The 48,570-nt window shown below is 46.9% G+C and carries 46 protein-coding genes, 16 tRNA genes, 1 rRNA gene and 1 riboswitch (1 of these 64 running past the window's edge); of the genes, 55 read left to right on the top strand and 8 right to left on the bottom strand.

Annotation, left to right across the window (positions count from 1 at the left end; genetic code table 11):
• From AC58P7_RS13125 to AC58P7_RS13020, 22 genes are all read left to right on the top strand, one after another.
• Positions 1-112: ribosomal RNA gene (locus AC58P7_RS13125) — 23S ribosomal RNA — on the top strand; the annotation flags it as partial.
• An 80-nt stretch (positions 113-192) separates the two neighbouring features.
• Positions 193-268 (top strand) — tRNA-Asn (locus AC58P7_RS13120).
• Between the two features lie 3 nt (positions 269-271).
• A tRNA-Ser gene (locus tag AC58P7_RS13115) sits at positions 272-363 on the top strand.
• Positions 364-378: 15 nt separating this feature from the next.
• A tRNA-Glu gene (locus AC58P7_RS13110) sits at positions 379-450 on the top strand.
• Positions 451-466: 16 nt separating this feature from the next.
• Positions 467-539, top strand: a tRNA-Val gene (locus AC58P7_RS13105).
• 56 nt (positions 540-595) lie between these two features.
• A tRNA-Met gene (locus AC58P7_RS13100) sits at positions 596-672 on the top strand.
• 12 nt (positions 673-684) lie between these two features.
• A tRNA-Asp gene (locus AC58P7_RS13095) sits at positions 685-761 on the top strand.
• A 22-nt stretch (positions 762-783) separates the two neighbouring features.
• Positions 784-859 (top strand) — tRNA-Phe (locus tag AC58P7_RS13090).
• 16 nt (positions 860-875) lie between these two features.
• Positions 876-951, top strand: a tRNA-Thr gene (locus AC58P7_RS13085).
• Between the two features lie 9 nt (positions 952-960).
• A tRNA-Tyr gene (locus tag AC58P7_RS13080) sits at positions 961-1,042 on the top strand.
• 12 nt (positions 1,043-1,054) lie between these two features.
• Positions 1,055-1,128: transfer RNA gene (locus AC58P7_RS13075), tRNA-Trp, on the top strand.
• Positions 1,129-1,153: 25 nt separating this feature from the next.
• Positions 1,154-1,226, top strand: a tRNA-His gene (locus tag AC58P7_RS13070).
• Positions 1,227-1,248: 22 nt separating this feature from the next.
• Positions 1,249-1,320 (top strand) — tRNA-Gln (locus tag AC58P7_RS13065).
• A gap of 8 nt (positions 1,321-1,328) precedes the next feature.
• Positions 1,329-1,403 (top strand) — tRNA-Gly (locus tag AC58P7_RS13060).
• 10 nt (positions 1,404-1,413) lie between these two features.
• Positions 1,414-1,487 (top strand) — tRNA-Cys (locus AC58P7_RS13055).
• Positions 1,488-1,497: 10 nt separating this feature from the next.
• Positions 1,498-1,586, top strand: a tRNA-Leu gene (locus AC58P7_RS13050).
• A gap of 18 nt (positions 1,587-1,604) precedes the next feature.
• Positions 1,605-1,683: transfer RNA gene (locus AC58P7_RS13045), tRNA-Leu, on the top strand.
• A gap of 193 nt (positions 1,684-1,876) precedes the next feature.
• The gene (locus AC58P7_RS13040; RefSeq protein WP_497343443.1) at positions 1,877-3,640 is read left to right on the top strand and encodes a histidine kinase; all 1,764 of its coding nucleotides are present in this window, start codon (positions 1,877-1,879) and stop codon (positions 3,638-3,640) included.
• Complete coding sequence (locus AC58P7_RS13035; RefSeq protein ID WP_497343423.1) at positions 3,633-5,252, top strand: response regulator transcription factor; 1,620 nt, start codon at positions 3,633-3,635, stop codon at positions 5,250-5,252. Before AC58P7_RS13040 ends, AC58P7_RS13035 begins: the two co-directional genes overlap by 8 nt.
• A 122-nt stretch (positions 5,253-5,374) precedes the next feature.
• Positions 5,375-6,358, top strand: a complete 984-nt coding sequence (locus tag AC58P7_RS13030; RefSeq protein ID WP_497343421.1) for an ABC transporter permease — start codon at positions 5,375-5,377, stop codon at positions 6,356-6,358.
• Positions 6,359-6,373: 15 nt separating this feature from the next.
• On the top strand, positions 6,374-7,318 hold the full coding sequence (locus AC58P7_RS13025; protein ID WP_497343419.1) for a carbohydrate ABC transporter permease: 945 nt from the start codon (positions 6,374-6,376) through the stop codon (positions 7,316-7,318).
• 74 nt (positions 7,319-7,392) lie between these two features.
• Positions 7,393-8,943: an ABC transporter substrate-binding protein gene (locus tag AC58P7_RS13020; protein ID WP_497343417.1), complete on the top strand. Its 1,551-nt coding sequence runs from the start codon at positions 7,393-7,395 to the stop codon at positions 8,941-8,943.
• A gap of 75 nt (positions 8,944-9,018) precedes the next feature.
• On the opposite strand, the gene AC58P7_RS13015 is transcribed toward AC58P7_RS13020, so the two are convergent.
• On the bottom strand, positions 9,019-9,129 hold the full coding sequence (locus tag AC58P7_RS13015; protein WP_497343415.1) for a YjcZ family sporulation protein: 111 nt from the start codon (positions 9,127-9,129) through the stop codon (positions 9,019-9,021).
• Positions 9,130-9,379: 250 nt separating this feature from the next.
• Between AC58P7_RS13015 and AC58P7_RS13010 the strand changes: the two genes are divergently transcribed.
• Positions 9,380-10,090: a class I SAM-dependent methyltransferase gene (locus tag AC58P7_RS13010; protein ID WP_497343441.1), complete on the top strand. Its 711-nt coding sequence runs from the start codon at positions 9,380-9,382 to the stop codon at positions 10,088-10,090.
• Positions 10,091-10,167: 77 nt separating this feature from the next.
• Positions 10,168-11,382, top strand: a complete 1,215-nt coding sequence (locus AC58P7_RS13005) for an ROK family protein (RefSeq protein ID WP_497343413.1) — start codon at positions 10,168-10,170, stop codon at positions 11,380-11,382.
• On the opposite strand, the gene AC58P7_RS13000 is transcribed toward AC58P7_RS13005, so the two are convergent.
• Entirely contained in the window at positions 11,372-12,166 is a 795-nt protein-coding gene (locus AC58P7_RS13000) for an alpha/beta fold hydrolase (protein WP_497343411.1), read from the bottom strand. The genes AC58P7_RS13005 and AC58P7_RS13000 overlap by 11 nt on opposite strands.
• 184 nt (positions 12,167-12,350) lie before the next feature.
• Between AC58P7_RS13000 and AC58P7_RS12995 the strand changes: the two genes are divergently transcribed.
• From AC58P7_RS12995 to eutC, 9 genes are all read left to right on the top strand, one after another.
• On the top strand, positions 12,351-12,734 hold the full coding sequence (locus tag AC58P7_RS12995) for a hypothetical protein (RefSeq protein ID WP_497343409.1): 384 nt from the start codon (positions 12,351-12,353) through the stop codon (positions 12,732-12,734).
• 738 nt (positions 12,735-13,472) lie between these two features.
• Positions 13,473-14,264 (top strand): molybdopterin-dependent oxidoreductase, encoded by a 792-nt coding sequence (locus tag AC58P7_RS12990; protein ID WP_497343407.1) that lies wholly within the window; start codon positions 13,473-13,475, stop codon positions 14,262-14,264.
• 97 nt (positions 14,265-14,361) lie between these two features.
• On the top strand, positions 14,362-15,006 hold the full coding sequence (locus AC58P7_RS12985; protein WP_497343405.1) for an MOSC domain-containing protein: 645 nt from the start codon (positions 14,362-14,364) through the stop codon (positions 15,004-15,006).
• On the top strand, positions 15,003-15,617 hold the full coding sequence (gene mobA, locus AC58P7_RS12980; RefSeq protein ID WP_497343404.1) for a molybdenum cofactor guanylyltransferase: 615 nt from the start codon (positions 15,003-15,005) through the stop codon (positions 15,615-15,617). Before AC58P7_RS12985 ends, mobA begins: the two co-directional genes overlap by 4 nt.
• 86 nt (positions 15,618-15,703) lie before the next feature.
• Positions 15,704-16,708, top strand: coding sequence for a GTP 3',8-cyclase MoaA (moaA, locus tag AC58P7_RS12975; protein WP_497343402.1), 1,005 nt, complete (start codon positions 15,704-15,706; stop codon positions 16,706-16,708).
• 42 nt (positions 16,709-16,750) lie between these two features.
• The gene (locus AC58P7_RS12970) at positions 16,751-18,004 is read left to right on the top strand and encodes a molybdopterin molybdotransferase MoeA (protein WP_497343400.1); all 1,254 of its coding nucleotides are present in this window, start codon (positions 16,751-16,753) and stop codon (positions 18,002-18,004) included.
• A gap of 119 nt (positions 18,005-18,123) precedes the next feature.
• Complete coding sequence (locus AC58P7_RS12965; RefSeq protein ID WP_497343398.1) at positions 18,124-19,614, top strand: ethanolamine ammonia-lyase reactivating factor EutA; 1,491 nt, start codon at positions 18,124-18,126, stop codon at positions 19,612-19,614.
• Complete coding sequence (locus AC58P7_RS12960; protein ID WP_497343397.1) at positions 19,611-20,993, top strand: ethanolamine ammonia-lyase subunit EutB; 1,383 nt, start codon at positions 19,611-19,613, stop codon at positions 20,991-20,993. Before AC58P7_RS12965 ends, AC58P7_RS12960 begins: the two co-directional genes overlap by 4 nt.
• Positions 20,986-21,678: an ethanolamine ammonia-lyase subunit EutC gene (gene eutC, locus AC58P7_RS12955; protein WP_497343395.1), complete on the top strand. Its 693-nt coding sequence runs from the start codon at positions 20,986-20,988 to the stop codon at positions 21,676-21,678. Before AC58P7_RS12960 ends, eutC begins: the two co-directional genes overlap by 8 nt.
• 90 nt (positions 21,679-21,768) lie before the next feature.
• Here the strand turns inward: eutC and AC58P7_RS12950 are convergent, their stop codons facing one another.
• Positions 21,769-21,873, bottom strand: coding sequence for a YjcZ family sporulation protein (locus AC58P7_RS12950; RefSeq protein ID WP_497343393.1), 105 nt, complete (start codon positions 21,871-21,873; stop codon positions 21,769-21,771).
• Between the two features lie 166 nt (positions 21,874-22,039).
• A complete protein-coding gene (locus AC58P7_RS12945) occupies positions 22,040-22,831 on the bottom strand; it encodes a stalk domain-containing protein (protein WP_497343391.1) in 792 nt (263 codons plus the stop codon).
• A 5-nt stretch (positions 22,832-22,836) separates the two neighbouring features.
• Positions 22,837-22,988: riboswitch (cyclic di-AMP (ydaO/yuaA leader) on the bottom strand.
• A gap of 155 nt (positions 22,989-23,143) precedes the next feature.
• Between AC58P7_RS12945 and AC58P7_RS12940 the strand changes: the two genes are divergently transcribed.
• The 5 genes from AC58P7_RS12940 (at position 23,144) to lepB (ending at position 27,021) form a co-directional block, all read left to right on the top strand.
• The gene (locus tag AC58P7_RS12940; RefSeq protein WP_497343389.1) at positions 23,144-23,800 is read left to right on the top strand and encodes a PspA/IM30 family protein; all 657 of its coding nucleotides are present in this window, start codon (positions 23,144-23,146) and stop codon (positions 23,798-23,800) included.
• Between the two features lie 130 nt (positions 23,801-23,930).
• Positions 23,931-24,593: a cell wall-active antibiotics response protein LiaF gene (gene liaF, locus AC58P7_RS12935; protein ID WP_497343387.1), complete on the top strand. Its 663-nt coding sequence runs from the start codon at positions 23,931-23,933 to the stop codon at positions 24,591-24,593.
• Between the two features lie 122 nt (positions 24,594-24,715).
• Complete coding sequence (locus AC58P7_RS12930; protein ID WP_497343385.1) at positions 24,716-25,780, top strand: sensor histidine kinase; 1,065 nt, start codon at positions 24,716-24,718, stop codon at positions 25,778-25,780.
• Between the two features lie 26 nt (positions 25,781-25,806).
• Positions 25,807-26,454: a response regulator transcription factor gene (locus tag AC58P7_RS12925; protein ID WP_497343383.1), complete on the top strand. Its 648-nt coding sequence runs from the start codon at positions 25,807-25,809 to the stop codon at positions 26,452-26,454.
• A gap of 18 nt (positions 26,455-26,472) precedes the next feature.
• Positions 26,473-27,021, top strand: a complete 549-nt coding sequence (gene lepB / locus AC58P7_RS12920; protein ID WP_497343381.1) for a signal peptidase I — start codon at positions 26,473-26,475, stop codon at positions 27,019-27,021.
• Between the two features lie 151 nt (positions 27,022-27,172).
• Here the strand turns inward: lepB and AC58P7_RS12915 are convergent, their stop codons facing one another.
• Entirely contained in the window at positions 27,173-27,895 is a 723-nt protein-coding gene (locus AC58P7_RS12915) for a hypothetical protein (RefSeq protein ID WP_497343379.1), read from the bottom strand.
• 130 nt (positions 27,896-28,025) lie between these two features.
• Here AC58P7_RS12915 and AC58P7_RS12910 point away from each other — a divergent pair, with 130 nt between their 5' ends.
• Entirely contained in the window at positions 28,026-28,472 is a 447-nt protein-coding gene (locus AC58P7_RS12910) for a GNAT family N-acetyltransferase (RefSeq protein ID WP_497343377.1), read from the top strand.
• Positions 28,473-28,540: 68 nt separating this feature from the next.
• Here AC58P7_RS12910 and AC58P7_RS12905 read toward each other — a convergent pair whose 3' ends face one another.
• The gene (locus AC58P7_RS12905) at positions 28,541-28,921 is read right to left on the bottom strand and encodes a hypothetical protein (RefSeq protein ID WP_497343375.1); all 381 of its coding nucleotides are present in this window, start codon (positions 28,919-28,921) and stop codon (positions 28,541-28,543) included.
• A gap of 191 nt (positions 28,922-29,112) precedes the next feature.
• Here AC58P7_RS12905 and zwf point away from each other — a divergent pair, with 191 nt between their 5' ends.
• The 4 genes from zwf to AC58P7_RS12885 all read left to right on the top strand — a co-directional run bounded on the left by zwf (position 29,113) and on the right by AC58P7_RS12885 (position 34,486).
• Positions 29,113-30,648 (top strand): glucose-6-phosphate dehydrogenase, encoded by a 1,536-nt coding sequence (gene zwf / locus AC58P7_RS12900; RefSeq protein WP_497343373.1) that lies wholly within the window; start codon positions 29,113-29,115, stop codon positions 30,646-30,648.
• Between the two features lie 169 nt (positions 30,649-30,817).
• The gene (locus AC58P7_RS12895; protein ID WP_497343372.1) at positions 30,818-31,891 is read left to right on the top strand and encodes a metallophosphoesterase family protein; all 1,074 of its coding nucleotides are present in this window, start codon (positions 30,818-30,820) and stop codon (positions 31,889-31,891) included.
• Positions 31,892-31,937: 46 nt separating this feature from the next.
• Positions 31,938-33,521, top strand: coding sequence for a peptide chain release factor 3 (locus AC58P7_RS12890; RefSeq protein WP_497343370.1), 1,584 nt, complete (start codon positions 31,938-31,940; stop codon positions 33,519-33,521).
• A 170-nt stretch (positions 33,522-33,691) separates the two neighbouring features.
• Positions 33,692-34,486: a YheC/YheD family protein gene (locus tag AC58P7_RS12885; RefSeq protein ID WP_497343368.1), complete on the top strand. Its 795-nt coding sequence runs from the start codon at positions 33,692-33,694 to the stop codon at positions 34,484-34,486.
• On the opposite strand, the gene AC58P7_RS12880 is transcribed toward AC58P7_RS12885, so the two are convergent.
• Positions 34,481-35,845, bottom strand: coding sequence for a putative bifunctional diguanylate cyclase/phosphodiesterase (locus tag AC58P7_RS12880; protein WP_497343366.1), 1,365 nt, complete (start codon positions 35,843-35,845; stop codon positions 34,481-34,483). The two genes, AC58P7_RS12885 and AC58P7_RS12880, sit on opposite strands and share 6 nt — an antisense overlap.
• A 270-nt stretch (positions 35,846-36,115) precedes the next feature.
• Between AC58P7_RS12880 and AC58P7_RS12875 the strand changes: the two genes are divergently transcribed.
• From AC58P7_RS12875 to AC58P7_RS12860, 4 genes are read left to right on the top strand one after another with little or no spacing between them, the layout of a single operon-like run.
• Positions 36,116-37,153, top strand: a complete 1,038-nt coding sequence (locus AC58P7_RS12875) for a LacI family DNA-binding transcriptional regulator (protein WP_497343365.1) — start codon at positions 36,116-36,118, stop codon at positions 37,151-37,153.
• 26 nt (positions 37,154-37,179) lie between these two features.
• Positions 37,180-38,343: a Gfo/Idh/MocA family protein gene (locus tag AC58P7_RS12870; protein ID WP_497343363.1), complete on the top strand. Its 1,164-nt coding sequence runs from the start codon at positions 37,180-37,182 to the stop codon at positions 38,341-38,343.
• A 29-nt stretch (positions 38,344-38,372) separates the two neighbouring features.
• Positions 38,373-39,005: a ThuA domain-containing protein gene (locus AC58P7_RS12865; RefSeq protein WP_497343362.1), complete on the top strand. Its 633-nt coding sequence runs from the start codon at positions 38,373-38,375 to the stop codon at positions 39,003-39,005.
• A gap of 21 nt (positions 39,006-39,026) precedes the next feature.
• Positions 39,027-40,121, top strand: a complete 1,095-nt coding sequence (locus tag AC58P7_RS12860) for a Gfo/Idh/MocA family protein (RefSeq protein ID WP_497343360.1) — start codon at positions 39,027-39,029, stop codon at positions 40,119-40,121.
• A 143-nt stretch (positions 40,122-40,264) separates the two neighbouring features.
• On the opposite strand, the gene sspI is transcribed toward AC58P7_RS12860, so the two are convergent.
• A complete protein-coding gene (gene sspI / locus AC58P7_RS12855; RefSeq protein WP_497343358.1) occupies positions 40,265-40,468 on the bottom strand; it encodes a small acid-soluble spore protein SspI in 204 nt (67 codons plus the stop codon).
• 166 nt (positions 40,469-40,634) lie between these two features.
• On the opposite strand from sspI, the gene AC58P7_RS12850 reads away from it, so the two are divergent.
• The 8 genes from AC58P7_RS12850 to AC58P7_RS12815 form a co-directional block, all read left to right on the top strand.
• Positions 40,635-41,294 carry a potassium channel family protein gene (locus AC58P7_RS12850; RefSeq protein WP_497343357.1) on the top strand — a complete coding sequence of 220 codons (660 nt, stop codon included), beginning with the start codon at positions 40,635-40,637 and terminating at the stop codon, positions 41,292-41,294.
• 8 nt (positions 41,295-41,302) lie between these two features.
• Positions 41,303-42,100, top strand: a complete 798-nt coding sequence (locus tag AC58P7_RS12845; RefSeq protein WP_497343355.1) for a TrmH family RNA methyltransferase — start codon at positions 41,303-41,305, stop codon at positions 42,098-42,100.
• A 133-nt stretch (positions 42,101-42,233) separates the two neighbouring features.
• Positions 42,234-43,079 carry an ATP-dependent DNA ligase gene (locus tag AC58P7_RS12840; RefSeq protein ID WP_497343353.1) on the top strand — a complete coding sequence of 282 codons (846 nt, stop codon included), beginning with the start codon at positions 42,234-42,236 and terminating at the stop codon, positions 43,077-43,079.
• Positions 43,080-43,495: 416 nt separating this feature from the next.
• A complete protein-coding gene (locus AC58P7_RS12835; protein ID WP_497343351.1) occupies positions 43,496-44,626 on the top strand; it encodes a GntR family transcriptional regulator in 1,131 nt (376 codons plus the stop codon).
• A 205-nt stretch (positions 44,627-44,831) separates the two neighbouring features.
• Positions 44,832-46,139: a glycoside hydrolase family 125 protein gene (locus AC58P7_RS12830; protein WP_497343439.1), complete on the top strand. Its 1,308-nt coding sequence runs from the start codon at positions 44,832-44,834 to the stop codon at positions 46,137-46,139.
• Positions 46,140-46,218: 79 nt separating this feature from the next.
• On the top strand, positions 46,219-47,550 hold the full coding sequence (locus AC58P7_RS12825; RefSeq protein WP_497343349.1) for an ABC transporter substrate-binding protein: 1,332 nt from the start codon (positions 46,219-46,221) through the stop codon (positions 47,548-47,550).
• Between the two features lie 54 nt (positions 47,551-47,604).
• The gene (locus AC58P7_RS12820) at positions 47,605-48,492 is read left to right on the top strand and encodes a carbohydrate ABC transporter permease (RefSeq protein WP_497343347.1); all 888 of its coding nucleotides are present in this window, start codon (positions 47,605-47,607) and stop codon (positions 48,490-48,492) included.
• Between the two features lie 12 nt (positions 48,493-48,504).
• Positions 48,505-48,570, top strand: the beginning of a protein-coding gene (locus AC58P7_RS12815; RefSeq protein WP_497343345.1) for a carbohydrate ABC transporter permease. The gene runs 801 nt beyond the window's last position; the window shows 66 of its 867 coding nt (coding positions 1-66); the start codon lies at positions 48,505-48,507; the stop codon falls past the right edge of the window.

The raw sequence follows: 48,570 nt of genomic DNA, 5'->3' as shown, positions 1-48,570 counted from the left end.
GAGATTTCCCAGTATGTAAGACCCCTTGTAGACGACGAGGTTGATAGGTTCGAGGTGGAAGTGCGGCAACGTATGCAGCTGACGAATACTAATCGGTCGAGGGCTTAACCAAAATTCCTAAGGATTTAACTTTACGTGAGTTTCGTATCTAGTTTTCAAGGAATAAATCCTTGAAAGATTCATTGTTTATATTCCCTGATAGCTCAGTTGGTAGAGCACTCGACTGTTAATCGAGTTGTCACAGGTTCGAGTCCTGTTCGGGGAGCCATATGGAGAGGTGTCCGAGCTGGCCGAAGGAGCACGATTGGAAATCGTGTAGGCGTCACAAGCGTCTCGAGGGTTCGAATCCCTCTCTCTCCGCCACAATCTTTCTAGTAAGGCCCGTTGGTCAAGTGGTTAAGACACCTCCCTTTCACGGAGGTAACAGGGGTTCGAGTCCCCTACGGGTCACTATTTTTAATCCTATGGAGGCTTAGCTCAGCTGGGAGAGCATCTGCCTTACAAGCAGAGGGTCGGCGGTTCGATCCCGTCAGCCTCCATCATATTTCCTTATGAAAGACTTGATTTAATAGGAAACGTGACTTATACTTAATGACGCGGGGTGGAGCAGCCCGGTAGCTCGTCGGGCTCATAACCCGAAGGCCGCAGGTTCAAATCCTGCCCCCGCAACCAAATAATACACGTGGAGCTGTGGTGTAGTGGCCTAACATGCCTGCCTGTCACGCAGGAGACCGCGGGTTCGAATCCCGTCAGCTCCGCCATTATTATTACAATATCAAGTTCGGCTTGGTAGCTCAGTCGGTAGAGCAGAGGACTGAAAATCCTCGTGTCGGCGGTTCGATTCCGTCCCAAGCCACCATTTCTTAATTAAATAAGCCGTTGTAGCTCAACTGGTAGAGCAACTGACTTGTAATCAGTAGGTTGGGGGTTCAAGTCCTCTCGACGGCACCATTGCTTTGTGGAGGCTTAGTGAAGTGGCTAAACACGGCAGACTGTAAATCTGCTCTCTTCGAGTTCGGTGGTTCGAATCCATCAGCCTCCATTTACCTTTTGTAGGGGCATAGTTTAAGGGTAGAACAAAGGTCTCCAAAACCTTTGGTGTGGGTTCAATTCCTGCTGCCCCTGCCAAAAATGCAAGAAACTTAATATTGTGGCGGTCGTGGCGAAGGGGTTAACGCACCGGTTTGTGGATCCGGCATTCGCGGGTTCAAGTCCCGTCGTCCGCCCATTATTACCAAAGCAACATAATGGGGATTAGCCAAGCGGTAAGGCAACGGACTTTGACTCCGTCATGCCAAGGTTCAAATCCTTGATCCCCAGTTTTATATGCGGAAGTGGCTCAGCGGTAGAGCATCGCCTTGCCAAGGCGAGGGTCGCGGGTTCGATCCCCGTCTTCCGCTCCATTATTACTAAGGCGCCATAGCCAAGTGGTAAGGCAGAGCTCTGCAAAAGCTTTACCCCCAGTTCGAATCTGGGTGGCGCCTCCACAATTTATTAGCCGGAGTGGCGGAATCGGCAGACGCACAGGACTTAAAATCCTGCGGTAGGTGACTACCGTACCAGTTCAAGTCTGGTCTTCGGCACCATTATCTTTACAAGTTTATGCCGGCATGGCGGAATGGCAGACGCGCTCGACTCAAAATCGAGTCCGAAAGGGTGGAGGTTCGAGTCCTCTTGCCGGTATAACGAATAGAAGAAGCTCATGAAATCAAATGATTTCATGAGCTTTTTTCTATTCCGTTTGGAACTACATTTTACAGAAGCTGTAGCTCTGTTATTATTGTATTCGCTGCCTAGTATCTAAAATGCTATGTATATGTGTTTTACAGATAGTAAAATATATAATGACAGATGAGGCGGGGACCCTTTGAATATTGTGAATTCGGTACGGTTTAAGATTTTTATCGGCTTTGTGCTGGTGGTAGGCCCCTTGGTCTTATTTCTGATATTTAATAATGTGTACTCCATGAATGTGGTGAGGGATCAAATTTCTCAAAACTACAATAAGCTCTTGCAGCAATATGTGGAGGATACGGATAATACGCTCAAAGAATTTGATAACTATTTGTTTCATCTTTACAGTGATCCTGATGTGATCAATATGAATTTGTACTCGTTGGAATCGGATGATTATGTCCTAGCGAAGCAACGCTTGTTTAATAAGCTTACCCGACAGCTGGATATATACAATTTGGTCAATACCTTTTTTATCTTCTCGAATACTACAGGTGACCTTTTAGTTTCTACGAGAGAGAATACGTATTACTATGATCGCGTTCAGACGGTGAAACAATTCATCGTTGAAAATTCGAAGACCCGTCCCAATGATAGCTCGAATGGAAATTGGCTTATTATGAAAGCGACGAATGGTGACCACTATTTGATGAAAATAAATAAGGATTTGGGCGCAGATCTGTCGGACGGTATTCTCATTAAGATGGGCAGCATGGTTGAGCCGCTGAGCAAGTGGGACACTGGTGAAGGTGGTGGGACGATTGTCGTGTCTCCAGAGGGGAAGCCATTAACTAATGCGTATTTCCCATTAAAAAGGTATCAAAACTTTAGCGATCAGATTGCCCCTAAAGACTCGGGGGTTCAAATTGTCAAAGAGAAGGAGCTTGGTCAGCAGTTTCTGATTGTGCGTGAAGCCTCTTCGCACGCTGCTTTGGATTTTGAACTAATTATTGCTGAGAAAAATATACTGCAGAATTTACCCTATTTGCAAATGTTGATTTACTTTTTACCTTTAGGCGGAGCCTTAGTGCTTGGTATTTATTTGTTGTATGTCCAGCGCATACTATTCAAGCCATTGATGCAATTAATTCGAGGGATGAGGAAAATTGCCCAAGGGGAGTTATCCATTCGCTTACATGAAGGCAGCTCCACGGAGTTTGCTTTTCTGATTGCTACTTTTAATAACATGGTGGACCAGATAGAGAATTTGAAGATTTCGGTGTATGAGGAGAAAATTCGCGTTCAGCAAGCGGAGTTTAAGCACTTGCAGGTTCAGATTAATCCTCATTTCTATATGAACAGTTTAAATATTATTTATAACCTCGCGGCTCTGAAGGATACGAAATCTGTTCAGAAGATGTCCTTGCATCTGGCGGACTATTTCCGGTTTATTATGCGTACGAATCGGACGACAATGACACTGAGAGATGAAATCGATCATATTCGCAATTACTTGGAGATTCAAGTGATGAGATATCCGGATCATTTGACCTTTGATATTCAGTTGCCAGAGAGATACAGCCAATATGCGATACCTCCGCTCATTGTGCAGCCTTTTGTAGAGAATGCAGTAATCCATGGGTTTACGAAGCAGTACGGTATGTATGAGATTCAAGTGAAGGCAGATCAAGATCCTGAAGCGCCAGAGGAGTTCTTCATCCTTTCCATTAGTGATAATGGAGAGGGCTTTCAACCAGAAATGCTGCAGCAATTGAATTCAGCACAGTATTTGGATCAATCGGGAGATGAGCATCTTGGCATATGGAATGTACGGCATCGGCTGCAAATGAACTATGGGAATCAAGTTGCGCTGCGATTTCTGAATAAACCGGAGAGAGGGGCCATGGTTCAGATTAGGCTGCCGCTTCAAACCCCCATTGTGGAAGGGACGGATAAGGATGTATAACTTATTGGTTGTGGACGACGAGAAGATCGCGGTAAAGGGAATAACGGTGGGAATCGATTGGGAGACGTTCCCGATTGGTCAAATTTTTGAAGCGCTTGATGTGAATGAAGCGAAGATGATTCTAGCACAGAATCGCATCGACATTATGATATCTGATATCGAGATGCCTGGGGCGAACGGCTTGCAACTGCAGGAGTGGGTACGTATGAATTCGCCACAAACGGAGACTATTTTTCTAACGGGGCATGCTAACTTCGAATACGCCCAGCAGGCTGTTCGTTTAGGCAGCTTTGACTATGTGTTAAAGCCAGTGGATCACGACCGCCTTCAGGATATTGTGAAGCAAGCCATTGAGAAACTTAGAGTGGATCAGGAGCAGTTAGATTTTCATGAAACCTATAAAACGTATTACAGTCATTGGGTAAATGAGCTTCCGACATTGGTGGAGAAGTTTTGGCAGGAGCTGCTGAGCGGGAAGATACCTGTGAATGAGGAGCGGCTAACGCGTAATTTCCAGATGTATGAGATTCCATTGGATATGACGAGCACGATTTTACCTATCCTTATTAGTGTTGAGCACTGGAAGGAAGAGTTGAACGCCAGAGACGAAGAGATCATGGAGTATGCGATTCGTAAAGCCGCTGCAGAAATAATCGTTGAAGACCAGCCCGGATGTGTGATTCAAGAGAATGGGTCTACCTTAGTTCTGTTGTATGTTGCTGAAGGAAGCAAACTCTCTCTTTCTGAATTAAAAGCGAAATGTGAGGCCTATATCAGCGCATGTCATCGCTATTTCCAGTGCAGCTTGTCCTGCTATATAGGGGAAGTAACTCCCCTGCTGAAGCTGACGGGAAAAGTAATGGATCTCTTCCAAAGTGAACGGAATAATGTGACCAAAAGTAATTGTGTACTTATGGACAATGAGACGGATCAGCCTCTAATGAACAAGCCACAGGCGCCAACCTTTTCAGATTGGATAGTGCTGCTTGAGGCTGGTAAGAAAGGTGAGTTAGTGGCGCGTGTGCATGAAAATATTGACCGTCTACAGAAGGCTGACGTGGGATCTGAGACTGTAGAAGCTTTCTATTATGGGTTGCTGCATGTGGTGTATCATGTTTTGCACAAAAAAGGATTATCAGTCCATGACATGCTACCTCATCAAGAGGTGCAGGATTATGTGAGTGCGACACGTTCGTTAAATCAGCTGAGGAATTGGGCGATACGTATCGCTACAGTCAGCTGCGACTATATGAATAGCCATCTGAAAGGCGTCTCAGCGGTTACGGCCAAGGTATGCCAATACATTGACGAACATATGCAGGAGGAGCTCAGCAGAGAGGAGCTAGCCGCCTCTGTCTATCTCAATCCGGCGTATTTATCACGATTATTTAAGAAAGAAACGGGACTATCCATTTCGGAGTATAGCCTGAAGGTACGTATGGAGAAAGCGAAGAAACTGCTAGCGGAAACAAACGATAAGATCAGCTATGTGGCGGAGCAAACGGGCTATTCTCATTTTTCATTTTTCGCGAAAATGTTTAAGAAATATACGGGGCTCTCGCCACAGGAGTATCGCAAGAACTTCAATGGCACTATCGAATTTCCTAAATAAACATGAATGTCACAAGAGTGTTCAAACGGTCACCCAACGGATAGAACTCGACTCAGGAAACTTCTACAATAAGGATATACCAGAGAGAAGACATGAATCGGAAAGGGGAACACAGTGAACTCATGAGTGACACACCAAATGTTGCAGCAGCAGTGAACCTGGTTAAGCCCAATAAAAAGACGAGAGCGAAAACAGGCTTTCTATGGACGGTTCGCAGGTATTGGATCTTCTATGTGATGATGGCACCAGCGGCCCTGTTGTTAATCATTAACAACTACATTCCAATGGCGGGCGTTCTGATCGCTTTCAAAAATGTGAACTATACAAAAGGGATTCTAGCAAGCCCATGGGTTGGTTTCGACAACTTCAAGTACTTGTTCTCCAGTGAGGTAGCGTGGGTCATTACACGAAATACGATTTCGTATAATTTGGTATTTATCGTGCTGAATTTAGTGATAGCGGTTGCAATGGCCATTATGTTTAATGAGATGCGAAGCAAATTCCTATCGAAGTTTCATCAAAGCACGATGTTTCTACCGTTCTTTCTCTCCATGGTGTGTGTAGCTTATCTTGTATATGCCTTCTTGGGAGCAGAGCATGGGTTCGTGAATACAGTGCTTTTGCCTAAGCTAGGTATTCAGCCGATTGACTGGTATACAGAGCCGAAATATTGGACGGTTATCCTGCCGATTGTGAACACTTGGAAAAACCTTGGTTACTATACGGTCATTTATATGGCCGCCATTATTGGGATCGATCATGAGTATTACGAGGCAGCTTTAATTGATGGAGCGAATAAATGGGAGCAAGTCAAACGGATTACGATTCCACTCATTATGCCCGTCATGATTACGATGACACTGCTTCAAGTAGGTAGAATTTTCTATGCGGACTTCGGCTTATTCTTCCAAGTAACCAAAAATGCAGGCGCGTTATTTCCGACCACACAAGTTATTGATACCTATGTATATCAAACGTTTCTAACGATGGGGGATATCGGAATGTCGTCAGCAGCAGGCTTGTATCAAGCGGTAGTAGGCTTCCTACTTGTCCTAGTTACGAACTTATTTGTAAGAAAAGTGAGCAAAGAGAATGCACTATTTTAAGAAGGAGTGGCTGTCGTGAGTGAAGCAATTTCGGTACGTAAACAACGGATAGCCAAGAAACGAGGACCTAACGAATTATCTCCCACAGCGAATTTGTTGGTTAACGTGTTCTTCTGGATTTATACCGCAGCATGCATTATGCCTCTTGTGTTAGTCATCATTGTTTCCTTCTCCGATGAAAAGGGAGTACTGATTCATGGCTATAATTTCATCCCAGATGACTGGAGCTTGGAAGCCTATAAGTTCATGTTTAAGGATTGGCATCAAATTTTACGCTCCTTCGGGATCTCAGTCTTCTTAGCAACGGTGGGAACAGCAATTAGTTTAGTGATGATGTCGCTATATGCATATCCCATCTCGCGAAGTGATTTTCCACATAAAAGCTTTTTCTCCTTCTTCATGTTTTTCACCATGTTGTTCAATGGGGGGCTCGTTCCATGGTATCTCGTTTATACGCAGATGCTGGACTTGAAAAATACAATTGCAGCACTCATGCTGCCCCTACTTGTATCCGCCTTCTTTGTACTGCTGCTTCGGACGTTCTTTGCGAATTCGATTCCAATGCCTCTCATTGAAGCAGCGAAAATCGATGGAGCTGGTGAGGTTCGCATTTTTAGCCAAATTATTATTCCGCTTTCCTTACCTGTTCTAGCGTCTGTCGGATTGTTTCAAGTGCTGAACTATTGGAATGACTGGTTCCTCAGTCTGGTGTTCATCTCAGGAAGTAAAAATATCAATCTGCAGTTCATGATGTACAAAACGATGTTAGATATTCAGTTCTTAACCTCGAATGTGCAGGCAAGTCAAGGACTAGCGCAAGCAGGGGGAATTCTACAGCTGCCAACAGAAACGGTGCGTATGGCGATGGCTGTACTTGGAATAGGCCCGATCGTGTTCGCGTATCCATTCTTCCAGAAGTATTTCAAAAAAGGATTAACAGTTGGGGCTATCAAAGGTTAGTTAGAAATGGCTTGTACCAGTTTAGGCTGGATTAGCATATAGGGACAATTGAGAAAAAGGGAGGCAATCCATCAATGAAAGCTTTGAAAAAAAGCACTCTTGCACTTCTTACACTGACGTTTTCGTTATCACTTACCTTGGCGGGCTGTTCGAAAAGCACTACAGAGACTACAGCAAGCGCTACACCAGCACCAGCATCAAGTACAGCGCCTGCTGCCACGAAAGCAGCAACAACTGATTTGAAGCCTTATGAAGTGAAGCTAGTGTACCCGGGTACGCCACAACCGGATCAAGCTAAAGTAGAAGAAGCCATGAACAAGGTTTTGAAGGAAAAAATTAATGCAACGATCAAATTGATGCCAATCGATTGGGGTCAATGGGATAACAAAACGAATCTAATGATCGCATCCCGTGAAGAGTTCGATATCTTGTTCACTGCACAATGGAACGGTCATGCTGTCAACGTAGGTAAAGGTGCACTGATGCCGCTCAATGATTTGATTGGGCAATATGGGAAGGGAATTACAGATTCCTTGGATCCAGCTTTCCTACAAGGCGCTAAAATCAATGGCAAAAACTATGGTGTTCCAACGAATAAAGAACTCGCAGCTTCAGGTGGAATTGTGTATCGTTCCGATATCGCGAAAGAGCTGGGCATCGATATGACGGCTGTTAAAACGATAGCAGACCTAGGCAACGTACTCAAAACAGTCAAAGAGAAAAAACCAGAAATGACAGCTTTCTTCCTGCGTGACGGGGATAACCTAAATGCGCATTATTTGGCTCAATATGACTACCTAGGGGATAGCACGATTCCCGGTGTTATTATGAAAGATGACACAGATACGAAAGTGATTCCGAAATGGGATCAACCGCGTTATAAAGAAATTTTGAAATTAACACGTGATTTTTTGCAAAAAGGCTATATCAATAAAGATGCCGCTACGACGCAATTGTCTGGTCAAGATGCTTTGAAATCCGGAAATGTGTTCATGATCACGTCTTCCTTGAAACCTGGTAAAGATAGTGAATTAGCGAATGCCACAAACTTGGTTGGAAAGCTTGGCCAAATCGAGTTGACACCACGCACGATTTCGACAGGTGACACGGCGGGTTCCATGCTTGGTATTTCAGTTACTTCCAAGGATCCAGCTCGTACAATGATGGTGATTAACCTCTTGCACACAGATAAACAATTGAATAATTTGATCAACTTCGGTATCGAAGGTGTACACTACACGAAAGTGTCTGACAACATCATCAAAGCAACAGATGCAGGCAAAAATTATGCGCCTGGTGCTGCATGGCAGTTCGGTAACCAATTCTTGAACTATTTGTATGATAATGAAGATCCACAAAAATGGGATAAATTCAAAGAGTTCAATAAAACAGGCAAAAAGTCCCCTGGCCTTGGCTTTACTTTCGACTCAGAGCCTGTCAAAACGCAAGTGGCTGCAGCAGTCAATGTAGGAAAAGAATTCGACGCAGCAATGGATACAGGTTCTGTCGATATGGATGCTTCCTTGCCGAAATATCAAGAAAAAATGAAAGCAGCGGGCATTGATAAAATTATTGCTGAAAAGCAAAAGCAATTGGATGCTTTCTTAGCAGCCGCGAAAAAATAAGGTGTTCTATGTATGAGGAGCCAGGCTCAATTGAGCCATGGCTCCTTATTATTGTTCCTAACCATGTATGACTAATTACCAAACAAAAGTCATTGTTACGATAACGAGTAAAACGAACAGAACAAGAACAACAGCAGCGGACGTACCATGACCACAACCTGCACCAGTACCTACAGCAACACCCATTTATGTCACCCCCCATCTTCAGGAATGCTCTTCCGCGGAAGCGAATGAGAGACAATACTATCCTATGGAGAGATGTTACGATTTGATTGGGTGTTTAGCCTAAACCCAAAGGGATAATGTCCACTTTTAGGCAGGAGCCTGTTTTTAGAAAAAGGGGAAGAGAAGTTGAACAAGTGGCAGGAGCCTTCCATATGGTAGAAAAAGAACGTAATGCCATTGCGGAGGTGTAGGGGCTATCGATTACTTGGATATGTTGGCGAAGCTCGGGATAGGAAACGCACATCCCGGAGGATTTGGAGAGACGATCGAACAATTGAAGAAATACCCGATAGAAAAGGGGGAAAAGGTGCTGGAGGTTGGCTGCGGAACAGGACGAACGGCCTGTTATTTGGCAGAACAGGGTTGTGATGTTACGGCCATTGATATACGTTCAGAGATGATCAATAAAGCCAAAATTCGAGCGGAGAAGCAAGGGGTTCAAGTGAATTTTCTGATTGGGGATGTATGCCAGCTGCCTTTTGAAGCTCATACTTTTGATGTAGTGATGGTGGAATCTGTCACGAACTTCGCAGATGCACAGAAAGCAGTATCTGAGTACTATCGGGTTTTAAAACCGGAAGGAAAGCTGTATGACCGTGAAGTGATCAAAGTGAAAGAGATGACACAAGGCATCCATAGAGCCCTATGCAGTTTCTATGGGGTGAGCAAGATCTATAAGCTGGAGGAATGGCAAGAGCTCTTGGAGAGCAATAAGTTCAGCGCAGTCACCTCGACAGGCATTCATCCCTTCCCGCTCACAATGTTCGAAGATCAGGTGCAGCACCCAGATCCTGTTCATTTATCTGACAGACAATCGTTCATGGATCCGCGGGTATGGCAAATCACGGCTCGTTATGATGAACTTGTGAGTAAGTATCATCCTTATATGGGTTATACCCTGATGATAGGTTCTAAGGAGTAAGGAAAGGATAACAAGCAGGATAATGGTTCCTTAATGGCGAAGCATATGAGAAAGATTATCATTGGGGGCTGCTTCTTTTGAACGTAGAGGTTATATCAGAACGCATTTCGAATCGTAAAGCCAAGGAAGTATACGAGCTTATTACGCGCCAAACGACGGTTTCAAAAATAGATTTATTAGAACAAAGCGGCATGACGGTCTCGACGTTGACTCGGCTGTTAGAGGAGTTAACCAGTCAAGGCCTCATCTTGGAATCCGGCTTTGGTGCATCTACGGGCGGGCGTAGGCCGATTTTGTATGAGAAAAATCCGGCCTATGCTTATATATTTGGCGTGGAAATTTCTAGAACGCTGTCTAAGTTGGTTCTTGTAGATTTAGGAATGAATAAACTGGAAACAAAAAGCTGGGCAATGACAGAAGTCATGACCCCAGAAGTGTTGATTCCGCTTATCGTCAAGGAAGCGCAGCGTATGTTAGCTGGGCATGGTATCCAAACGTCCGAAGTGTTAGGGATGGGGATCGGGGCGGTAGGGCCTGTAGACCGATTGTCTGGCGTTATTTTGGAGCCCTCCTACTTTCCAGCTAGTGGGTGGAGGCATGTAGAGATTTGCCAAATACTGAGTCAAGAGCTGCGTATCCCCGCGTTACTGGATAATGGGGCGAACACAGCGATTCTAGCGGAATCCTGGCACCAACGGACACGAAGCTTTAAGCATCTGCTCTATATTCATGCAGGAGTAGGCTTGCGTTCGTCCATGGTCTCCGAAGGCAAGGTGATCTATGGAGCAGTAGATATGGAAGGCTCTGTGGGTCAAATGATCATTCAAACCGATGGTGTTGCTCATCGTAACCAATCAGGAAATTTTGGCGCACTGGAATCCTATGCTTCACTCTATGCGATAGAAAAGGCGGCGAAATCAGCCTTAAAGCAAGGGAGATCCACAGTGCTTATACATATGGTCGAAGATCCCGAGCATGTTACCTACTTACATATCATGGAGGCACTCAAAAAAAATGATCCCCTAGCCGTGGAGATCGTGACGGAGGCAGCGACCTATTTCGGGATCGGCCTTGCGAATTTATTAAATATTTTGCACCCTGAGAAAGTGATCATCGGGGGGCCATTGATTACAGGCGGGGATCTGTTCTTCCAGACGGCAACCCAGGTTGCGATCCGCAAAACCTACTATTACCCCGCCTATCAGGTTATTTTTAGCAAAGGGCAGCTTGGCGATGAAGCACTTGCCATCGGAGCGGCCGTGATGGTCATGAATCAGCTCGTTAAGCCGTAGCTCCCTTAAGAAAGTCAAGAAGCAGTGCGTTGAAGGCTTCGGGTTTTTCCATAGGGGTCAGATGGGAAGCGCCTGGAATGACGTGAAAGCTGGCCCCTTGGATGTGATCGGCCATGGATTTCATGACATCCGGTGGTGTAATCGCATCCTGCTCGCCCGCGATAACAAGTGTTGGCACCGTGATGGAGCTGAGCAAAGGAACTGAATCATCTCGGAACGCCATTGCAATGCTGGCATGGACAAGTCCTTCAGCTGGCATGCTGTCCATAATCGAGCGTAGGTTATCGATCAGCTGAGGCTGCTCTTGTACAGTTGTTGATGTTACAAGCTTTGGCAGCATCGCATCTCGGGCTGCCGCGGCGCCTTTGTCATAGAGCGAGACCGCCATGTTCATCCGATTCTTACGGCCTTCTTGGCCGTCTGGCTCCGGACGTGTATTGGCAAGGATCACCCCTGAAAACCGTTCAGGCGCTAGACGCAGCAGAGCAAAAGCCACATAGCCACCCATGGAGAAGCCTCCGAGGGTGGCTTTTTCTATACTTAATGCATCCATGAGGGAAAGAATATCTTGTGCATATTGAGCGAGGGACATCGGCGTAGTAGGTACATCAGATTGGCCCATACCGCGGAAATCAGGCGTAATTACACGATAATGAGCTGACAGCGTCTCAACTTGAGATTGCCACATGCGATGATCCAAAGGAAAGCCATGAAGTAAGATGACAGGTGCTCCTTGCCCTTGTTCTTGAACGAATAATTCGGTACCGTTTACGTGTTTTTTCATTGTTATTCACCCTCCAAGGACCTCTTTTAAAAAAAATAGCGAAAAAGTTATGTCTTCATACTTTCATTATGGTTAACTCATACTTACTTAACATTTCATTGCTATTCTCTGATTATACCTTTAGTGCTTTACCAAGAACAGGTAAAAATGAAACATTCATATTTGCGAAATGGGGTTTATTGATATGACTAAAAAACCATGGTCCACCCAAGAGCTGGACAAACTAATCCGCCTTTCCTCGGAGTGCCCGCCAGTCGTTATTGCTAAAGAATTATCACGTCCTGTCACATCCGTTCGTAAAAAAATGCGTGAAATGGGTGTCAGCTATGTATCCGGGGAGCAATGGAAAAAAAGTCAAATTCAATACCTGATTTCAGATGAAGGTACTTCCTACAAAAATAAACATAAGTTAACGCAAGAATCCCAAAAAAATGGATTTGAATCACCTGTTCTAGATGAGTTCTGGACGACCCTTGTGAAAATGGCTCGCGTAGCTAAAAATAGGGGGAAACGGGTCGATGTCCTGTCGTTTATCGATACATACCGTAAGATTCGGATTGGCGGCTAATTTCATATATGCATGGAACTGAAGGTGAAATCCGTTTCGACGTGATTTGACCTTTTTCTTTTGATCTAGACAGACTGAGGAGATAAATTTATCCATTTGTAATCCTATTTTAAGGTTTATACGTTATGATAGTTGTATAAGGAATATTGGACGTATTTAATAAAGGATGTGGCGAGGATGGAGTCAAAAAGAGGCTGGCTGAAGCAGTCATTTGGCAAACGATTAAACGCTGTACACAGCTGGAATGCTTGGCTATTATTGCTTCTTACAGTAACCGGGATTGTGCTCAGTATCGGTGCGATTCGCGGGGATCTGGGAAGCTTTCGTGTAACGCTCAAGCAGCTTCACATTTACTTAGGCGTAGCCTCGATTCTGCTTATGATTCTGTACGCGCCGATGATTCGCAAGCATTGGCGACAGATTCGTGCGCGGCGTAACCAACGCGCTAATCTGGTGTTTGTGCTTGCGCTGCTGCTCGGCTGGGCCGCATCAGGCGTGATCCTGTGGCAGTTCCGACACATGCCGCCGGCTTTGAACAACTCGGCACTCTTCGTGCATGACCTGCTCACCTGGGTCGGGGTGCCGTATGCCGTGTACCACGCCATCTCGCGCAGCCGATGGCTGAAGCGCCAGCAGCGGCTCGAGCAAGCCGCTGCCGCAGGCAGACCGCCGGCATCCGTGCCGGCGGTCACAGCCCCTGCCGCCGCCGCGAGCGTCGCAGCGGCGGATCAGGCCCCCGTGGCGACAGAGGACGCCACGTCGCGCTCAGCAGCGCAGGCGGTCATCGCCGCGCTGAAGGAATCACCGATCACACGCGCCTCCTTCCTGCGACTCGTCGCAGGGCTGGTGCTCGTGATCGCGGTCGGCCCCGCCTTTTATCGCTGGATAAAAGGCGCATTCGATACCGGCGGGTCGTCGACCGCCGAGTACGTGGCGAACGACGGCAACCGCATGCTGCCGCCGCCAGAGCCACTGCCCGACTCCGCCGCGGTAGTTGGCGGAGGGGCCAAAGGGAATTTCCGTATTTACACGGTGACGGAAATTCCGGCTTTTTCGTCGGAGACATGGAAATTCGCCATTTCCGGTCTCGTGGATAAACCGAATGCTTGGAACTGGGAACAGTTCTTGAAGCTGAAACGCACCGTTCAAGTGAGTGACTTCCATTGTGTCACGGGATGGTCGGTGTATAAATGTACATGGGAAGGTATCCCACTTAAGCAGATGTTAGCCGCGGCTGGCGTGCAAGCTTCCGCAAAATTCGTGAAATTTTATTCAGGTGATAAAGTGTATACGGACGCTTTATCCTTGAGTCAAGCTAATGGGGACGATATTATGGTCGCGGTCTTGATGGATGGTAAGCCGATCCCTCAGCAATTAGGTGGACCTGTGCGACTGATCGTTCCGCAAATGTATGCCTATAAATCGGTCAAATGGCTGCAAGGCATCGAGCTGATCGACAAAGAACATATGGGCTATTGGGAAGTAAGGGGTTATGATAACGATGCTTGGGTTGGAAAATCGAACGCATAATCCAGGTCATGCATTATTGAAGCGGGCACTGACTTTTCGAAGGGATTTTGGTATAGTTAGGGCAAAGAATCCTGTTCGGAAATGAGGGATATTTGCTATGAAAATCATATCAATTAACGTGGGGTTACCCCAAACCATACAATATCAAGGCAAAGAGCTGACAACGGGGATCTATAAGACGCCGGTCAGCTCATCTTTGTTTGTATCGAAGGTGCAAATTGACGGGGATGGGCAGGCTGATTTGACGGTTCATGGCGGTGTCGATAAGGCCATCTGTGTGTATCCAGAGGAGCATTATGCGTACTGGGAAAATCTTCGGGGACATGGGCTTGATGCCGCAACTTTTGGTGAAAATCTAACAATTCGAGGGCTGCAGGAGCACGAGGTTTGTATTGGTGATACGTTTGCGATTGATGAAGTCATTGTTCAAGTCTCGCAGCCTCGTCAGCCTTGTCATAAGCTGGCAAAACGCATGGATTGGCCTGAAGCAACACATCACGTTCAAGAAACGGGTTATACGGGGTATTATTTTCGCGTGCTGAAAGAGGGATTCATCGCACCTCATTCTCAGATGAGACTGGTTGCCAGAGATGAAGCGGGTGTGACGGTTGCGTTCGCCAATCAGATGAAATATCACGATAAGTTCAATATCGAAGGAGTTAAAAGAGTAGCCGCCTTAGATGCGCTATCGGGAAGCTGGAAGCAATCGTTTATGAAACGATTGACGGAGCTTGAAGCATGATAACCGGGGTCATTCTTGCTGGAGGCTTGAATCGCCGCATGGGCGGGAGACATAAGGCTCTCTTACCCGTACAGGGGGAAGCCATCTTATTAAAGCAGTTGAAAGAAATGTCACGCGAATGTAGGCAAATTATCGTTGTGACGAATGAACTTGAAACCTTGCAGCCTTTGCTTGCAGAAGTAACGGATATTGATGTGCTGTGTGTTAGCGATCACTATCCTCAAAAGGGTCCTTTGAGCGGCATTCATGCCGCATCCAGAGCCGCGCTCGAGCCTTATTTATGGATTGTTGGTTGTGATATGCCTTTTATATCTGTGGATGCAGCAATGGCCATGGTTGAGGTATGCCGAGATAGGAATGTGGATGCGATCATTCCAGAGATCGAGGGGCGTTTGCATCCACTCCACGGTATTTATGCCAGAGACATTGGGGCTGAAGCTGAGCTGCTGCTTCAACAACAAAGTTATCGATTGATGGGGTTACTTGACCATTTGGATTGGCAGCTTGTCAATTCGGAATTTTTCGAGAAACGCGGGCTTCGAACGAATTTCACTACGAATATGAATACCCCTGAAGAATATGAAGTGATGTTAGCAAATCTACCATTATGACTCATTTTCCTTATTTTAAATGCTATCAAACCTAGGATTTTGTTAGAAAATATGCCATAATGGACGGAGAGAGAAGGTGAACTCCTATGCCAAAACTGCTTTTGGATCGTTTCGGGCGGATGCATGATTACCTGCGTATCTCAGTGACAGATCGTTGTAATTTGCGTTGTGTATATTGCATGCCGGAAGAAGGAATGGAATTTGAACCGGATGAGAAGCTGTTAACTTTTGAGGAAATAACAGAGATTGTCCGTGTACTAGCTGGCCTTGGTGTTCGCAAATTGCGATTAACCGGCGGAGAGCCCTTGGTTCGTAAAAACCTTGAGCAACTCATTGGTATGCTATCCCAAATTCCCGGAATTGAAGATATTGCGTTGACTACGAATGGAATCTACTTTGCATCGCGGGCTGAAAAGCTTAGGGCGGCAGGGTTGACCCGTGTAAATATTAGTTTGGATTCTTTAAAACCGGATCGGTTTTCAATGATCACACGCGGTGGGGATATTCGACGCGTTCTAGCTTCGATTGAAGAAGCTTATCGCGTAGGTATTACGCCGATTAAGCTGAATGTGGTGCTCATGAAAGGCATTAATGATGATGAAATCGCTGATTTCTTGCAAATGACGATGGATCGTCCCATTCAGGTACGATTTATCGAGTATATGCCAATCGGTCATCAAGATGAGGATTGGAAAAGCCGCTATCTGTCACTAACGACAGTTCTCGATCGCTGTAAGGAGATGGGCTGGGAGGCTACAGCTTCCGATGCGGTATACGGAAACGGTCCTGCACAAAATTATCGCATTAATGGCGCATTAGGCTCATTCGGCCTTATCCACCCGATCAGCGACCACTTCTGTGAAACGTGCAATCGACTGCGCTTAACAGCGGATGGCAATATCAAGCCTTGCTTGTACTGGTCAGATGAATTCAATGTTCGAAAATATATCGGGGATGATGCAGCGGTGGAGGATTTGTTCTTCCGAGCATTAGACATTAAACCAGAAAATCATGAAATGGCACAGGCTTTGATGAATGAAGAACAATCACATACACCAACCAATCGCCGGATGTCGCAAATCGGCGGCTAGCAGCAGGGAATAGGGAGGCATGGGAAGCAAATGAACAGCGAGATGAAACTTAGGTTTGGTCGTAACGTGATCTCGGTCGAAGAGGCACGAGCCGCACTTTACGAATATGTTGAACCGACAGAGACGGAGTCTGTTTCGTTGCCGATGTCCTTTGGCAGAAGGCTGGCGAAGGATATTTATGCGGACCATCCCGTGCCTCATTTTCGCAGATCTGGTGTGGATGGGTATGCCGTTCGTTCAGAGGATATCACGGAAGCAACACCGGATGTTCCCGTTGTCTTGCGTGTAATTGAAAGAATTCCAAGCGGTACCATGCCTCAGCAAACCATTCAGACAGGGACAGCTGCTCGAATCATGACGGGAGCACCAGTGCCAGATGGCGCGGATGCTGTTGTGATGCTGGAGATGACGGACTCGTTGCAGGATCAAGTGTCTCATGACGCCAAGGTGAGGATTAAGAAAAATGTATTAGCAGCTAGTAATATTACTCCTATAGCTGGTGAAGTTACCGAGGGGGAATTCATCATAGCGCGTGGGACACGCATTGGTCCAGGTGAAGCCGCGATCTTGGCGACCTTCGGTTTCTCAGCGGTTGAGGTGTACCGAAAGCCAAGGGTGGCTATTTTTTCAACTGGCTCAGAGCTGTTACAAGTCGAACAAGGGTTACAACCTGGGAGAATACGTAATAGCAACAGCTACATGTTGGCGGCACAAGTGGAAGCAGCCGGAGGATTAGCCATGATCATGCCGGCGCTCTCTGATGATGTTGAACAGGTGAAGGGTGCGCTAGAGGCGGTTCTCTCTGATGTCGATCTCATTCTGACTTCTGGTGGTGTTTCAGTCGGCGATTACGATGTCCTTGTCGATCTATTTGGTCGATTCGAAGGTAAGCTATTGTTCAACAAAGTAGCCATGCGGCCAGGAACACCGACGAGTGCGGCGGTTTGGAAAGGCAAGCTGCTAGTGGCGCTATCCGGTAATCCTGGGGCATCGTTCGTAGGCTTCGAGCTATTCGCCAAGCCGCTTATTAAAGCGATGCTGGGGAGTCAGAATGGTGCACCTGAGGAGTTTACGGCATTTCTGGATGTTTCTTACGATAAACCATCCGCCTACCCGCGTTATGTACGGGGGACGACAAGGGTCGAAGCAAGCTCCTTATGGGTCAGGCCAGCTGGTATTGATAAGTCAAGTATCATGGTCTCGATCAAAGATGCCGATTGCTTGATATGGCTTCCAGCAGGAGGGCAAGGATTTCAGCGTGGTGACTGCGTGAAGGTTTACTCGACATGTGACTAGTGAACAAATGCACTCATAACTTTATCAGTAGATAAGAATGAAAAATATACATCGGCACAAGTTTGGCGCTAACAAGAAACCGTCTAATCAGGAGGGTCATTGCTAGCGTCTTTTTCCATATGAGGCTGGAAAGCGGGATGTGTATGAAGGAAACGTTCCTCACAAGTATAGGTCTCGATATCGGGACCAGTACAACGAAATTCGTTCTTAGTAGGCTTACGATTACAGAACGAGGTCCGTCATTTACGATTTCACAAGATGAAATCATAGAAAGAAAGCTTTTGTATGCGAGTCCGATTTCCCGCACGCCCTTACTTGATCCTGTCACACTAGATGCAGTTGCGTTAACAAATCTTCTAGAATTTGAGCTCAAATGTGCTGGTGTAACGTTTGCGGATATCGGCAGCGGAGCAGTCATTATGACGGGGGAGACAGCGACAAAAACGAATGCCGAAGCCCTTCTCCATAGGCTTGCAGAGCAAGCTGGCACTTTCGTTGTAGCAACGGCGGGGAGTGATTTGGAAGCCATCATGGCAGGTAAAGGTTCAGGCGCAGCCCAGCGTTCACTGATGCTTCACAACACGGTAGCCAACATGGATATCGGCGGAGGTACAGCGAATGTGGCTTGGTTTCGGAATGGGATACCTATCGCGACAACAACCTTCCATATGGGTGGAAGCCTCATTCGATTGCAAGCCGATGGGACAGTGACATATGTGTCTGATGCCATTAGGAGTTGGCTTACTGATCAGGGTCTTGTAATTAAGCCAGGGCAGGTAGCCCCCATCAATGAACTTCAGGAAATAACTAGACGGATGGCTCTAGCGATAGGTACGTTTTTAGCAGGTGACGCAAATGAAGTCGTTCAGCTGGCAGAGCTTCTGTCCTTAGAGCCTTTCCCTTCACAGCTTCCACAAGCGGATGAGTGGATGCTATCTGGAGGTATTGCTGAGCTCATGCGATACCCAACTGGGCTGGAGATGGCGGACATCACAGAGTACGGCGATATCGGACCACTACTTGCCCAAGCGATCAAAGATACCTGGACAGAACTTGGCTTCGTACTGGTGGGAGCCAGGCAAACACAGCGTGCTACGGTCATGGGAGCGGGTCTACAGAGTGTAGAACTCAGTGGCTCAACTATTCATGTGGATGCAGATGTGCTCCCCATTCGGAATGTGCCAATCCTGAAGTGCCAACTACATCAGGATACGGCAATACTAACAGATGATCTGAAGGTGCTGTTCCAAGCAGCGATCCAACTATACGGATCATCCGAGCAGTCGCCATTCGGTATTGCTCTAACAACCGAACATCCCTATAGCTATAAACAGCTACAGAATCTAGCGAGTCACCTAGTCCCTCAGTTAACCTCCCATTTTAAATATTCACAAACTGTGGTTATCCTTTGCGATCAAGATATGGCCAAAGCGCTGGGCCAGCTGCTTTCGCTGGGATGCCAAGGACAGCCGCGTATCGTATGTATAGATGGCATTCACCCGAGCTTTGGCGATTATATCGATCTTGGCGAGCTGATTGCCAATCGTACGATTCCCGTGATCGTAAAAACGCTGCTATTTCCAAACGAATCCTCCGAGGTGAACGTATGAAATTGAAAACGTCAATGAGAGGCCAAGTCTACACATTTAAGAGCTTAAAAGAAGTGTTCGGCAAGTCGAATGAAGAGCGTTCTGGGGATGATTTAGCAGGAGTAGGCGCTTCGGATAGGAAGGAAAGGGTCGCCGCCAAAGCTGTTCTCGCTGAGCTTCTCCTGTGTGATATTCGAAATCATCCTCTACTTCCAGCAGAAGATGATGAGGTATCCAAAATCATCGAGGAGAGCCTCGATGAAGCAGTATATGCATCTATTAGCCAGTGGTCCGTGGCAGAACTGCGCGAGTATATTCTGCGGACGGACACAACAGGAGATGAGCTTCTCCGTATTTCGAAGGGGCTTACGAGCGAGATGATTGCCGCTGTTGCCAAAATGATGACGAATCTGGATCTCATTCAGGCGGCATCGCGCATTGAGGTGCGAACGCGATGTAACACGGAGATTGGCCATAGGGGTACGCTGAGCAGCAGAGCGCAGCCGAATCATCCGACTGACTCATTGGAAGGTATGCGAGCATCGCTGTATGAAGCGCTTAGTTATGGTATTGGGGATGCGGTTATTGGAATTAATCCAGTGACGGATCACCCGCACACGACCAAAGCGCTGCTGGAAGCCGCGAAGGAAGTGATGGATACCTGGTGCATTCCAACGCAAAATTGTGTCTTGGCTCATGTGACGACACAGATGGAGGCGATTAAGCAGGGAGCAAGCTCTGATCTTATTTTCCAGAGCTTGGCCGGAACAGAAAAAGGCAATCGTGCGTTTGGCATTCATAAGGCGCTTCTCGATGAAGCGAATGCCTTAATCTACAGTGAGGGCAGTGCGACGGGGCCGCATCGGTGGTATTTTGAAACGGGGCAGGGCTCAGAACTGTCTTCTGAAGCTCACCATGGCATTGACCAAGTGACGTTGGAAGCGAGATGCTACGGCTTAGCCAGGATCTATAACCCTTTTCTAGTTAACACGGTGGTGGGCTTCATCGGTCCAGAGTATTTATACAACAGTAAGCAGGTCATACGCGCAGGTCTTGAGGACCATTTTATGGGCAAAATGCATGGTCTCCCGATGGGAGTGGATGTGTGCTATACCAATCATATGAATGCTGATCAAAATGATATGGATTCCTTAGCGGTCATGCTGGCTGCTGCCCATGTAAACTTCCTCATTGGTGTGCCCATGGCGGATGATTGCATGCTTAATTATCAATCACTGGGCTATCATGATATTGCGACTTTACGAGAGTTATTCGGGCGTACGCCATCACCTGCTTTCCGAGATTGGCTGCAGGACATGGGCTTATGGTCTAACGGAACACTAAGTGCGCTCGCTGGTGATCCTAGGCTATTCTGGCGAGGAGGTGCGAAGGATGGATGAACTTACATCGATGAGAGCTTTAACTCCGGCACGCATTGGTGTTTCCCGAACAGGGACTCGACCGTTGACGAGTGAATTGTTGACATTTATTTGGGATCATGCCAGTGCCGTGGATGCGGTACAAAGCGAGGTGAGTCAAGCGTTCCTCTCGGAAATGGGATGGTTCATTGTCGATTCCTGTGCAGAAACGAAGGATATGTATCTGAAGCGCCCTCAGCTTGGGAGAGTACTGAAGTCCGAGAGCAAGCAGGAACTGTTAGTGAAATGTCAGCATACGCCGCAGGTGCAAATCGTGGTATCCGAAGGGCTAAGCGCTAAGAGTATTGAAGCGAATATGCGTGATCTTTACCCAGCTTTGCTGGATTCCTTAAGATTGCGAGGATTAACGACAGGAACGACGATTTATGTAAATCGAGGACGGGTAGGCTGTATGGATGCCATAGGGGACTTGCTGAAGCCAGACTGTCTTGTACTGCTCATTGGCGAAAGGCCAGGCCTTGTGACAGCGGAATCGTTAAGCGCTTATATGTGTTATAAGCCAAGTACGGGGAGAACGGACTCGGATCGCATGGTTATTTCGAATATTCATCGAGGCGGAACTCCACCTATGGAAGCGGGCGCTCATATCGGGGGAATGCTTGAGCAGATTTTGACCCAACGAACAAGTGGAATCGATTTTAAGTGACACATAATAAAGCCCGCCTGCTAAGCTTCAGCGCTAGAAGCTATAACAAGCGGGTCTATTTGAAAGTAGATCGTTTAGCGGGAAATGGTCTTAGTAGAAAGTAGCAAGAATGATGACCAACAATACATAAAGAACAAGAATAACGCCTGCAGAACTTCCATAACCTGGCGTTCCACAACCAGCTGCAACTGCCATAATATCCCCTCCGGTTTTCATTTGATGTGGGTTAAACACTATACAACATATGACGGGGGGATATGCGTTGATTGGACTAATGCCCTTATTCAATGGGAACATTCACCCAAACGGCATGAAAAAAGCTGCGCTTGAGCGGATTCTCAAGGCAGCTTTTTTCTGCATTTTAATTGGAAAGTTGGTACACTTTAATTGTCTGAATGCCAAAGCTTTGTAAGGATCTCTTCGAACCTGGAATAAAGATGTCCATTCGATTTCCTTTAATGGCGCCGCCGGTATCTGTTGCATACACGTACATACCGCCTTTAGGAAGCCCATCGAAGGAGTAACCTTCGATATAGAGTTTCGAACCAAGTGGAATTACGGATGGATCAACAGCAACGGTGCCGATTGCGAGTGGATTACCCAAATAATCAAAGGCTCCATAGCCGCCATTTTCAGAAGGATCTGCCGAATAAGCTGTGGATTCGAATACTTGATAGTCTGGTGCATGATACTTGCCATCTTTATTTAAGATAGCTAGATTACTGCTTGCATCCCATTGAACAGGAACTTCTGCAGCTGAGGAAAGGAAGCGAAGCGGCACGTATACCCGCCCATTTTGGTATTGAGAAGCGGTATCCAAGGTGATGGGTGCATTATCAATACTTGCTTCTTTTTGACCCGAAACTAAAGTAATCGTATGTTTGTTGTTTTCGAGTGTTACTTTGATTTGATTTCCATCTTTCTGCCAGTTCACTGTGTATCCAAGTTTCTCCGTTACGAAGCGAAGTGGAACTTGTGTTGCGTGATTGCCATCCAGAAATGGCTGCGCATCAGGGAAATGGATCAATTCATCATTGACTTGCACTTTCACTTCCATCTCAGCAGCATGTGCCGTAAATGGGGAAAGAAAGCCTCCTGCCAGTACTGTCAGCGAAACAGCAAGGCTAGTTAACCCTTTTGTAAGCTTATTCAATTGGTATATCCTCCTTCATGAGCCTTCGAGGTTAGTTGACGGGTTCGGGAAGAAGGTTCTCCCTAGTCTGCTCCAAGCTGAAGCAAATATTCACCCCAAGTAATTCGTCCCCCGTACCAGTACCTTATTTATGTACTAGACTCGGCTTCAAATAGTTTATCATCGCAGGTAAGCCTGAACAACGACCAAATAATGGGTGACACCTCACATACTAGACTTAGGTCTAGGTTCAAAAACAGTCGGGAGTCGGTTTTGACGATCGCTTCGTTGCGTTACGATAGGAGTATGATAAAGGGATGAGGGGCGATTGACATGAATAAGCATCGGGAAGTTGATCCTACGAATATATTTGACCGTATTGGCAAAATGGCAGAATCCGTCTGGCAGGAGGCCGTCGGGAAAACGAGTCCCGCTGCCAATGAGGGCAGCACCGTTGCCGAGCTTGAAGCACGCTATGAGGAGGCGCTGCAGGCGACTATCACGCTGCGTGGGCACATCGGCCGCGCTGAGGAGATGGCGAAGCTGCGCGGCGAACAAGCCGAGCTGGCGATGCGTGCCGGCGAAGAGGATCTAGCGCGGCTCGCGCTGCAAGAGAAGCTGCGCGAGGAAGCCGCGAGCGAACACTACCGCGCGCAGTACGCGAGCAGCCAGGACTTGTGCCTGGCGCTCGCAGAGGAGCTGCGCGTGCTGCGTGCCGGGCACGCAGCCGAGGATGTGAAGCCGCCGCGTGGCGGGCTGCACGGGAAAGAGGCTCGCGACACCTGGCGCGAGCTGGAGGTCACCGGCCGCGAGCTTGGCCGGGAAGCGCTGCAGGGGCTCCGCGTGGCGGGCCGCCTGTCGAAGGAGACGCTGAAGGAAGCCGGCGGCAACCTTCAGCATGAGCTGCGCTCGCTGCGCAGCAAGCTGCAGCACGAGTGGCAGCAGGATCAGCGTTCTCGTGATGAGCGAGACTCGCGCGGCAGGAAGTAGCCTTTGAACGTGACCTCCATGAAGCAAAGCCTTGTGCCATAAGGATTTGCATCTTGGAGGTCGTCCATTCTTATGGTATGCTAGGAATCGTATGAACGAAAGAGATATGGCAGCCAGAGGAGGTGCATCGATGGGAGAGGAAACGAAAAATAACCGCAGCCGGAATACAGCGCTTGTGCTGATTGGAGCCGGTGTTTTTTTGCTTCTGGATCATACCATAGGCTTTTTTCCCATTATGGCCGTAATCCTTATTCTGCTGGGCATTCATCGCGTTCGTTCACGTAAAGAGCGTAAGGGATATGTGCTGATCGGGATTGGAGCCGTCATTTTATTTGGTGATCATCTCACAATTGTCATTGCCGTTGTGTTGATTTCATTAGGTTTATTTTTCATTCGATCGAAGCAGGTTCATAAAGATGATACGTATATTCAAAAGCAAAAGCTCGTCGATAGCGTGCGCCTTGGCCGTGAACCTTGGATTATGCGTAATACCTCGACATGGTACTTGGTGGGAGAAACGTACATTGATCTCTCGCTCGCTATTCTTGAACAAAAGGAAACAACAGTCATCCTACAGGGCGTTGTAGGTGATATTGATATAAAAGTACCCGATGATATCGGCGTTTCCGTTACTGCTTCCGTCATGCTCGGTCAGCTTCAAATCGCTGAACAACGAGAGTCAGGCGTGATGAACAAAGTGGTTTGGCAATCGGAGAATTATCAACATGGCGACCATCGGGTGAAACTCATTCTCTCTTTCATCGTAGGAGATATCAAGGTCAAAGTATTGTAACTTTCTTGAAATAGAAGAAAGTATTTGTTTCACATATTACACGGGCTATATTTTTAGATAGATAAACGAGACCGTCCTAAGAGGACGGTGTAGCCGTTTATTTCGAGGAGGTTCATCACCAGTTGGACGGCTACAAACGACGATTAACGAATATGATATGGCGCAGCATGGGGGAAGCCATCCTCTTTAGCTTCGCTGTTTTCGGAGCTATGCTGTACTTCTTGAATTCAAGACATTTGATCGAGCCTTTTACTAGCTGGCAGCAAGGTGTCAAGTTCTCGTTCATGGCCTTACTGATACTCGGTGTGATTGGTGCAGTGTTCGGTTACTGGAACAGCTCTAGAGTTACACGCAGACTTGAACCTATGATGGAGACGATGATTTTATTAGAAAAAGGTACGTTTGCCCGAGAAGGCTTCGAGAACGGGGAAGATGAGATCGGACGTTTGGGCGAGCAACTTGGCCGGATTATGAAGCGCTGGGAAGAACAAGTGACCTCTCTCCAACGGCTGTCAAATAGTAACGCTGAGCTTACCGAGAAAGCGAAGCTATCTGCGGTCATTGAAGAGCGCCAGCGGTTGGCACGCGAGCTGCATGATGCGGTAAGCCAGCAATTGTTTGCGATCTCGATGACAGCAACAGCCGTAGGACGGACGTTGGACAAAGATTTCGAGAAAGCGAAGCGGCAAATTCATCTCATCGAAGAGATGGCTTCTGTCGCTCAATCCGAAATGCGCGCATTATTGCTGCATCTAAGACCGATCCATTTGGAAGGAAAACGATTGTCCGAGGGTCTTGTTGAGCTCTTAAAAGAGCTTGCAGCTAAGGTTCCGATGGCCATTTCTTGGGATATGGATGAAGAAATCCGCTTAAACAAAGGCATCGAAGATCATTTATTTCGAATTGTACAAGAGGCGCTTTCGAATGCGCTGCGTCATTCTAAGGCAAATAAGTTGGAAGTGAAGCTGCTACACCGTTCGGATGGCATTCGATTAGTGATCCGCGATGATGGCGTTGGGTTCCTTTTGGATGCGAAGAAGTTGACTTCCTATGGCATCGTGTCCATGAAGGAACGTGTGAACGAAATAGGCGGTTCAGTCGATATCATTACGGCACCTGACCGAGGCACTCGGATTGAGATTCGGGTACCTATACTAGATAGCGATCCTCAACTGATCGAAAATTAGCATTGTACATAGAGAGGGAGAATCGAATGGACGACACCTTAATCAAAGTACTACTTGTCGATGATCATGAAATGGTCAGAATCGGACTTGCGGCTGTACTTGGAACGGAAGATGGCATAGAGGTTGTTGGCGAAGCGAGCAATGGTCAGGATGGCATTCGGCTAGCCCAAGAATATCGTCCCGATGTGGTCCTGATGGATCTAGTCATGGAAGGTATGGATGGGATTGAAACGACAAGAAAATTACTGCAATTATACCCGGAGTGTAAGGTCATTGTGTTGACGAGCTTCTTAGATGATGAGAAAATGTATCCAGTGATTGAAGCGGGTGCCTTCAGCTATTTGTTGAAAACCTCGAGAGCCTCCGAAATCGCGCAAGCGATTAGAGCCGCGGCCAAAGGGCAATCCATTCTGGAATCACAGGTTGCTTCGAAAATTATGAACCGGTTCCGTCAACCGAAGCCAGTAGCGGAACCGCATGAAGAGTTAACGGACCGCGAGATGGAAGTGCTTCGCTTGATTGCGAAGGGCAAATCCAATCAAGAGCTGGCAGATGATTTATTCATAGGTGTGAAGACGGTGAAATTCCACGTCACCAATGTACTAGCCAAGCTTGGTGTAGAAGATCGCACACAAGCGGCGATCTATGCTTTCAAACACGGGCTAGCGGAATAACGCGAGGGAGCGATCAGGTTGAATGTAGTCAAACAGATTTGGAGCTGGTTTGGTTCCATTGCCATTTCCTTTGTTTTAGTCGTATTTCTTGGTGTATTTGTATTCCAATCGACGAGAGTTAGCGGGCATTCGATGGATCCAACGCTGCACGACAGTCAAAGGGTGTATGTTTCCAAGCTTTCACATACCTTTCATTACGAACCTAACTATGAGGATATCGTCATTATCGACTCTAGGGTGGATATGAAACGGACTTTTAAAAATGATTTGTTGGACAGCCCATTGCTCAGCTTATTCGTCCGTGGTGATGATAAACATGTGTGGATCAAGCGTGTGATTGGTAAGCCAGGGGATCAACTGGAGCTTAAGGATAATCAAATGTACCGCAATGGCGAGCTATTGAACGAGTCCTACATCAACGAGGAAATGAGAGCGAATGGGAACAAGAAGTGGACGGTCCCAGACGATCATATTTTCGTAATGGGGGATAATCGGAATAATAGTATGGATAGCCGGGTCATTGGTTTCATTCCGATTGACCATGTGTTAGGTAAAAAGCTGTTTTAAATGTTGAAAGAGGCGATCTCACCAGTAGATGATTCTACTTCGGAGATCGCCTCTTTGTTATAGGGGATTTCATATAAGACAGAGCTTTGTACCTAGCCGACTTACAACGGCTGCAAGATCACCTTGCGCATCGAGGAGTCGTCTACATATCTCACATCTTCGCATCCAATAACAAGCCACGCATTGGAACGGGCAAATACGCCTCAAGCTGCGATTGATACTGACCATACGGCTTGAGTGGAGATGAAGATAATTGGAACAGTGAAGCGGAAGGCAGCTGCTGCAGCTGATCAATCGTGCTCACCAGTGAGCTTGCGAAGTTGGTCAATTGGTTTAAGCTTTTGCGGTCAACGCCAAATGTCCGGCTCTTGCTCCCTTCGAGGACATCCGCTTGCAGGATCAACTTTCCGTCATCCTGCTTCGTGATGCCAAGATCCTGCAGTGAGTTGGGCTGAGCGGCTCCCTCTAGACCTTGAAGAAGGGCATGACTTACGTAGTCGGGTGAGTCTCCTAGCTGATCTTGCAAGTCATTATATGTATGAATGAAGTCTTGAATCTTCTGGGTGATGTTGGATTGAGACTCTTTGGTTGGAGCGTAGGAAATAGATGAGTCAGCGCTTGAAGCAAGACTCGTGTTGACGAGCGTCTGAGCCGATTGTTTGACGTTCTCTGTAGATTTAACGAAGCTGGCCACGTCTTTGGCAGCAGATTGTGCGAATTGTTTGTAGGCGAGTTCCTCAAATGGCAGATCCAGTATTCGCCGAGTCGTATTCGACTTACCTCCGGAAATCGCACTTACAGCCCCTACACGGTAATAATCCTTGTGGGTTTGATACCTGTTCACAGCCATAATGGACGGATAAGCATTGATCATGAAGGTCACCTCATTTCACATACGTTAAGTATATCACTTGCATAGACTGGGGTAAATTGGTACTTGTGGGGTCAATTACAGGATCACCGACATAAGATAGCATTATTGCTTCTTGTGGAGGCGGTGCCATGTGATACGCAAACGTTTGGCAACCATTGACGACGCTGCTATATATCGATTAGTTGTAGAACAATTAGTGCCTTTTTCTAGAATGTATGAGTCAGGTACTTCGGTCACCTTTTCTGAGATACGTAAGCGGTTGAACGGAAACAAAACTTTCGTCATAGCAAAAGGGTATAAACGGCCCTATGGCTTCATCTCGGTCATGCGCAAATCCAGCATGCTCTTCATTGATATGCTGGCCGTAGATCCGCGTGAGCAAGGGAAAGGCATTGGACACACGCTGATGAAGGCTGCGGAAAACTACGGGCTTAGTGAGCGTTGTCAGTCGGTTGAACTGTTTGTCGATGACAGCAACCCAAAAGCGATTCGATTTTACAGCAAAAGAGGCTATAAAATTGACAACTACGTTCCTGAACTTAGCTGTTATCGTATGAGTAAACGAATAAAGCGATAAGAAAATAGGCTGTAGATGATCCTTACATCGACAGCCTTTGTTTCTGTCCAGAGGGGGGGGGGAGCCGTTTAATTTGTTTCGCTAAACATAGCGGCAATGTAGTCGATCTGAATGTCCACAGGTCCAGTGGGCCTTCGAGCTGGCAGGGATCCTTGTGCCAGGCCGCCAAAAAGAGGCAGGCCGAAGGATGAAAGCTGATCTGGCGTTGTCATTTGTGTTGCTGTATCCGACTGGACTGACTTCTTTTTCCCCTTTTTCGTTAACGTTGGCTTCGTGCTCTTAGAAGTGGATTTGAATTGAGCTTGTTGATTATCGTTTAAGATGAGTTTGTTTTTCTCAACGCGACTGACGATCCCATACAATTCAAAACCATTATTTAAGTAGAGAAGAACTGGCTTACCCACAAGAGTTCTGCAGTTTTTTTCGGTGATCGGGTGAATGGGTTGCATGACTAGGAGGCACCTCCGTATTGGTATGTACTGTTAGCCTATGCCATGCAGAAAGCTTCGGTATAGACGAATGTCTAGTTTCTCATAAGAAAATGTTATGAGTTAAAGTAGACAGAAAAGTTGAATAGCTTGACAATTTTAGGTATGCTAAGCATATTAACTAATTCTAAAAGAGAAAGAATGATGCATAGATGAGTGGAGCTGTGTTTTTTATTTTCGGTGCAACGGGTGATTTAGCCAAAAGAAAACTGTTTCCTGCCTTTTATAGCCTGTATCGTGAAGGCAAATTGGGGGATAATTTTGCGGTAGTCGGTCTGGCTCGTAGACCACGCAGTAATGAGCAATTTCGCGAAGACGTGAAAAATTCGATTCAAGATTTCGCTCGTTACAAGAATACGGACGCTGCGGAATGGGAGAAATTTGCCCAGCGTTTTGAGTATATGTCACTCGACATTAACAATGTGGCAGGCTTCCATGAACTGAATGCTCTGACAGCCAAATTGGACGAGAAGTACCAAACTGGCGGTAACCGTTTATTCTACTTGGCACTGGCGCCTGAGTTGTTCGGCAATGTTTCGTACAATTTAAGTGAAGGCGGCTTGCTGAAAACAGAGGGCTGGCACCGTCTTGTCATTGAAAAACCATTTGGTTATGATTTGCCATCGGCTGAGCGATTGAATGGACAACTTCGTCAAGTGTTCGAAGAGAAGGATATTTACCGTATCGATCATTACCTTGGGAAAGAAATGGTTCAAAATATTGAGTTCGTTCGTTTCGCGAACGCCTTCTTTGAGCCGCTCTGGAACAATAAATACATAGCGAACATCCAGATCACATTGAGTGAAACTGTCGGTGTTGAAGAGCGTGGCGGTTACTATGACCACTCAGGAGCTCTTCGCGATATGGGTCAGAATCATATGCTGCAAATGCTGATGATGATGGCGATGGAACCGCCTAGCCGCTTGCATCCGGAAGATATTCGTGATGAGAAGGTCAAGGTACTTCGTTCCCTGCGTTTGTTCGAAGATGGCGACGATGTGCGCGCGAATGTGATTCGCGGTCAATACGCTAGCGGCACTGCCAAAGGCAAAGCGCTGCCTGCTTACCGTGAAGAGGATTCCGTGAATCCGCAATCGACGACGGAAACATACTTTGCTGCGCGTGTACACGTGGATAATTTCCGCTGGGCGGGTGTGCCATTCTACATTCGTACGGGTAAAAGGCTGCCGGTCAAAACGACCGAGGTCGTTGTGGAATTCAAGAACATCCCGAACAACGTCTACTTGGCTAAAAAGCATGAGTTAGAGCCGAACCTGCTCGTGTTCCGTGTGAACCCTATGGAAGGCATCTATTTGAAAATGAACGCGAAGCAGCCTGGTTCTGAGGGTGTAATCGTGCCGGTAGCGATGGACTTCTGCCAAAGCTGCCAAATCGGGATCAATACGCCTGAAGCTTACGAGCGCTTGCTGTACGATGCGACTCGCGGAGATTCAACGTACTTTACGCGTTGGGATGAAGTTGCGCTTGCTTGGTCTTATGTGGATCGCATTGCGGCTGCATGGGGCGAGCAGACAGAAGATCTCAAACACTATCCTGCTGGCTCATGGGGTCCAGAAGAAGCAGTGAAGCTCCTGAGTGAGGATGGATTTAAGTGGTGGCCAATTAACGGTCAGAATGAAGGGGAAGTCGATTGGGAAGCTGTTCAGAAAACAACCGTTTTGGCTTAAATAATCGGTGGCTCATCCAACAGGCGTATTGGCCTGTTGGTTTTTTTCATGCAGATGCAAATCAGTAAAGAATCGCATTATGCCTCTTAGTCTGGACGACGTATATGACACCATTTGTGGTATACTAGTGCATATAGCCAGTTTTATTTTATACACTTGAGGTGCGTCGATGTCACGAAGAGCGTTTGTGCGATGGCTGCTCGCCATTGGGGCTGTATTAGTAGGGTTAAGTGCTTGGTTTAGTCTGTTGGTTAAGAAAAAATTCATACCCGAGGAACAGACTGCTGTGGCACCGCTAGCAACTGCAGAGCCTCCTCAAACAAGCCCGGAACCGTCGGGGGAACCACTGCCTCAAGGCCCGTTAATGTCCTTTTTTATCCTCAGTGATCTTCATGTTTCTTCGGGTGATTCACTTCCCAATAAGAAGCTGAGGCAAGCATTGGATGATGTCACGCATTTCGATGGCCCTGTGGATGCGATTATGTTGACCGGAGATTTGACTGATACGGGGACCGAGATTGACTATAAGGCATTACGTGCAATCTTAAATGATTATAAGCTCCCTCCCATTCACGGGAATATGGGGAATCATGATTATTACACGATTTGGATTAATAAGGCGAATAGCTGGGATCAGGATGCAGTCCCAAATGGCAAGAGTGATGCTCAAAGTAGAGAACAGTTCAAGAAGTTTATGGGCTACACGTCCATTTATAATGATTTTACGGCAAAAGGACATTCTATTGTGCTCCTATCGCAAGAAGCTTACGTGCAAGAGAAGCCCGAAGTGGGTGAAGGTGCATGGTACTCAGATGAGCAAATGGCTTGGTTCAAAGGAAGAATGGGCAATTTATATAAGCCAGGAAGACCCCTGTTTGTGATGACGCATCAGCCGCTGCCTCCTGTTGGCACCGATGGTGCTACGCACCAGCTCATTCGGGCGATTCAGTTCCGCGAAACGTTGAAGCCTTACAAAAATGTTTTCGTCTTCTGCGGCCATCGCCATCAGGATTTCCAGAATGGGACACCGCATTATGTGCAGGAAACATTCCATTATTTCCATAATGCTTCTGTCGGGAGAACGCTGAATCGGGCGTACCAGCAAAGTGCGATGAATAAAGCTCAGGGTATTTATGTGCAAGTATTTGCGGATAAAGTTGTTGTACGCGGCAGGGAATTCAGCAATCGCACCTTCATTGAAGAAGCGAATTGGAGCGTTCCATTGGAAAAAGCGCACGCTTGATTCCGAAGTCATCTATATGTAAAAGAAGAAGGGAATAAACGAACACATGAAAACGCAACTCACTAAAATTCTCGAAACGGAAGTCGCTAAACGACGGACGTTTGCGATTATTTCTCACCCGGATGCCGGGAAAACAACCCTGACAGAGAAACTGCTTCTATTCGGGGGCGCCATTCGCCTAGCCGGAACGGTTAAAGGCCGTAAAGCTAGTAAACATGCTACATCGGACTGGATGGAGATTGAGAAACAGCGTGGTATCTCCGTAACGTCAAGCGTTATGCAGTTCGACTATGAAGGCCACCGCGTGAACATTCTGGATACACCAGGTCACCAAGATTTTAGTGAAGACACATACCGTACGCTGACAGCCGCGGATAGTGCTGTGATGTTGATCGACGTCGCCAAAGGGGTCGAGACACAGACGAAGAAGCTCTTCCAAGTATGTCGGATGCGCGGCATTCCCATTTTCACATTCATCAACAAATTGGACCGTGAGGGCCGTGATCCGTTCGAGCTGTTAGAAGAGCTTGAAGAAGTGCTCGGTATTCGTTCTTATCCTATGAACTGGCCAATCGGTTCAGGGAAGCAATTCTGTGGTGTTTACGATCGTGGGAAATCGCAATTGGAGCTCTACCAAGGCGATGATCATAAGGATATTGAAGTCCGTAAGGTGGATGGCGTAGAAGATCCATTAGTGAAGCAAATCGCTGGCGAATTCCTCCACAAGCAATTGTGCGGAGATATCGAGCTGCTGGATGTTGCTGGGGATCCTTTTGATATGGAAAAAGTCATGAAGGGTGAGCTTACGCCTGTCTTCTTCGGAAGTGCTGTTAACAATTTCGGTGTACAGACGTTCCTTGAGAATTTCTTGCAACTAGCGCCACAGCCAGAGCCGCGCACAAGTACAGCAGGTGTGATCGAGCCGACGAGAGAGAAGTTCTCGGGTTATGTGTTTAAAATTCAAGCCAATATGAACCCGGCTCACCGTGACCGCGTAGCTTTCTTACGTATCGTCTCTGGTAAGTTCGAACGTGGAATGTCCGTCAAGCATGTAAGACTAGGCAAAGACATTAAGCTTGCTCAGCCGCAGCAGTTTCTTGCACAAGATCGTGATATCGTGGAAGAGGCGTTCCCAGGGGATATCATTGGTCTGTTCGATCCAGGTATATTCCGGATTGGCGATTCTTTAAGTGAAGGTGAAGAAGTCGTCTTCGATGAGCTTCCGACCTTCTCGCCGGAGTTATTCAGTAAGGTATCCATTAAGAATGCCTTGAAGCAAAAGCAGTTTCTTAAAGGGATCGATCAATTAACCGAGGAAGGGATGATCCAAGTCTTCACAACGATTGGGTTCGAGGACATGATTCTTGGTGTCGTTGGTCAACTTCAATTCGAAGTACTGGAGCATCGAATGAAATCGGAATATGGCGTAGATATTCTTTTGCAGCGTCAGAATTATCAGTTCGCACGTTGGATCATTGATGATAAAATCGATCCGAGCAAATTCCGGATTAATTCGCAGCTGGTTAAAGATAAGAAGGGGAATTTCGTTGGCTTATTCGAGAGTGAATATGCGCTGCGCTCTTCCATTGATAAAAACCCAAGTGCACAGTTCTTAACGAGTGCGCCTTAATAGCAAGACACCACGAAGAGGCTCTCCTGATTGATTTTCAGGGCAGCCTCTTCTTTCGCGTGATAGTCGCCAACGAACGATTGCCTTCATACACTAGATTGGGGTGAATTCGAAGCTGGAGGCTAGGTATGAAGATGAGCATAAAGAAGAGTACAAAGATGAGCATAAAGATGAGCATAAAGAAGAGTACAAAGAAACCGCTACGCTTGAATAGGGCAAGATACGTAAGCAGCAAAATTGGAAAAACCATGGCCGTCGAGTCGAATGAATCACTTCGCAAGTATGTGCCAAGCACCAAACGCATGACTTCAGCAACCTTACAAGAAATGCTCAATCAATATAAAATGGTCTATGTCAAACCCAATAAAGGGATGTTCGGGAACGGTGTGATCCGTATCGAATTAGCAGGGGAAGATGCAGAACGGCCCTATTCCTACCAATCTGGGGTCACGCTCAAAAGGTTCAAAACATTCGCTGACATGTTCGCATCCCTCCTAAAGGTGACTAGGAAGCAACGCTATTTAGTACAGAAAGGTATTCATTTGTTGACCTATAAGGGGAACCGCTTTGATCTTCGTGTCATGGTACAACAAACGCCTTCCCGCAAATGGGAGACAACAGGGGTTATCGGCCGAGTGGCGCATCCTAAGAAGATTGTGACGAACTTTCACAACGGCGGTACCTTGAAATCGGTGGATACGCTATTGAAGACGTATTTGCCTCCTAGTGAGAGGAACGGGTATGTGAAGCAGCTGCATGTGATGGGGATACAGGTGGCTAAGGCGATTAACGCGCGCTATAAAGGGGTTAAAGAGATTGGTGTCGATGTCGCCATCGATAAGGATCTGAATCCATGGATTCTAGAAGTGAATACAAGTCCAGATCCCTTTATTTTTCGGAGGTTAAGTGATAAGCGGATTTTTGCCAAAATAAGAAGATACGCGAAAGCATACGGCCGGTTATGAGATCATAACCGGTTTGTTGTCGTACATATGGAAGGCTTGTTCGATGTCATAGGCAGAAATAGGAGGGCTGAGTAAGAAGCCTTGAATCGTCGTACAGGTGGTTTCTTTAAGAATATTAAGCTGCCCTACATCCTCAACCCCTTCGGCGACGACTTGGATATTGAGGGCATGGCCAAGGTGGATAATGGCATTAGTAATGGCCCAGTCATTGGAATTGCACTGTATATTTTTCACGAAAGAACGGTCAATTTTGAGGCAATGAATAGGAAATTCCTTCAAGTAATTCAGGGACGAATAACCAATTCCAAAATCATCGATGGAGATGGAAATGCCTTTGGAGCAAAGCTTATCAAGGACAGCGATTGTTTTCTCCATATTTTGCATAATCGAACTCTCGGTAATTTCGAACTCCAAATAGGATGGATGAATACCAGTTTGCTCAATAATGTGAATAGCTTTATCTGCAAAATGTTCATCTTGAAACTGGCAGGGCGAAATATTGACGGCAACCTGATAATCGAGTTTATTTTCGGCCAACCATCGCGCTTTCTGAAGACAGGCTTCACGCAGTACCCATTCACCAAGTGGCAAAATAAGACCGGATTCCTCAGCCAATGGAATGAAATCGGCAGGTGCAATCATGCCATGTGTGGGATGATTCCAACGCACTAAGGCTTCGAGGCAAATAATTCGACCTGTTGATAGCTCAAGACGAGGTTGGTAGTATAACAAAAGCTGATTCTCTGCGATCGCTTTTCTAAGGTCGGTTTCCATCTGAATTTGTCTAGTGAAACGTGGTTGTACAAGTGAAGATTGAAAGGTAATGAGTTTATTCTTGCCTGTTTGTTTGGCAACTAGAAGTGCTTGTTCGGCTTGCTGGAAGGCTTGCGCAATCGTCTTAGGTGTTATCGTAAGGGCACTTAGACCGAAGCTTGCGCTTAAAAAGCAGTCCTGTCCCTGATAGGTAAATGGGGAAGCAAATACATGTTGAACACGCCCAAGTGTAACTTGAAGTTGTTCCTGGGTACTTGCCCGCAGAAGCAGGGTATATTCATCATCACCCGATCGAACAGCAAGATCGATTTGATCGATTAACTTCAATCGGCGGTTTAATTCTTGTAATAAATGATCTCCGCATGCGTATCCGAGTGAGAAATTCACCTGGCGAAAACGATCAATATCGAAAACAAGAAGCGCACGAACCTGAGAAGTTGGTGCGGTATAATGCTTCTGAACAGCAAGCCCTAATTGTGATAGGAGCTGCCCACGAGTGTAAAGACGAGTGATCAGTGACCTGCTCTTGAGAGCTTCGATCGTTGTTGACGCAGCGAAGTGAAGATGGCGCCAGATTGCTTTCATTTGCTATCACTCATTCCCATCTCATTGTTGTCCCAATACTCTTTATCATAAAGCGCGGAGAGGAGATAGACAATATTAAGAGTTTGCTTTTATGACAAAAAATGGTCATTATTTTCATGTTTCTTTATGAAAATTTGATGTAAATGTCGAATTGTGACGAATACCAACAAAAATGAGAAGTTCGGAATTTATATTGACAGAAATAGCTCTTAAATGAGAGAATGTACGCGTGTACATAATTAGTGAAGTGAACGGGAGGGACCTTACAACATGGTAACGAGAAAAGAGGTTGCTGAGCTAGCCAAGGTATCAGAAGCGACCGTATCTCGTGTGTTCAATGGACTTGGCCCAATGAAGCCTGCAACCAAAGAACGTGTACTCGAAGCGGCGAGAGTGCTTGGGTACCATCCTAATGCGATAGCGCAAAGCTTCGCCCGCAGAAGAAGTGGTAATCTTGGTGTCGTACTTCCTTATATGCCGAAGGTGCATCTGTTCTCTGCGTATTATTTTGCGGAGATTTTGAGCGGGATTGGGGAGCAGGTAAGGGAGCAAGGCTATGATATGCTGCTTTCGCTGCTTACACCCGACGACGATTTGGATTATGGCCGCTTATATCGCTCACAAAAGGTGGATGCCTGTGTGATCTTGGGGGCGCGAGATACCGAGTCCCAGCGAAGCTCCTTGTTGCAATTACAGGAGCAAGGGCATCCTTTCTGCTTGGTTAATCAACGATTTGAGGGGCTCTCCTTTCTGGAAGTTGATGCGGATCATGTGGAGGGAAGCTATCAAGCGGTACGCCATTTGCTGGATGAAGGCTATCGTCGAATTGCGTTCCTTAACGGCTCTCCGCAGTATTCGAACTCATTGGATAGATTCCATGGCTATCAGAGAGCGATGCTGGATGCAGGTTTAACCACCCAACCTGAGCTACTCTTTGAGGGGAACTACAGCCGTACTAGCGGGTACGAAGCAGCGGCAAAGCTATGGGTAATTCGGGATCAAGTTGAAGCTGTGTTTGCGGCCAATGATCGGATGGCGATTGGGTTGATGCAGGGACTTCGCGAACGAGGCTGGGTGGCTGGGCGAGATTTCGCAGTTATTGGGTGCGATGACTCGGATGCAGCTAAGCTAAGTGATCCGCCACTCAGCAGTATAAGAGTGCCTTTCTTTGAAATGGGGAAGCATGCTGCTCGTGCGGTGCTTGCTAGTATTGGGCAGGGGAATAGTGAGTATCAGCTGCAAGTGAAGCTGCCGACGGAAGTGAAGATTAGGCAGTCTTCGACTGGCATAAGCAAAAGCAAGGCGTAAACACACTTTGGGGAGGCGTGTATTCGATGAAAAAAACGTTCAATATTGGCATGATTGGCTATAAGTTTATGGGGAAAGCGCATAGCCATGCTTATAAAGATTTACCTATGTTTTTCCCGCAAACGGCGATTCCGAAGATGAAACTCATCTGCGGTCGGGACGAGGGCGGTGTCCGTCAGGCAGCCGAACAATTCGGCTGGGACGGGTATGTGACCGATTGGCGCGAGCTGGTCTCGCATCCCGATATCGACGTCGTCGATATCAATGCGCCCAGTGATGCGCACAAGGAAATTGCCTTGGCGGCAGCGAAGGCGGGCAAGCATCTCTTCTGTGAGAAGCCGCTAGCGCTGACCCTTGCAGATGCAAGGGAGATGCTAGTAGCGGCAGAAGAGGCAGGCGTGAAGCACATGGTCGGCTTCAACTATCGCTTTGCTCCAGCAGTACAGCTGGCGAAGAAGCTTGTGGAGAGCGGTCGTCTCGGCCAAATCTACCACTTCCGTGCTTGGTTCTTGCAGGATTGGATCGTCGATCCGACGTTCCCGTTGGTTTGGCGCTTGCAGAAAGAGATCGCAGGCTCTGGATCGCACGGCGATTTGGGAGCGCACCTCATCGATCTAGCGCACTTCCTTGTGGGTGACATGACCGAGGTCATCGGAATGAGTGAAACGTTCGTGAAAGAGCGTCCGCTGCCTTCATCCATGACAGGGCTTAGCGCCAAAGGCAGTAAAGATGCACCGCATGGTCCGGTTACTGTTGATGATGCGACGTTATTTATGGCGCGATTCGCGAATGGGGCTTTAGGCAGCTTCGAGGCTACACGCTTTGCTCCCGGGCACCGGTGTACGAATTCTTTTGAAATTAACGGCAGTAAGGGCAGCGTGAAATTCGATTTCGAGCGATTGAATGAATTGCAGGTTTATTTTACAAGTGATGATGAGGATGTTCAGGGCTTTAGACGCGTTCTAGCAACAGATGCCTCACATGCGTATATGGATGCTTGGTGGCCAGCGGGTCATACGATTGGTTATGAGCACACGTTTGTACATGAAGTTGTCGAGTTGATGACAGCGCTATCAGAGGATCGTCAGCCGGTTCCGAATTTCGTCGATGGTGTGAAATGTCAAGAGGTACTTGAAGCCGTTGATCAGTCGATTGCACAGCGTCGTTGGGTGAGTATTAGCGAAGTATAAAAGGGCATGGAGAGAGGAGCTAATTCAAGATGAGTCAAAAACAAGCATTGATCGTATGGGGTGGCTGGGATGGTCATCAACCCGAGGAGGTTGCAGGGATTTTTGCAGGGTTGCTGCGTGAAGAGGGTTATGGGGTCGAGGTTTCGGATACGTTGGACAGCTTCCGCGATGAGGAACGTTTGGCGAGTATAGATCTGATAGTTCCTGTTTGGACGATGGGGAAAATCGAGAACGAGCAGCTGACACCATTAATTAACGCGGTGAAGGTTGGTGGAACGGGGATCGCAGGCTGTCATGGCGGAATGGGCGATTCCTTCCGAAATGAGGTTGAGTATCAGTACATGGTTGGTGGCCAATGGGTGGCACATCCTGGTAATGACGGGGTTACTTATACGGTACGTTTGAAAGATCGCGAGCAGCCGTTGACCCAAGGAATTGAAGATTTCGTTGTTGTATCGGAAAAATATTATATGCATGTCGACCCTGCGATTAAGGTACATGCGGTGACTGACTTTGACGATGTGGAAATGCCGGTTGTATGGACCAAAACATACGGAGCAGGCAAAGTATATTATAATTCGCTTGGTCATCAGGCCAACATTGTTCGTATGCCGGAAACGTTGGAATTAATGCGACGCGGGTTGTTGTGGGCAACACGTTAATCACGAGGGGGAAATAAAGCGATGAAGAAGATGAAAGTTGGTATTATTGGCTGTGGAAATATAAGCGCGGCTTATATGAAAAATATCCCGACATTTGACCATTTGGAACTGGTCGCTTGTGCAGATATTGATTTGGCTAGAGCACAGGCGCGTGCCGAGGAGTTTGCGATTCCTCATGCGTACACCGTGGAACAGTTGTTGAGTGATCCGCATGTGGATATTGTCATTAACTTAACGATCCCTGCAGTGCATGCACAGGTCTGTATTCAGATCTTAGAAGCGGGTAAACACGCTTATGTGGAGAAGCCGCTCGCGGTTACACGTGAAGAGGGGCAGCAGATCCTAGAGGTAGCTAAGCGCAAAGGACTTCTGATTGGCAGTGCGCCGGATACGTTCCTAGGTGGAGGACTTCAAACCTGCTTGAAGCTGATCGAGGATGGCTGGATTGGTACACCGATTGCCGCTACAGCGTTCATGATGGGTAAGGGGCATGAGCACTGGCATCCAGATCCGGAGTTTTACTATGCTAAAGGGGGCGGTCCGATGTTCGACATGGGGCCATACTATTTAACGGCACTAGTAGCATTGCTGGGTCCGATTCGCCGCGTAACGGGTTCAACGAGCGTAAGCTTCCCAGAGCGTACGATTACAAGTGAGAAGAAGCGTGGGCAGAAGATTGAAGTGGAAACCCCAACGCACATTGCTGGTGTGCTTGATTTCCACAGCGGGGCGATTGCAACGCTCGTGACGAGCTTTGATATTATGGGCGGCACGCAGTTGCCGAACATTGAAATCTACGGCAGCCATGGCTCCTTGCGTGTTCCTGACCCGAACACCTTCGGTGGGCAGGTGCTTATTCGTAAAGGCGGCTCGGATTGGGAGCCTATCCCGCTTTCGCATGGCTATAAGGACAATAGCCGCGGTCTAGGTGTTGCCGCAATGGCGCAGGCGCTGATCACAGGTGATAGCTCGGCGCATCGCGCGAATGGCGAGCTGGCGTATCACGTGCTTGAAGCGATGCATGGCTTCCATGATGCGTCCGATTCCGGACAGCATTATGTGATGCACAGCAGCTGCGAGAAGCCGGCAGCAATGAATCCGTTTACGGTATTATAAAATGTAGATCCTCCTTGTGCGTGTATGCGAGGGGGATTTTTACGTCTATATAGGGAAAAGCCAGCTAAGGAATGTCACAGCATCCCCCAGCCAGCTCCATACACTATTATTTTAAAATGCGATAGTCCATGTGTGGTGAGGTGTTATTCAAGATGTGCCTTGAGCGTTTCGACGAGCGTATCCTGCGTACTGGCTTCAGAATGCTGCCATATGATTTCAAAAAGCACACCGAGTCCGGGTAAAACTTTCTCTTCTCCGCCGATGGAGTCTTCAATAACTTCCTTAAGCTCTTCGTTTGATTTGTCATGAACCCGCTGGTGGATGGCTTGTCTTAGGGTGATATTCATTCGAGGACCTCGCTTCCATTTTCATTCTCGCTACTAATATGTGCAGATTGGGATAGCTTCATCCTTCCCACTCTTCGCCAACATGCACGGTTGTGTAGAAGTGAGAATACAAGCTCAAGTATGATATAATGGGATGTATTCTTGGGAATATGGAGGAACATGAGCGGTGAGAAAACAATTTGCGATTATTGGAATGGGAAGATTCGGTTCAGCTGTCGCCAAGACGTTATCACAATCAGGGTTCGAGGTTCTAGCCATCGATCGGAGCGAAGAAACGGTGCAAGACATTTCCGCCTATGTGACACATGCCGTTCAAGCTGATTCTACTGATGAGGAAGCTATGCGGGCTTTGGGGATTCGGAATTTTGACGTTGTGGTTGTGGCGATTGGGGAAGATATTCAAGCGAGTATTTTGACTACATTGATTCTTAAAGAATTGGGCATAGCTACGACAATCGTGAAAGCTGTGAATGATCTTCACGGCAAGGTACTTAAAAAAATTGGCGCTGATAAAATTGTCTATCCAGAGCGCGATATGGGACAGCGTGTGGCTCATCATATGATTTCAACGAACATTATCGATTATATAGAGCTCTCGGCCGATTACAGTATCTTGGAAATGAAAGCTTCTAGGCAGATGATTGGCAAAAGTCTGCGTGAGCTCGATGTGCGCGCGAAATATGGCTGCAATGTGATCGCAATTAAGCAAAATGAACAGATGATCATCCCGCCGAGTGCTGAAGAAGCCATTAAACAAGATGATATTTTAGTAATTGTGGGTAAAAATTCGAGTCTTCAAACTTTTGAAGTCACTTTTGCGGAGTAGGTACATTCATGTCAAATTCATATATAGAAATCTTGTCCGTTCAAAATGGCAGAGTCAAAGACTGGGCTCAGCTCCTAGAGCGGCGCGGCAGAGATAAGCAAGGGAAATATATCATTGAGGGTTACCATTTAATTGAGGAAGCTTTGAAGGCTGGTGCACAGGTGGAGTTCATTCTTTTTCTTGCCGGAAAAGGGGTGCCAACCGAGCTAGCTTCACTTTCAGGGGAAGTGGTCGAATGGGTGGGCGTTAGCCAAGCGGTGCTGGCTAAATGTTCGGACGCGCAGACACCGCAGGGCGTCGTGGCCATTGTTACGCGGCCACAGCTTGGCATGGACGAGCTGCTTGCCGGCGAGCATGATCTGGTTGTGGTGCTGGACGGCGTCCAGGACCCGGGCAACCTGGGCACGATCATCCGCAGTGCGGATGCCGTCGGGGCTAAGGCTGTTGTGCTCGGCCGCGGCACGGTCGATCTGTTCAATCCCAAGACGATCCGCTCGACAATGGGATCGATGTATCATCTGCCGATTGTGGAGGCAGATTTGGGTGAGTTATTGCCGCGGGCGCGTGAGCGCGGCGTACGGCTCGTAACGACGAGCCTGCAGGCGCAAGGCTCGTGCTACGACACGGACCTGCGTCAGCCGACGTGGCTGATTTTCGGCAACGAGGCAAAGGGCGTGTCGCCGGAGGTTGCCGCGCAGTCGGACGTGCAGGTCATCATTCCGATGCAGGGCAAGGCGGAATCGCTGAACGTCGCGATGGCTGCGACGGTTTTGTTGTTTGAGGCGGCGAGGCAACGGATGGTTTAAGGGAGTTTGCCTACAAATCAAGTTATTACGGTAAAATTCAGCCAGAGTAACCAGCATAAATCTTACGAAGTAAACAGTTTCCATTAGGCAGATGAATCAGAGTGAAGTATCATTTAGTATAGGGTGATATCACATGTTCATTTCTCCTATGGGGCTGTACAATGCCAAGAATAATAAGCCATTTTACAGTAAGAATCATATAGCAGAATTAAAATTAGACGGTATACGTTGTATTATTTCCAAAATGGATAGACTGTATGTGTATACGAAACACCACGACTTGATTACACATAAATTCCCTGAGCTTCTGAATTGTCCTGTGCCTGAAGGCACCATATTGGATGGTGAATTAGTCGTCTTGGATGATCAAGGAAAACCAGACTTTGAAGCCATGTCGGCAAGGTTTTTATCTAAGAAGAATAAGAAACCTGTTATCTTCTGTGCGTTTGACATTTTGCGATACAAAGGAATTGACGTCACAGGTCTTAGCTTACTTAAGCGTAAAGAGCTTTTGGATCAGGCTCTTAATGAAAATGAGAACTATAAAAAGGTTCAAGTGTTTGAGGGGAATGCGGTTGATTATTTTGAGCAGGTTCGTAAGCGGGGACTTGAGGGGATTGTCATTAAATCCATCAAAGAGAATTCCAAATACGTAATAGCCAAACGCTCTATCCAATGGCAAAAGGTGATTAATTGGACCTATGCAGATGTTTATATTTCAGGGTATCGAAAAAATAATTTTGCCTTGCTGGCCTCTATTGACGCTGCCGATGGATCTAAGTTCCCTGTCGGGATTATTGAGTCAGGTGTAACTCCCCAGCACAAAGAAGCGCTGGAAGGCGTGAAGAAACGCTTAGTATTCAAGGAAGACAAGAATTTTGCCTATATGGAGCCGCGGATCATGGCCAGGATCAAGACAAGAAACTGGACTCAAAGCGGGAGACTGCGCTCACCGGAATTTATGGAATTCGTTATCTAAACGAAGTAGAAGACTGAAATCACCAACTAATAGGTGACTTCAGTCTTTTTGTTTTTTTAACAGCCCATTCATTTACATATTCTACACCAATCCAGCGCATGATAACCACAAAAATCCAAATGTCAGGATTATGGTGAGTACTGCCATGTTTTCTATAAAAAATATGCTGTTCAAATCCAAACCCAAGTTCAATACGCCATAGGTGAAGCCGGATACCTCATTCAACTTTGTACCTGAATTGACTCAAATGAATAATCAATCTGGTTAACCTTATGGTTTATGAGTCGGAACAAGGGAAATGTCACTGCTTAAATACTTCTATGTCCCAACTCCCATCTTTCCAAATTAACTATAACATGATATATTAATATTAACACATGATATAACATTTGGTTGGGCGTAGGGAGTGGGGAGCAATGTCAACGGATTCAAGACCCATTTATGAGCGGATATATGAAACGCTGCGGGAAGAAATTTTACAACGCAAATATAATATCGGAGACCGTGTTCCTTCGGAGAAGGAATTGGCTGATGACTATAATGTGAGCCGAATCACGAGTAAAAAAGCGCTGGAGATGCTGGCAGAAGTAGGACTTATCGTCCGGAAGCCAGGGAAAGGCTCATTTGTTGCTGAAGAAGGCGAGCCATCTGCAGAAGTGTTGTCCTCGGAGGATCGGGCCAAACATACGCTGATCGGCCTTGTCATCACGGATTTCGGGAATACGTTCGGCACGGAAATGATTTATGGGATGGAGCGCGCCTCCGCCGATAATGATAGCTTCCTTGTGCTGCGCCGCTCCTTTGGCTTGCCTGAGAACGAAGAGAAAGCGATTCGCTCGTTTCTCGAATTAGGCGTAGATGGCATCATTGTATTTCCGGCACAAGGGGAGTTCTACAACGCTGAAATTCTGAAGTTAGTCATTCAGCAGTTTCCATTAGTGCTGGTGGATCGCCATCTCAAAGGCGTTGCTGCGTCTTCGATCAGTACGGATAACATCAGTGCTGCACGCACAGGTGCGGATTACCTGCTTGATTTGGGACATAAACAAATCTGTTTGCTTACACCGCCACCGATGGATACAACGGCGATTGAGGACCGGATCGAAGGTTTTGTTCGTGCACATGCAGAACGTGGGGTTCTCGTTGACCGATCCCTGTGGCTGGACGAGATTACGTCAACGCTTCCGAATTCGTTCCATCAGCCCAACATTGATCGAGATATCGAGATGATCAAGGAGCATTTGCGGAGCCATCCGCACATTACGGCCTTATTCGCGATGGAGTATAATATTGCTTTGCTTGCCAAGGCGGCGGTGGAGCAGATGGGACTTCAAATACCAGGGGATATTTCTATCCTTTGTTTTGATAGTCCACCAACTACGCTGGGCAGCGGCTATCGGTTTACGCACATGATTCAGAATGAAGACGAAATCGGCAAACTGGCTGTTGAGAACGTGCTGAAGCTAAAGCGTGGTGAGAAAGTGTCGAATAAAACGACTTTGGACGCCAAACTGATCATCGGTGAGTCAACAGGTCCAGCAAAATGATCGGAACAACAAACAACCTATAAACAAGGCTTAGACCGGAGATTGCGAACCTAGCAATCTCCTTTTCTTTCAGTTGATATATTAACTAAATTAAATGATATGTAAATAATATAATAAATACATATTGACATAATGTTTTATTCTCGCCTATAATCATATATGTAAGCGGTTTATTTACAAGTTAAGGGAGTTGGTTCACCCGATGATGAAATCTTCTGTGCTGCCGAAGTCCATGTCTGATCTCATTGATCATGTAAGTAACGAACTGCATCAGGTTGAGCGGCCGAAGCTGGCAGCCATGTTTCGAGAATGCTTCGCCAATACATATGGAACGACAATTCAAAGGCTGGAAGACGGTTCAACGTTTGTTATAACAGGTGATATACCAGCTATGTGGCTGCGTGATTCATCTGCCCAAGTTCGGACGTATCTGCTGCTAGCGAAAGAAGATCCTCAGATTGCGGATATGATTGAAGGTGTCGTCAAGCGGCAAGTTCAGTATATTGGGATTGACCCGTATGCGAATGCCTTTAACAAAGAACCCCATGGCGCAGGGCATCAACAGGACATCACACAAATGAGCCCATGGATTTGGGAACGTAAATATGAAATTGATTCACTCTGCTATCCGATTCAGCTCAGTTACCTGTTATGGAAAGTAGCTGGTCGAACCTCTCAATTCAATGACGATTTTCGTTCAGCGGCTACTTCTATTCTTCAGCTTTGGCGGGTAGAGCAAGCACATGAAACAGACTCTCCCTATCGTTTCCAAAGAGTGAACTGTCCGCCTACGGACACTTTAACCCGTGACGGAATGGGCAGCCGAGTCGGCTATACCGGAATGACATGGTCAGGCTTTCGCCCAAGTGATGATGCTTGTACGTATGGCTATTTAATTCCATCGAACATGTTCGCTGTCGTGGTGTTAGCGTATTTGGCTGAGATCGCAGATGAAGTATGGAAGGATACTGCTGTGAGTGTCGAAGCGCTTCAGTTGGCAGCTGAAATTAGAAGCGGAATTGAGGCATATGGGACCACCCAGCATCCTACGCTAGGCGCTATGTACGCTTATGAGACTGACGGGCTTGGAGGGTATCATCTGATGGATGACGCTAATGTGCCCAGCTTGCTCTCCATACCGTACTTAGGCTACAGGGATATATCGGATCCGATGTATCAGAACACACGGAGATTTATTCTAAGCGAAGAGAATCCTTATTTTTATAGGGGAATAGCTGCAGAAGGTATAGGCAGTCCGCATACACCAGAGTGTTATATTTGGCCGATTTCACTTGCGATTCAAGGTCTTACGGCTGCAAGCCGTGAAGAGAAGCTTCGCATTTTGGATCTATTGGCCGATACCGATGCGGGAACCGGATTTATGCACGAAGGCTTTCACGTTGACGATCCAGCGAAGTATACACGTCCTTGGTTCTCATGGGCAAACGCCATGTTTAGTGAGCTGGTGTTAGATGTTTGCGGTCATTCGATTATGAAAATAGTTCGGACATGATGCTAGGTTATGTGGGGGTAACCTCTTTTAACATAGACATGGAAAAGTAGCTTGTTTCATATAAAAGGGAGGAAAAAACATGAAAAAATGGATGACTGTCTTAACCGCTGTTACACTAACTCTTAGCTTAGCTGCCTGTACATCAAAGACCAACACGGATCAAACGGCAGCAAGTACGAAGCCTGAGGGCACAACTGCACCGGTAGCTGCAACAACCGCACCAGCTGCCAAAGCTCCCGTAGAAATTACGTTCTGGGGGGACTGGGGTGGTGAAGGTGAGAAGCAATTCGTTATGATGGCGGATGCCTTCAATAAATCACAGGATAAAATCAAAGTAAAATATGTGCTGCAGGAAGACATGATTACGAAGTTTCTAACAGCTGCGACCTCGGGCGGATCGCCGGATGTGATGTTCTGGGATAGATGGCGGACCTCCCTGTATGCCTCCAAGAATGTCCTTCAGCCGATCGATGAATATATGAAGAGAGATAACATTAAGCGTACCGATTATTATGATGAAGCGTTGAAAGAACTGTCTTCCGGCGACAAACTGTATGGCCTTCCTTTAACCGTTGATGCAAGAGCACTCTTTTATAATAAAAAACTATTCGCTGAAAAAGGTCTTCAACCGCCGAAAACATGGGAAGAGCTGGAGAATGCGGCTAAGCAATTGACCGTATGGGAAGGCGATAAGCTGGTTCGCTCCGGGATGTCCATGAATGATAATGGCCTATTCAATATGTGGTTACAGCAAGCAGGCGGCTCTATGATGACAAGCGATATGAAGAAATCGAACTTTAATAATGATCAAGGTAAACAGGTACTCGATTTCTGGGATAAACTGATCAACAAAGATAAGGTGTATAAGGTTGGATTTGAAAAAGGTCTAGGTGAAGGCACAGACGCCTTCGTCACCGGTAAAGTGGCTATGACTTATACAGGGCCTTGGATGCTGTCCACGTATAAGAAATATGGGAAAGAACTTGATTTCGGTGTTGTTCCTCCCCCAACTGGACCTAGCGGTGGTAAAGGAAGCGTCATGGGCGGCTTCGGTCTAGTAATTCCTGCAGGTTCTAAGCATAAAGACGAGGCATGGGAATTCGAGAAATGGTGGTTAGCGAATAAGGACAACGCGCTTCTTTGGGCCAAAACAAGTATGAACCTGCCAGGCTTCAAGCCAGCCTTACAGGATCCATTCTTCAAAGATGATCCGAATTGGAAGCCGTTCATGGATACGCTGGAATTCGCGAAGATTCGTCCGCAGCATCCTGGTTATTCCGTCATGGAAGTGGATGGGTTGATGCCGAATCTAGATCTATTCGTCCAAGGCAAGCAGGATGCGGCAACAACTTTGAAGAAGGGGCAAGAGCAAGGGGATAAGCTGCTAGATCAGAACGCGGCAGGCAAGTAAATCGACGCACAAGGGGGAAGGTGATCCTTCCCCTTTCTTGTAAGGAGGAAATCTATGGCATCGGTCAGCAAGCTTAGCCGGCATCAAGCTAGGATGGGATACTTTTTCATTACGCCGACAATCGTTCTGTTTGTCATATTTACCGTAATTCCCGTTATCATGGCGTTGTACCTAAGCTTCACGAATTATGACATTGTGAGCAAAAATGATTTTGTTGGCTTGGTTAACTATAAGCGACTCGTGGATGATCCGACTTTTTGGACAACATTGAAAAATGTTTTGTTCTATTCGGTGCTGTATATTCCTTTGAACATCGCCATCTCCTTATCCATGGCTGTTCTCTTTATGCGCAAACGTATTGGTGTCAAGCTCTTTCGTACAGCAGGATATTTACCAACGTTAACATCAGGCGTAGCAGCTGCAACGGTCTGGATTTGGCTTCTTAATCCTGAGTTTGGGCTCGTGAACGAACTCCTGAGCAAAATTGGCATAACAGGACCTTCGTGGCTGGCAGAAATGCCCTATGCGATGATCTCCATCGTTTTCGTAACCTTATGGCAATCCGTTGGTTCGAATATGATTATCTATTTAGCCGGACTGAACGGTGTACCCGATCATCTGTATGAATCAGCAAAGCTGGATGGTGCGAATGCCTGGCAATCGTTCCGCTATATCACTTGGCCTGTGCTAAGGCCGACTACTTTTTTCGTAAGTACCATGGCGATCATTGGCGCGCTTCAGCTCTTCGATCAAGCCTATGTTTTGACCAAGGGCGGTCCAGCGAACTCGACCAAGACGACCGTGTATTATATCTATCAGCAAGGCTTTGGGCAGTTGCAAATGGGATACGCAGACGCGATGGCTTTCGCCTTGTCTCTTCTGATCCTTGTATTCTCGCTTATTAATATGAAGCTAAACAAAGAAGAAGATGCCATGATCTAGGAGGGGTGGAGGATGAAACAAAAGTATTTGTATACGACGTTGTTGTATCTCATTTCTATCGCGATCTGCCTGGTCATG

The organism is Paenibacillus sp. J22FR5, from assembly GCF_059691975.1.
The sequence above is the reverse complement of the archived record's forward strand: the minus strand, read 5'-3'. Positions and strand labels throughout refer to the sequence as shown.

Coding starts and splice junctions, on each gene's coding strand:
- AC58P7_RS12985 (WP_497343405.1), top strand. CDS start 14,362: ATGAAAATCATATCAATTAACGTGGGGTTACCCCAAACCATACAATAT.
- mobA (WP_497343404.1), top strand. CDS start 15,003: ATGATAACCGGGGTCATTCTTGCTGGAGGCTTGAATCGCCGCATGGGC.
- AC58P7_RS12845 (WP_497343355.1), top strand. CDS start 41,303: ATGTCAAATTCATATATAGAAATCTTGTCCGTTCAAAATGGCAGAGTC.
- AC58P7_RS12820 (WP_497343347.1), top strand. CDS start 47,605: ATGGCATCGGTCAGCAAGCTTAGCCGGCATCAAGCTAGGATGGGATAC.
- AC58P7_RS12940 (WP_497343389.1), top strand. CDS start 23,144: ATGAATAAGCATCGGGAAGTTGATCCTACGAATATATTTGACCGTATT.
- AC58P7_RS12925 (WP_497343383.1), top strand. CDS start 25,807: ATGGACGACACCTTAATCAAAGTACTACTTGTCGATGATCATGAAATG.
- moaA (WP_497343402.1), top strand. CDS start 15,704: ATGCCAAAACTGCTTTTGGATCGTTTCGGGCGGATGCATGATTACCTG.
- sspI (WP_497343358.1), bottom strand. CDS start 40,468: ATGAATATCACCCTAAGACAAGCCATCCACCAGCGGGTTCATGACAAA.
- AC58P7_RS12870 (WP_497343363.1), top strand. CDS start 37,180: ATGAAAAAAACGTTCAATATTGGCATGATTGGCTATAAGTTTATGGGG.
- AC58P7_RS12890 (WP_497343370.1), top strand. CDS start 31,938: ATGAAAACGCAACTCACTAAAATTCTCGAAACGGAAGTCGCTAAACGA.
- AC58P7_RS12835 (WP_497343351.1), top strand. CDS start 43,496: ATGTCAACGGATTCAAGACCCATTTATGAGCGGATATATGAAACGCTG.
- AC58P7_RS13035 (WP_497343423.1), top strand. CDS start 3,633: ATGTATAACTTATTGGTTGTGGACGACGAGAAGATCGCGGTAAAGGGA.
- AC58P7_RS12995 (WP_497343409.1), top strand. CDS start 12,351: ATGACTAAAAAACCATGGTCCACCCAAGAGCTGGACAAACTAATCCGC.
- zwf (WP_497343373.1), top strand. CDS start 29,113: ATGAGTGGAGCTGTGTTTTTTATTTTCGGTGCAACGGGTGATTTAGCC.
- AC58P7_RS12865 (WP_497343362.1), top strand. CDS start 38,373: ATGAGTCAAAAACAAGCATTGATCGTATGGGGTGGCTGGGATGGTCAT.
- AC58P7_RS12860 (WP_497343360.1), top strand. CDS start 39,027: ATGAAGAAGATGAAAGTTGGTATTATTGGCTGTGGAAATATAAGCGCG.
- AC58P7_RS13010 (WP_497343441.1), top strand. CDS start 9,380: ATGTTGGCGAAGCTCGGGATAGGAAACGCACATCCCGGAGGATTTGGA.
- AC58P7_RS12875 (WP_497343365.1), top strand. CDS start 36,116: ATGGTAACGAGAAAAGAGGTTGCTGAGCTAGCCAAGGTATCAGAAGCG.
- AC58P7_RS13030 (WP_497343421.1), top strand. CDS start 5,375: ATGAGTGACACACCAAATGTTGCAGCAGCAGTGAACCTGGTTAAGCCC.
- AC58P7_RS13020 (WP_497343417.1), top strand. CDS start 7,393: ATGAAAGCTTTGAAAAAAAGCACTCTTGCACTTCTTACACTGACGTTT.
- AC58P7_RS12950 (WP_497343393.1), bottom strand. CDS start 21,873: ATGGCAGTTGCAGCTGGTTGTGGAACGCCAGGTTATGGAAGTTCTGCA.
- AC58P7_RS12825 (WP_497343349.1), top strand. CDS start 46,219: ATGAAAAAATGGATGACTGTCTTAACCGCTGTTACACTAACTCTTAGC.
- AC58P7_RS12905 (WP_497343375.1), bottom strand. CDS start 28,921: ATGCAACCCATTCACCCGATCACCGAAAAAAACTGCAGAACTCTTGTG.
- liaF (WP_497343387.1), top strand. CDS start 23,931: ATGGGAGAGGAAACGAAAAATAACCGCAGCCGGAATACAGCGCTTGTG.
- AC58P7_RS12915 (WP_497343379.1), bottom strand. CDS start 27,895: ATGATCAATGCTTATCCGTCCATTATGGCTGTGAACAGGTATCAAACC.
- eutC (WP_497343395.1), top strand. CDS start 20,986: ATGGATGAACTTACATCGATGAGAGCTTTAACTCCGGCACGCATTGGT.
- AC58P7_RS12970 (WP_497343400.1), top strand. CDS start 16,751: ATGAAACTTAGGTTTGGTCGTAACGTGATCTCGGTCGAAGAGGCACGA.
- AC58P7_RS13000 (WP_497343411.1), bottom strand. CDS start 12,166: ATGAAAAAACACGTAAACGGTACCGAATTATTCGTTCAAGAACAAGGG.
- AC58P7_RS12895 (WP_497343372.1), top strand. CDS start 30,818: ATGTCACGAAGAGCGTTTGTGCGATGGCTGCTCGCCATTGGGGCTGTA.
- AC58P7_RS12885 (WP_497343368.1), top strand. CDS start 33,692: ATGAGCATAAAGAAGAGTACAAAGAAACCGCTACGCTTGAATAGGGCA.
- AC58P7_RS12960 (WP_497343397.1), top strand. CDS start 19,611: ATGAAATTGAAAACGTCAATGAGAGGCCAAGTCTACACATTTAAGAGC.
- AC58P7_RS12880 (WP_497343366.1), bottom strand. CDS start 35,845: ATGAAAGCAATCTGGCGCCATCTTCACTTCGCTGCGTCAACAACGATC.
- AC58P7_RS12965 (WP_497343398.1), top strand. CDS start 18,124: ATGAGGCTGGAAAGCGGGATGTGTATGAAGGAAACGTTCCTCACAAGT.
- AC58P7_RS12840 (WP_497343353.1), top strand. CDS start 42,234: ATGTTCATTTCTCCTATGGGGCTGTACAATGCCAAGAATAATAAGCCA.
- AC58P7_RS12830 (WP_497343439.1), top strand. CDS start 44,832: ATGAAATCTTCTGTGCTGCCGAAGTCCATGTCTGATCTCATTGATCAT.
- AC58P7_RS13015 (WP_497343415.1), bottom strand. CDS start 9,129: ATGGGTGTTGCTGTAGGTACTGGTGCAGGTTGTGGTCATGGTACGTCC.